This is a genomic window from Methylomonas koyamae, assembly GCF_006483455.1.
GTDB lineage: Bacteria > Pseudomonadota > Gammaproteobacteria > Methylococcales > Methylomonadaceae > Methylomonas > Methylomonas koyamae_B.
On record NZ_PPPU01000021.1, the window covers coordinates 1 to 44,038 of the forward strand.

Sequence of the window (44,038 nt, forward strand, 5' to 3'; positions counted from 1 at the left end):
AGATCGAAGCTTTTTGCGCTTAGGCAACACGTGCTGGCGGGGTATCTTGAATCCTCGTACCAGCCCGCCATGGCGGAGGCAGTAGCGATCGTAACTGGCGATAGTTAAAGCCACTGTCCGTTATGTTAGATATCAGCATCATTCCGGCCCTGACCGACAACTATATCTACCTGCTGCAGGAACCGGATAGCGGCCTAACTGCAGTGGTGGACCCGGCAACATCGGCCCCGGTCATGGCCGAACTGCAACGGCGCGGTTTGGCACTGAATTACATTTTCAATACCCACCACCACAACGACCATATCGGCGCCAATCTGGAACTGAAAGTCGCAACCGGCTGCAAGATCGTCGGCGCCAAGTCCGACCATTCCAGAATTCCGGGCATCGACATCGCGCTAGGCGATGGCGACCGGATAGCACTCGGCGGCGAAACACTGGCAGCCATCGATACGCCGGGCCACACCATTGGTCATATCGTCTACTACAGCGCCGGCAGTAACGCCTTGTTTTGCGGCGATACTTTGTTTTCATTGGGTTGCGGCCGCCTGTTCGAAGGCAGCGCCGAACAAATGTGGCAATCGCTGCAAAAACTGAAGGCACTCCCGGCCGAGACCAAAATATATTGTGCGCACGAATATACCGAAGCCAACGCCCGCTTCGCCTTGACGCTGGAACCCGGCAATCCGCTATTGCAAGAGCGTTATGCCGAGGTCTGCCAACTCCGGCGCAGCAACGCTCCCAGCCTGCCCTCCACTATCGGCCGGGAATTGGCGACCAATCCGTTTCTGCGCGAGCACAGCTCGGAGATCCGGCAAAACCTCGCCCTGCCGACGGCTTCGGCATTGGCGGTTTTTACTGCGATACGCCGGCAGAAGGACCGGTTTCGCTAAAGCCCGCGGCAGCCGGTACTGGCGAAGTCTGCTAAACTGCACGGTGGTTTCCACCGTAAATTGACCGCTTGATGAAAACACCTGAGTCGCTGAGTATTGTCCTGCCCGCCAAGAACGAAGCGGCAAATCTGCCAGCTTTTCTGCCGAAATTGCTGGAGTTGTACCCGCAGGCCGAAATTTTAGTGGTCGACGACGGTTCCAGCGACGACACCGGAGCCATTGCCAACGACGCCGGAGTCAAGGTGGTCCGCCATCCCTATTGCATGGGTAACGGCGCGTCGATTAAAACCGGGGCCAGACAAGCGAAGGGCGATATTCTGGTGTTCATGGACGCCGATGGCCAACACGACCCGCACGATATTGCCGCGTTATTGGCAAAAATAAATGAAGGCTACGACATGGCAGTCGGCGCCAGAAACGCCCGCAGCCATGCTTCGTGGTTCAGACGCATTGCTAACAAGTTCTACAATAAGCTGGCGTCATTGATGACCGGCCACCGGATCGACGACCTGACCTCCGGCTTTCGCGCCGCGCGCGCCGACAAATTCCGTAAATTCCTTTACCTGCTACCGAACGGATTTTCCTATCCGACCACCAGTACCATGGCGTTTTTCCGCTCCGGATTTCCGGTGGCCTACGTCCCGATCCATGCCGGCAAACGTAGCGGCAAGAGCCACATCCGCCTGCTACACGACGGCTTACGTTTCTTTATCATCATTCTGCGTATCGGCGTACTGTTCTCGCCGATGCGGTTGTTCCTGCCGATCAGTATGTCGATTTTCGGCGTCGGCATGGGTTACTACGCCTACACCTATATCACTGAAGCTCGTTTCACCAATATGAGCGCCGTGCTATTCCTGTCCGCCATCGTCACTTTCCTGATCGGCATCGTCTCTGAGCAAATCTCGTCTCTGCATTACAAAAACATCGAATAGCCGGCTCAAGCCTTTTCACAACTGAAAATGACGAACTTGGCATTCGCCGCCACTTGCCGGCAGCGGCCGAACAGTTTTTTCAGCGCGATATGGTAGTTGAGGTGGCGGTTTCCGATCACCCGCAACTCGCCGCCGGGCCGTAACACCGCATGCGCCTGTTGAAACATGCGCCAGGCGATATGGTCGCCGATCGCGTGCTGTTGATGAAACGGCGGATTGCAGACGATGCAATCGGCACTTGCCGGTGCAAAACTGCTCAGGCAATCGCCGACGACGAACTTCGCCCGCGGCGCATCGCCGAACCGACTGCGAAAATTTTCCGTTGCCGAGGCGATAGCCATGAACGATTCGTCGACAAACATGATATTGGCTGCCGGATTCGATTCGGCAAGGCGCAAGCCGATCACGCCGTTGCCGCATCCCAGATCGATGTAGTCTCGATAGCCCGGCTGGTCCGGCAGATGTTGCAACAGAAAGCGGGCACCGATATCCAGACTTTCCCGGGAAAACACATTGGCATGGTTGCAAAGCGGCGGCTCTTCGGCCGCCAGGCGGTAGTAACTGGGGTAGGGATTTTGCGGCAGGCGGATATTCGGATCGAGGCTGGTGAAAATCAGCCTGGCCTTTTTTCTGGCCAACGACGGTACGGTCGGGCCGACCAGCCGTTCCAACAGCTTCCAGGCATTGGCCGGTAAAGCCTTGACCATGCCCGCCGCAACGATGCGGCTATCCGGCTGCAACAACGGCCTGAGTCTATGCAACTGGTATTCCAGCAAAGCCAAAGTCTTCGGAATCTTGATGAGCAACAGATCGATCGGTGGCGACGGCAAGGACAGACTATCCAACAGCAACACCCGGTCGGCCGCTATCGCATTCGCGGCCAAATTTTCGCGCGTCGCCTGCTGCGATAACCAGGAGTCGGAAATGGCCGTCGGCCGAAATTCGCTCAACGCCACGGCCAGCGCCCCGAAGTTATCGTTCAGGATGACAACACTCTGACCGGCAAGCGCTTCGGTTTCGGCCAGATGATGCAGCACATAGTCGTCGGCCGCATCCCAGGCCTGCAACAATTCGTTTTTTCGGTGGGGTTGGCGCGTTAGCCGAAAACAGCCCTGCGGGACGCTGAATTGCTGTTCCATCGGTGATCAAGTCCGGAAAATGGGAGACGTAGAGCCTGGATCGAAGTCAGCGACAAATTGTCACGCGGCAAATTGCCACATTTTCAACGTTAGAATGCTCCAGTACACTGATAGCAACTCTTGTATGCGTCCTTCGGGAAAATGAGAGTTATACCCCACCTCTTTGTGCGGTAGCGCCGTATCCGGTGCTACCGCATTTTTTTACGCGGCCAAATTGCAGCGTCCGGCTTCAAGCCCGAACAACCGGTAAAAATTTTCGCTGGATTGCTTCGCCACCACTTCGACCGAGGTGCCGCGCAATTCGGCAATATATTCGGCTACGTGGCGCACGTAGGTCGGATAGTTGGGCTTACCGCGGTAAGGCACCGGCGCCAGATAAGGCGAATCGGTTTCGATCAGGAAGCGGTCGGCCGGAATTCTACGCGCCACGTCTTGGATCGCTGCGGCATTTTTGAACGTAACGATGCCGGAGAACGACACGTAAAAGTTCAAATCGACAGCGCGTTGGGCGTAGGCCCAGTCCTCGGTAAAGCAATGAATCACGCCCCCCACCGTATCGGCGCCTTCCGCCTGCAACACGTCCAAAGCATCCTGCCCGGCCTCCCGAGTATGAATGATCAAGGGCTTGTGCAACTGCTTGGCCACCGCGATATGGTTGCGAAAACGCCGAAATTGCCACTCCAGATCGCCCTTACTATGAAAATAATCCAGGCCGGTTTCGCCGATCGCAATCACCTTGTCATTTGCCGCCAATCCCAGCAATTCGTCGATGTCAGGCTCGCGACCATCGGTGACATTCGGATGCACGCCCACCGACAGCGAGATATCCGGATATGGCGCGGTTTGCGCCAACATCGCCGGATAGGACTCCAGATCGATGGCAATGCAAAGCATATGCTGGATGCCGGCTGTCCGGGCCGCGCGGACAAAAACGTCGAAATCGTCGGCATAAGGCGCCAAGTCAATACGGTCGAGATGGCAGTGGGAATCGATGAACATGAAGCTTGGGAAACGTTAGTGCCGAGCGGCAACCGCCCGGTCAGGATTACATGGTGTGGGTGGAGCGGTCCGACTCCAGCGCACCGGCCAGATAGGTTTCGATTTTATTGCGCGCCGCACCGCCGTCCTGGTCGCTGAATTGGACGCCAATACCGGCGGCACGGTAACCTTCGGCACCGTTGGGCGTCTTCCAGATAATTTTGCCGGCGATCGGCAAGCGCTCGGTCTCTTCCATTAAATTCAACAACATAAACACTTCCTCGCCCATTTCGTATTCACGCTTGGTCGGGATGAACAGACCGCCGTTTTTGACGAACGGCATATAGGCTGCATAAAGCGCGTTTTTATCCTTGATCGATAGCGACAGGATACCTTGCCGGGGAGCTGCTTCCGCCATAATGTCAGTGTGGGTTGAGTTGAGACCAGTCGATTAACAATTGTTCTAGCATCAGTTGTTGATTCAATTGCGTCGCCAACTGCGCTTTCGCCGTCAGCACACGGTCGTAGAATCGGTAAACTCGCTGCAATTCTAGCCGCTCGGCAACGCCTTGCAAGCTGTTTTTCAGATCGGGATTGGCCAAATGCGCCGAATCGGCCCGATAGGCGCATTTGACGATATCGGCCAGCCAGCTGGCCAGCCAGGCCAAAACCACATTCAACTCGATTTGTTCCTGCTTGTGCCAGCGCTCGGCGACGGCTAGCCAATCGGCCTTGCCCTCGCCAATTTGCAGCCAAGCCTGAAAATATTCTTGCCGTAGCGCCGCAATGCCGGTTTCGGCATATTGCTTGGCCAGTAGCGGCGCCCCGCCGGCCAAATCCAGCAGCAGCTCGGCCTGCTCCCGCACTCCCGCACCGTGCAGCCAGCGTAAGGCCGCATCGCGCTCCGGTATTTCGCAGACGATCTTCTGACAGCGACTGCGTATCGTCGCCGGCAGACGGGCCGGCTGCTCGCTGATCAACAACAAACAGGTGCGCTCGCCGGGCTCTTCCAGACATTTCAGAAACGCGTTCGCCGACGCCGTGTTCAGCGCATCGGCCGGCTGAAATATCGCGACCCGGTATGCATGGTACTGTGGCTTCAAAGCCAGTTTGCCGATTAACTGCCTGACTTTATCGATACCGATGGCCTTGCCGGGTTCGTCGGGCTCGACTGCGATGAAGTCCGGATGAGTACCACCGTCGAATAATTTGCAGGCAGAGCAAGCGCCGCAGGGTGTACCTTCGTCTTGCGGCGCATGGCATAGCAAGGCGCGGGCGTAATATTCGGCCAGATGGCGACGGCCCTGTCCGGCCGGGCCGGAAAACAGCAGGGCTTGCGGGATTCTATTCTGCTGAATATAACTTCGCAGCCGATGCCAGTGTTGCTCCTGCCACGGGTAAAGCGTCAGCTTACCCATAACATTTCCAGCTCAGCCAGCAGACGGGCCTGAACTTGCGACAACGGCAACGCCGCATCGACGACTCTGTACCGCACTGGATCGTCGGCGGCACGCTGCAAATAGCTTTGGCGAATACGTTCGAAAAAATCCCCTTGTTCGGTTTCGAAACGGTCCAGTTCGCCGCGGCGTTTGGCCCGCTGCAAACCGGTCTCGACCGGCGCGTCGAGTACGAAGGTCAAGTCCGGGCGCAGTCCGCCCTGAACCATTCGCTCCAACCAGGCAATTGCAGCCGGGTCCATATTGCGCCCGGCGCCTTGGTAGGCGTATGTCGCATCGGTGAAGCGATCGCAAACCACCCATTCTCCGCGTTGCAAGGCCGGCTGGATCACGTGGCGGATGTGCTGGGACCTTGCTGCGAATACCAACAGCAGTTCCGCCTGTTCGCTCAACGCTTCCTCGCTATGGTCCAACAGAATGGCACGAATCTTCTCGGCAATCGGCGTGCCGCCCGGCTCGCGGGTAACCAGCAGCGGAATATTGCGCTCGGCCAGACATTGGCGGATGAATTGCAAATTGGTGGATTTGCCGACGCCTTCGCCGCCTTCCAAGGTGATGAATCGGCCCGGCGTCATCGCTGGTAACGGTCCACGTATTTTTCGTGCTCGGCCAGGGTTGCCGAAAAGGCGTGGCGGCCATTGCCACGGGCGACGAAAAACAAAGCATCGCCGTCGTCCGGGTGCAAAGCGGCGGCAATCGACTGTTTGCCGGGCATTGCGATCGGCGTCGGCGGCAGTCCTTCGATCACGTAAGTGTTGTAAGGCGTCGGCTCGCGCAAGTCCTTATGGCGAATATCGCCGTGGTAATCGTCGCCCATGCCGTAAATCACGGTCGGGTCGGTTTGCAACAACATGCCCTTCTTCAAGCGGCGGGCGAATACGCCGGCGATTTGGCGCCGTTCTTCGCCGGCACCGGTTTCTTTCTCAACAATCGACGCCAGAATCAGCGCTTGGTAAGGATCGTCCAGCGGCACGTTTCGATCGCGCTTGCGCCATTCCTCGCGCAGCACGGCCTGCATCCGGTCATGCGCTCGTTTCAGCAAATCCACGTCCGAGGTATTTTTTTCGAAAAAATAGGTGTCGGGGAAAAACAGGCCTTCCGGGTGATTCTTGTCGGAACCGATTTTCGCCATCAAGTCCTTCAGCTCCTTGTCGCTCAAGGTATGCTGTAAATTCGGATTATCCTTAATGGCCTGGAACATCTGCTTGAACGTCCAGCCCTCCGGAAACGTAATCGAATATTGCCGGGTGCGGCCTTCGGTAAGTTGTTGCAATACGTCGGCAGCAGTGGCGCCCTTGGCCAGCACGTATTCGCCGACTTTCAGGGTGCGGTCCAGCTGCTTGCGGTAGGCAAACAGTTTGAACCAAAACCGGTTCACCATCACCCGCTGATTGCGCAAGGTTTTGATCACCGTTTCCAGGGTATCGCCCTTCTTGATTTCGATGACGGTCTCGCCGATCACAATCGGCTTTTTCTCGATGATGTGATAGTGCATGCCGGCCCAGACCGATACCAAGCCCAGAACCATCAGTAAGGTGAAGGCGACTATGCTACGGAACACGCTTGCACCTCCGCCGCTCTGGCCTGATTCAATAAGTCCTGCATTCGCCGGGTCAACGGTCCGACCGCCAGTACGCGTTGCTCCAAGCGTTTGATCGGCCAAATGCCGATCACCGAATTGGTCACGAACAATTCGTCCGCTGCCAATACGTCGACAGGGTCAAGCGGAATTTCATGCAACTGGACACCGATATCGCGAGCAAAACCGATCACCAACTCCCGGATGATCCCGGCCACGCCGCAACCGGCCAAGCTCGGCGTATACAACTGGCCGGCCTTGACGGCAAATAGATTGCTCATCACACCCTCAACCACGCGATCTTCGCTATCCAGCATCAAGCCTTCCTGAATATCGTCGTCGCGCCATTCTGCTCGAGCCAGAATTTGCTCTAATCGATTCAAGTGTTTGATGCCGGCGAGCGCAGTATTGATCGACAAGCGGTGCCAACAGAAACGGGCGCGAATGCCGTCGGTTTGGAATGTGTCCGGGTAATCGGGATAAGGATGCAGGCTAAGTAATCGGGTGGGCTGTATCGGTTCAGGTTGGCGATAACCCCGACCGCCGGAACCGCGGGTGACGATGATTTTGAGTACCGCGCGTTCGGCCGGCTTTGCCAGCTTGGCGGCCTCCACCGCGAGCAAATCGACTGCCGGAGCCGGAATCAGCAGACGCTGACAACCGAGAGCCAATCGACGCAGATGCCGATCGAGAAACAGCGGCCTGCCCTCAACAACCTCGATGGTTTCGAACAGGCCGTCACCGTACTGAAAGCCGCGATCGGCAACGTCGACGTAGTGTCCGGGTTCGCCATTCAACAGATACATAGCCGGACACTGTTAGTTCGGGACCGCTTATTCGAAACGCTTGAAAACCAACGAACCGTTGGTGCCGCCGAAGCCGAACGAATTGGAAATGGCCAGATCGATTTTCATGTTTCTGGCCGTGTTGGGCACGTAATCCAGATCGCAATCGGGATCCTGGTTTTCCAGATTAATGGTCGGCGGCGCGATTTGGTGCTTGATCGCCAGTGCCGTCAGTACCGCTTCGATACCGCCGGCAGCGCCCAACAGATGGCCGATCATCGATTTGGTCGAGCTGACAGCCAGTTTGTAGGCGTGATCGCCCAGCGCCTTTTTCATGGCGTGGGTTTCGCCAACGTCGCCGGCCGGCGTCGAAGTGCCGTGGGCGTTGATGTAATCGACCTGTTCCGGGTTGATTTTGGCATCGCGCATCGCGTTACGCATACAGCGCGCGGCGCCTTCGCCACCTTCGGACGGCGAAGTGATATGGTAAGCGTCGCCGCTCATGCCGTAACCGACCAGTTCCGCATAAATCTTGGCGCCGCGAGCCTTGGCGTGTTCCAGCTCTTCCAGCACGATCACACCGGCGCCGTCGCTGAGGACGAAACCGTCGCGGTCGCGGTCCCAGGGCCGGCTGGCGCGCTGCGGATCGTCGTTACGCCGCGACAGCGCTTTCGCCGAAGCAAAGCCGCCCATCGCGGTCGGCGAGGTAGTGCAACGCTCGGCACCGCCGGCGACCATCACGTCGGCATCGCCGTATTTGATCAGACGCGCCGCATCGCCGATGTTATGGGTACCGGTTGAGCAAGCCGTAACGATCGCGAAATTCGGCCCTTTCATGCCGTATTTGATCGACAGGTTGCCGGAGATCATGTTGATAATATTGCCGGGGACGAAAAACGGCGAAATCCGGCGCGGTCCGCCCGCCACGTAGGTGGCATAGCATTCCTCGATTCCGGTAATGCCGCCGATGCCGGCGCCGATCGCAATGCCGATGCGCTCGGCGTTTTCTTCGGTAACGACGATGCCGGAGTCCTCAATCGCCTGGCAGCCGGCGGCAATACCGTAATGGACGAAACCGTCCATCCGCTTGGCATCCTTCTCCGGAATGTAGTCGCCGATGTTGAAATTTCGAATCACGCCGCCAAAAGTCGTTGCAAACGGTGAAATATCAAAAGAATCGATCGGCCCAATGCCGCTTCTGCCATTGACAATACCGTCCCAGGTATCCGCAACATTGTTGGCTAACGGCGTAACGGCGCCTAAGCCCGTAATTACAACTCGACGTGTGCTCACAGTAAACTACCGGTAAATAAAGAAGACAACCAGAGAAGGGGGATGTATCGGCTAGTGGATGGCGTCATCCACTAGCGTTTGGAAACAACTTGCTGTTATTGCAGATTGGCGTTGATGTAATCGATAGCCAATTGGACGGTGGTGATTTTTTCGGCTTCTTCGTCCGGAATTTCGCATTCAAATTCTTCTTCCAGAGCCATGACGAGTTCAACTGTGTCTAAAGAATCAGCACCAAGATCGTCGACAAAAGACGCATCGTTTGCGATTTCTTCCTTTACGCCTAATTGTTCCGCGACAATCTTTTTTACTCGTTCTTCGATATTACTCATATGTTTTTCCTCGAACAATGCAAATGCCCGACTGCAAGCACTTACCTTATCTTTAGTGTTGTATTAATTGAATTTGCTATCTCGTCACTGGCCTAGCCTAACGACTTCGCGGATTATACTTGATGTTCCAAAAATTTCACAACATTAGGCCGGCCCGCGCCACTATGCCGCCTTACCGCGCAAATTTTTCAAAATTTCTTCCAAAGGCACCAAATTCAGCTTGATCCGGTACAAAATCGCGCCGTCTTCCAACACCCCAAAGCACTCGTAAGTACGCAGCATGATGTTGGTTTGGTTCAGCGTATTGTCTTTCGATTCCGGCAATTGCTTGACCAGAATATGCAGTTTGTCGTTGTTTTTGACTCTGGCCAAGTGTACGCGGTCCACCGAAATGTCGTGCGAGGTATACACCATCGGATTGCGTTTGAAATCATGGTTCTCCAACTGCGCTTTTTCCAGCAAAGCGCCGGAAGTCAGACTGCACGGATAGACTTCCGGATAATGCGCGACATGGGTCAATTCATCGAAATAATCCGATTGCTCGGCCAACGATCCCGACAAAAAGTTTTTGACGTTGCCGTTATTCATCCATTTCCGTTTCAAGAACAAATCCGTGCCCGGCACCACGGTTTTATCGGCGATGCCGTTCAAATCGGGCAAACCGCTCAAATCCACATCCGCCAGAAATAGCGGCGATTTGGTTTCCTTTTTGTAGCCCAGCAGAATGGTCTTACCCAGCGATTTGATCGCCACTCGGTTGGTCAAGGTCAATTCCGGTATGGTGTTGATCAGCGTTTTCTTGATGTCCAGCGTCATTTCCTGGCGCGGGCGCAACGCGTTGACGAAGGTAATTTGGTAGTTGCTAAACCGCAGCTGCTTCTCGGCGATGATCTGATCTTCGTGCTGCACCTCGCGATACAGGCGCATTTGGTGCTCGATTAGCGTGTTCAATTGAAACCCTAACACGATCGGGCCCTTGAACGGGTTATGGGTGATCTGCAACCATTTATGCTTGTCGTGAAACAGATTGAAATCGTCCGAGGCGTTGCGGGCGACTTCGATGTGAATTTGTTCGAAAGTAAACGACTGTGCTTTCATTGCAAGCTGCTGGGTGTATGGGGACAGGCCGTTATTCTAGGCCGATTGCGGCGGATCAGAAAGGCTCCGCCGCACCGAACAAGTCCGGCCACTCCGATCTAAACCGTTAATGACCGCTTAATCAAACCGCGCTAACGTATTCGCCGTAGCATTTCTTTCCGGGAAAAACTTATGAAGCCTTTGTTATACATCGTCGCCGCTACCTGCGTTATGGCAATTCCACCCGCTGCAAATGCCGCCGCTTACAAATGCACCGTGGCGGGCAAAGTCGTCTACCAACAATCGCCGTGTGCCGGAGAAGGCAATGCCGTCAAAATCGACAACGATACAGAAGAGAAAAAGCTCAATCGCCAAATGGAGTCGCAAGAAGCCGCTCGCCGCCGTCAGGAATTGGACAACATGGCGAAAGGCGTGGACCGCAGGAACGCCCAGGAAATCAATACCCAGATGCAAATCCTGGAAAACCAGCGGCAGAGGCAAGAAGCGTTGGATTTCCACCGCCGCCGCGCGGAAGAATATCGGGCGCTAGAGGAAGAATCGAAAATCCACGGCTCCGAGTATATGGAAGTCTGGGGCCGCAACCACGCGGAAGAACAGGAAAAACGGGCAAACGAACTGCAATGAAGACTGCCGCGGAAACGGTCGGCACAGACTCTGGCGACCACCGACGCTTCCGTCAAACGATGTCAGCCAGCATCAGTAAATCCGCGGTCTGGCGCCGTACCTGTTCGGTCACGGCGGGATCCAGCGCCGACAGCCAACGCTGCGGAATATTATCGACACCGTATTTGGCGCCGGCCAGCATCCCCGCCAAAGCCCCGGTAGTATCGGCGTCGCCGCCTTGGTTGACGGTGGCGACCAGACAGGATTCGAAACTGTCGCTGTTGAAAAAATGGTGTAGTACGGTCTGCACGGTATCGACGATATAGCCCGACGCTCGTCCCGGATAAGGGTTGTAGCCGAATTCAGAGTAACGTTGTATCAAGCCTGCGGCGACCTCTCGACAAGCGGCCTCGTCACGGCCGCCGATCAATAACCCGGCCATCCTCCCCAAGGCCAACGTCGCCGCATCGGATAAGGCATGGTGGTGGGTAATTCGGCTTTGTTGCAAACTCCACTGCTCGAACAGTTCCGGCCGCTGCAAGGTCGCCAACACCACCGGCAGATTGCGCATGCAGGCGCCGTTCCCGGCTTCGTCGTCGCGCGGTTCGCCCGACAGTTCTCCCCGATCACGAAACCGGAGAATGCCGCGCCGGCAGGTATTGCCGACGTCGACCGGCCCGCTTTCCAGCCAGGCCAGAAAATTCTCCGCCACCGCCCGCAAATTCCAGCCTTGGTTGTCGATGATCGCCTGGCCCAAGGCCAAACACATCTGGGTGTCGTCGGTCACCTGGCCCGGCGCCAGGCCCAACCAACCACCGCCGACGATGTCGCGGTGCACGCCGCAATGCTTTTGAATCCGCTTGGGCGACATGAATTCCACCGTCGCTCCCAAGGCATCGCCGCAGGCAAAGCCCAGGTAAGCCCCCAGCGCCCGCCCTAGAATCTGTTCGTTCATCAACTCAACACCTTAACCCGGTAATCGCCGCCGATCGCCAGATATTCCGCTTCTCCACGCAAGGCATGATGCGGCAGCAGTTCGTTAAAAAACACCAACTTCACCATCGGCACCCGCACTTCGAGGATATTGGCGCCGAATTCGCTGGCGATGCCGGGACGATCGGTAAACGAGACGATACTGTTGAAGCGGACGATTTTGTCGTGCCGGCCCTCTTCCTTGACGACGTAATCTTCCAACGCGTCCACGCCCCGGTAAAGGGTCTTGTGAGTCGCGGCAGGAACCTGGAACCGCTCGACCACCCACTGGCAAAACTCGTAAACCAGATCCAACTGCATATAGATACAGTTGTTGTGGTAACGGCTGTTCATCTTTTCTTCGATGTAAGTCAGCCAGTCGTTGCTGATGAAATTGCGAATCCGGGTTTTATGAAAGTTGGGAAACAAACCGAAGCGGCTTTCCACCCAGCCCTTCATTACCGCACCCTGGGCATTGTTGGAATCCATCCCCCAATCCTGGATCAAACGCAGGTAACTGTTACGGTAACGGCGCCGGCCCTGAGCATCGTCGCGCAAGCGCTGTTCGGTTTCGAAGCCAAACACCACACACATATAATCCTGAAACACCCTGCCGCAAGCAGCCAAAGTCGCTTGTTGCGCCAATTGGTCGAATAACCCCGGCGCCGACTCCCGGGTACCGGCAATATGCAAAGACTTGGGATGGTCGTTGAACAATTGGCTGGCAATGCAGGCAGTCGCTACGCCGATTAAATTGGTGCTGTGGCCGTAACGGCTGATGTCGGGCATGTCTTAAATGATGCGGTGGTTCGCGGTACCGGCATTCTGACATCGATACCCGGCGCTTGCCATACCGGCACGGATCACGCCTCAATCGCCACACCGGCAACCAACCCCGGTTTGCGAATTGGCCGGCCCGGTAGCACAATGCGCCATCGTTGCACAGCAATCGGGAGTTCGACCATGGCGCATTCTTTGTCATTTCGCCGGCTGATATTGGCCTTACAAGCGGCCCGCCGCCAACACCTCAAAACCCAACAGCGCCCGGCGCCGGCTGCGGGCAGCGAACTTGGCTGGAATCGGCGCCGCTTCGTCAAAACCTCGGTCGCGGCCGGTATCGCCGGCCTGCTCGGCCAAAGTCTGCCTTTACCGGCCAGCGCCGGCAATAACCCCCCGCGACAAAGCGTCGCAATTATTGGCGCCGGCATCGCCGGTTTAAACGCCGCCTATCGCTTGCAACGGGCCGGCATAACCGCAACGGTCTACGAAGCCCGCAACCGCCCCGGCGGCCGTATGCTTTCGACCAGCATCAATAACGGTTTGACCGTCGATTTAGGCGCGGAATTGATCAATACCGATCACCACGACATGCGCGCCCTGGCCAAAGCCTTCGATATTCCGCTGTTCAACAAACTGAAAGACGCCAATCGCCTGCCCTATCCGAAAGAAACCTACTTCTTCGACGGCGTCGCTTACAGCGAAGCTCAGCTCGCGTTGGACCTGGCCGATCTGGCCGGGCAGATTAACGACGACGCCGGCTTGCTGGACAGCGATTGGGATACCTACGCCCCGGCATTCGACCAACTCTCGGTCGCCGATTACCTAGACCGCCACGCCGATAAAATCCCCCAACCCTATGTCCGCGCCCTGCTGGAAAACGCGATTCGGACCGAATACGGCGTCGAAGCGGCCGAGTCCTCGGCATTACAGCTGTTGTTTCTGTTACCGGTCGTAAACGGTCAAGCGGTCGAACTGCTCAGCTACAGCGACGAAGCCTTTGCCGTACCGGGCGGCTCGGCGTCGATTACCGATGCGCTCGCCGCAAGCTTGGCCGGCCAAATCCGGTTCGGCACAACCCTGCACAGTATCGAGCGGCACAACAGCCGCTACACGTTACAGTTTGCCGATCGAAGCCAGGCCGAAGCCGACATCGTCATTATCACGCTGCCGTTCCCGGCCTTGCGCCGCGTCGATTTGCACGTTTCGTTGCCGGCGCGGTTCCGCCGCTTCATCGCCGAAACCGGCCTGGGCGTTAACGAGAAGCTGATCGCCGGATTCGACCGGCGCTTCTGGCACCAGCCGAACGGCTTTAGCCTGGCGGCCTGGACCGACCTGGGCTTCGCCGAAGTTTGGGACGAATCGCAGCGCCAACCCCGGCGCACCGACGGCGCCTTGAATTTCTTTTTGGGCGGCGACCAAGCCCGGCAATTCAACCGCACATCCAATTTTAACGCCGTAGCCGACCGCTTCATCGCCGATTTGGACCGCTTCGTACCGGGCGCCGCCGTTTCCGCCAACGGCGCCAATATTCGCAGCGCCTGGGGTAACAGCCGTTACACCGGCGGCGGCTACGCCAACTTCGCTCCTGGTCAGCTCAGCGAATTTGCCGACTATTTCTGGGTCGAGGCCAATCCTGCCGCGGCACAACAAGTGGTGTTCGACCGACTGCTGTTCGCCGGCGAACATCTGAGCGATGCTTATTACGGCTTCATGGAAGGCGGCGCCCAAACCGGCCGGCTGGCGGCGGACTACGTCATAAAACAACTGTAACCGCGCTAGGCCCTGCCGCAGCGGCTTCCTAACCATCACCCATTCGGAGACTTGCTATGGACCCAAAACGTTATCGCGGCTGTACCAACGTTTCCGGCGCTGTTGCCATCGACGCCAACCATTTCGTCGTCGCCGACGATGAAGACAACCTGCTCGGCGTGTTCGACAGCCGCCATGAACAAGTCTTGCCGCCCCGCATCGGGTTGTCTGAATTGTTTGCCGGCGAAATCGAAGACGGCAAAGGCTGCGAAATCGATTTGGAAGGCGCCGCCGCGATCGGCGACGTTTATTTCTGGATCGGCTCGCACAGCACCAACAAAGACGGCGAACGCCGCCCCAGCCGCCACCGCCTGTTCGCGCTGCAAATCCAGCGCAACGCCGTCGGCGAATTCAGCGGACAGCGTTATGGGCAAATTTACCGGACCTTGATCGACGACCTGATCCTGGACCGCCGGTTTAAACCCTATCGGTTGGATAAGGCAGTCGGCATCGCGCCGAAAGCCTTGGGCGGTCTTAGTATCGAAGGCTTGGCGGCCACACCGGAGCAAAGTTTGCTGATCGGTTTCCGCAATCCGCTGGCCGGCGGCACCGAGAAAAACGGCAGCTTACAAGACGGCAAGGCCCTGATCGTGCCGCTGCTGAATCCGCTAAACCTTCTGCAAGACCAAGCCGCAAAATTCGGCGACCCGATCGAACTGGACCTAGGCGGCTACGGCATTCGCGACATCGCCTGGCGCCGAGACGACGAATACCTTATCGTCGCCGGGCCTTACCACTTCAACGAAAAACGCCAGGAGAAACATCGGCTGTATTTATGGGATAGCACTACAGACAGACCCGAACCCGTCAAACATATCGACCTGAAGAAAATGAATATCGAGGCCACTTTCTTTTTTCCCGGACAAACGGATCGGGTGGAATTATTAACAGATGATGGAGAGAAAAAAGGCTTCCAACGCGCAACCGTGATGCTGAATCGCTAATCCCCAAAACACCATTCAAAATCGCTTACAAAAAATTCGCCAAGGCGTCGATTGCCACAGGCGCCTTCTCGATCAGCCAATCGATTGACTCGCCACCGTCCTTGATCAGCTTTAAAGCTTCGATGGTTTTGGTAGTGCCTTCCTTGGCGTGGTCGGCGAAGCGTTCCAATCTGTCCAGCGCGGACTTGCGCTGTTCCGGCTCGGCTTGCTGTAACTCAGCCAGCGCCTTGCGGATCATTTCCAGCTCACGCAAGGCTTGCTTGCGTAGGGTTTCATCTTCAACCTCTACTTCCAGAAGATCTTCGATTTTGCCCAACTCCTTGCCTAGCTGCTTAGCCTGTTCGATGTAGACGGATTTATCGCCGAGGGTGACATCGCTCATCTGACCGTTTTCCTGGTAAATAATCCGGTCGCCATGAAAATGAATTTCCCGTGCTTGCTGCTCCCGCTGTTGTTTCGGCATGATTTTCAAGACCTCGCTCAATTGAAATATTCCGTGTTCGTCAATATATTCGCGCCGACCGACACGCTCTAACGCCAACAAGGTACGGAAAGGCGCACGCGGCCCGTCTTCGCCGTCACGTAGCGACCCATTTAACGGCAAGCCCACCCATTCCTGATAGCGCAACTTTGGCATCGGTTTTAGCAGCGACTTGAATTCGTCATACAGCACCGAGAAATACCGGGCCGCGTCGGTGCCGTGTAACCAAATCGACAAACGGCGGCGATGGTAATCGGCTTGCACCAAGGCTTGGGCTTGGTAACTGTCCGACTTCAACCGCACGCCGTTTTGCCACACCAAGCCATCGACAATTTCGGCGTGGCGGCGCACGATAAATACCGTCATCAAATGCCGCGGCAGCAAGCCCTCGAAATCGAAATCAAAAGCCAGCGCCTGGGCTTTATCGAATGCCAAGGCTGCCGGACGGTCGGACGGCAACAAATCCGGCAGTATGTAGCTATCGAGCTTATTCGGTAAGCGATAGCAAATTTCAAACTGCTCCATGGCTTCCAAGATAAAACCGGCCTTGTCGGCCGGATAGTTCAAACTATGTCCTTGCTCGTCCTCAAGCTTGACATGCTTAAGGATTTCAACCACGGCTTTTTTAGCGACCTGCCCACGGCCTTGTTTGGCCGCGTCGGCATACAGCACCGAATACACCCCGTAAGTCAGCCAACACGGGTTCAATACATAGCCGTCCAGAATCGGTATATTGGGAAAATGCACCACCTGGCCGAGTTTGTCCAATAAATCCAGCAGCCAATCACGGTCCAAGCCTCCAGACTGCGCTATCCGTTGCTCGTCACACAATTGTTGGTAGTGATCGGCACTCAGAAATGCCTCCCGTCTGGCTAACGCCTGCAGTTGCTCAAACACATTAAAGTGGGCAGTCGTCAAAAGGATTTGGTGGGTGCCGATGGCACCCAACTGCCCGGCCAACGCTTCTTGAAAGATCTGAAATTGCTTTTGATGGCTATCCCGGTAATGCAGGCAGGACAAGGGATAATACCCAACGATGTTCGGATAACGCGCCTTTAGGTCGTTCATATCCAGATTCACCGCCGCCAACTCGACTTTGTTGCCGACTAACAGCACCGACGCATCGCCGCCGAAGGCCCGTACGTGTTCCAGCCAATATTCGGCTTGCTGGTTGGCGTTGATTTCGGCCCGACCGTCAAGCACCAGCACATAGACGCACTTCTCGCGCAGGAAAAATTTATGGGTAGCGTGGGCCATTACCTGACCACCAAAATCCCACAAATGCGCCTTGATATTACTGTCCGGCAGAAGCCACTCGCGTATCGCCACGCCCGGCGTCATCGCTTCCTGGCCTTCGATAATCTCCTCGTTATGCAAGGCCCGGATCAAAGAGGTTTTACCGGCAAAACCATAGCCGATGAAGATGGCCCGCACACGATTCAGCGGAATGTTGGCATCGCCGGCTGTCAGCAACTTCAGGTAAGCATTGACTGCCGCCGGCCCCTGCTCCAACAACGATTGGTCCAAATGAAATGTTCGTTCCAGCATTTCCCAATCAATCGGCTTAGCATCCAAGCGATCTCGCAGCCAATCCGCCCACCAATCGAAATCGTCTCCATACTCTCGCAAGGCCGCCAAAAAATTCCGAAACAATGTCGGGTAGTCGATGCTATCGGCTCGATTGGCGCCCAAAAAACTCTTCAGTTCAGCCAGGACGCTTGGATTTTTGTAGGGAATTGGCAAGGGGCTTTGCAAATATTTCAGAGCATTACTGTTTTTATCCAGGGCCTCTAACTCCGCCAATAAACTCCTACCCGAATTGAAACCCCGTTTAGTTAGAGCTTCGTCGGCGCAGAAGGCGGCGGCGGCGGCGGCGGCGACAGCGTCTGCGTCGGTGGCGGCGGCGGCGGTGGCGGCGGTGGCGGCGGCAAAGGCGACATTGGTGGCGACGTAGGTGGAGGGGGTGAAGCCGATGTTGGTGGCGACATCCAAGGCGGCTTCAGCGGCGGCGTTGGAAGCGGAGGATGCGTCGCCCCCCATATTCCGCTGGCTCGCCATAGCGTAAGTCGCATGCACTGCTCGCAGCAGCGCTAGAAAATGCGTCTTCCGCTGCTCTTGCGACCAGAAGTGCAGAAACTCCTTTTTTACGCCTAACAAACACGGCAAAGCCATCATTGCGGCCCGGGCAGCGAAAGCTACTCGCAACGGCGGCGGCAGGGGCTTTAAGCGCTTCTGAAAATCGTCTCTACTCGGTGCTTGCATCGCGGGTCGCCAGCATTAGCCTTAAACTTGCCATGCTAACCGAATCGGCGTTTTATTGCTCGGCTTGCGCCTTCTTCGGCATATTCCGGTTAATCAAAAAATACACCACCGGTATTACCACCAAAGAAAACAAAGTGGAAGCGATGATGCCGAAAATAAAGCTCCAGGCCAGGCCGGAGAAAATCGGATCCAGGACGATCATCACCGAACCCAGTACCGCCGATGCGGCCGTTAAAAAGATCGGGTTCAAACGGGTGGCGCCGGCTTCGACAATGGCATCGGCCAGACTGATGTCCGGGTCGCCGCGATAGATGTTTTCGGTGAAGTCGATCAGGATGATCGAGTTGCGCACGACGATGCCGGCCAGCGCGATCATGCCGATCATCGCCGTGGCCGTGAAATAGATCGGGCTGGCGTATTCGCCGACGTCGCCGGCGAACAGATTGATCAACCAAAAACCGGGCATGATGCCGATTACGGTCAGCGGAATCGCGATCATCATGATCAGCGGCACTCCCAAAGAGCCGGTCTGGCCGACCAGCAAGATGTAGATCATCACCATCGCCGCGGCAAAAGCCAAGCCCAAATCGCGGAACACGTCGACGGTAATTTTCCATTCGCCCTCGCCGGCCATTTCGGCTTTATAACCGGCCGGTAGTGGTTTGGCTTCGAACACGTCGAACAAATCCAGAATCGCTTCGACCGGACTGCGGCCGGCCATTTCCGCGGTGACGTAAGCCACACGTTGCAGGTTCTTGTGGTAAATGGCCTTTTGCCCGAGCTGGCGCTCGAAACGGCCCAACTCGCTCAGATGCACCAATACGCCGTTGGCGGTTTTGACCGACAGAGCCAGCAGATCGGCTTCGGCCGAACGCGCGGCGCGGGGCAATTGCAACCTGATGGCCAGAGGTTGCCGCTCGTTCTCAATGTGTAGTAATCCGACATCGGCACCGGCCAGCGCCAACTGCAAGGTTTGGGCGATTTGCGCGGCAGTCACGCCCAACGCCGCGGCCTTTTCGTGTTCGACCAGAAACTGCCATTTGTCGTAATCGGCTTCGACGAAATCGTCGACGTCGACCACACCCCCGGTTTGCTGCATGTCCGCCCGCACCCGGTTGGCGACATTGATGATATCGGCATAATCGGCTTGCGGCGGGCCGTAGACTTCGGCGACGACGGTGGACAGCACCGGCGGCCCCGGCGGCATTTCCACGATCTTGATGTTGGCGCCGAATTGTTTTTCGATGCGGTCGACCTCGGGCCGCATCCGCAGCGCGATTTCATGCGAGCCTTGCTCGCGGCGGGTTTTATCGGCCAGCACGATGCGGATGTCGCCGACATTGGCGCCCTGCCGCAAATAGTAATGGCGGACCATGCCGTTGAAATCCATCGGCGACGACAGACCGACATAGCTTTGGTAGCTGCTGATTTCGTTGACCGTCGCTAGATAGCGGCCCAGCTCCGCGGCGACGCGGTCGGTGGCTTCCAGCGACGAACCCTTGGGCATGTCGATGACCAATTGCAGCTCGTTTTTGTTGTCGAACGGCAGCAATTTAAGCGGCACCACTCGGGTCACCGCCATCAAGGCCGACAACACGAAGGCCACGATCACCGCTCCCAAAAACCACCAGGCCTTGGCTTTGTCCGCCAGCAGCGGTGCCAGGATCGCTTGGTAAACCCTGAATCCCCGGCTCTGCTTCAAATCGAATGCCGGGCCGTGGTCTTTGCCGTAATCGCCCTTCAATAACCGGTAACTGGCCCAGGGCGTAACGCTGAAGGCAATCACCAGCGACAACAGCATCGCGATAGGCACGTTAAACGCCATCGGCGCCATGTACGGCCCCATCATGCCGGTGATGAAAAACATCGGCACGAAGGACATGATCACCGCAAACGTCGCCAGTATCGTCGGCGGCCTGATCTCGTCGACCGCGCTGAGCAAGGCTTGCAACGGCGGTTCTTTGCGCAGCTTGTAATGGCGGTGAATGTTTTCGACGTCGACGATAGGGTCGTCCACCAACAAACCCAACGATAAGATCAAGGCAAACAAGGTCACCCGATTGATCGTGTAACCGAAGATCAGATCGCACAGCAGCGTGATCGCAAACGTCATCGGCACCGCCAGCGATACGATCAGCGATTCCTTAAAACCGAGCGACAAGGCCAGCAAAACGATGATGGTCAAAATGGCGATGCCTAGATGCATGACCAGTTCGTTAACCTTATGGTCGGCGGTTTCGCCGTAGTTGCGGGTCACGGTTAGTAACACGTCGTCCGGAATCAAGGAGCCTTTCAGTTCTTCGGTCAGCGCCAGTACCTGTTCGGCCACGCTGACGGCGTTGGCGCCGCGGCGTTTGGCGATGGCGATGGTCGCCAGGGGCCGTTCCTCGCCGGCCTGCGGCAAGCGACCGGGCTCGCCGAGCGTGTGCATCTGCGCCACGGCCGGGCCGAAACCGATGCGGGTGTAGTAGTCGGTGTCGGCCGACCCGTCGATCACTTCAGCCACGTCGCGCAAATGCAGCAAGCGGCCGTTGCCGCCGGCCACCACGGTATTACCGACCTGCTCCGCGCTTTGGTAGTAGGGTCCGGCTTCCAAGACGATTTCGCGGTCGTTGGCGGTGGTTTGGCCAACCTGCAGATTCAGGTTGTTCTGCTGCAACGCGCGTTGCACATCGGCCAGGCCGATACCGCCGGCCTGCAATTTGGCCGGATCGGGATAAACCGAAATCCGCCGCGGCGCAGCGCCGACCACCCAGCTTTTGCCGACGTTATCTACTGCCCGCAAGCGCTCGATCAGTTCGTCGGCGATACGGCGCAAGCCCATTTCGTCGACGTTGGTGTTCTGCGGCGACAGGCTCAGCAATAAAATGGGTACGTCGTCGATTTCCACCGGCTTGACCAGCCAATCGCTGACGCCGGGCGGAATGATGTCCTGGTTGGCCAGCAATTTATCCCGGGTCTTGATCAGACTGTTTTCCAGGTTCTCGCCGACGTAATAGCGCACCGTGACCACCGCCTGACCGGGCCGCGATACCGAATAGACGTATTCCACCCCCTGAATCTGGCGCAGCAACACTTCCAGCGGCGTCGTGATCTGTTTTTCCACTTCGTCGGCGGAAGCACCCGGCGCCTGCACGAACACGTCCATCACCGGCACCACGATTTGCGGGTCTTCCTCGCGCGGCGTCAACATCAGCGCCGCGGCGCCGGCCAATAACGAGATCAGCAAAAACAGCAACGACAGGTGCGAAGTAGTGAACAACCGGACGATGGCAACCGTCAGGCTGTCTTTTTTGGTTGCGTTGGAATTCATTGCCCGAGCTCGCCTTGCAACAGGATGGTTTCGCCGTCCCGCAGACCGGACAGCACTTCCAATTGATCGCCGTAACGTTTGCCGCTGCGGATATGCCGCATCTGCCATTGTCCGTCTTCGACCACGCGCACAGCCTGCAATTGGCCGTATCGGACGATGGCGCTGGCCGGCACCAGCATCACGGTTTGCGGCCCCTGGCAGCTCGTTTCCAGCCAAGCGAACTGGCCGTGTTGCAGGCCCGATGTTTTCGGCAAATTGACTTTGACTGGTTGGGTCAGGGTTTGCGGATCGATTTCCGGGCCGATTTCGTCTATCGTGCCCGACAACGTCTGCCGCAAGGCGTCGATTCTGACCGATACCGTCGCGCCCAGTTGAAGCTGGGCGGCGCACTGGCTGGCTATCGCCGCTTCCAGCCGCAAATCGTCGGGTTGGTGAAAACTAAGCAAAGGCTGGTTCGGCGCGGCCATGTCGCCGGGCTCCTGGAAGCGTTCACCGACCACGCCGTCGAACGGCGCGTACAACAGATTCTCGCCGAGCATGACCTTGCTCTGCTGCGCGGCGCTAGCGGCCTGATTTGCCATGGCCCGCGCGGTCTTGGCTTGGGCTATTACCGCATCGTAGTTCTGCCGGGTGGCGGCCTGTTTTTGGTACAGATCGACGATACGTTTCTCGTCGGCGCCGGCCTGCGCCGCCTGGGCTTGGGCCGCGGCGTAGGCGGCATTGGCGGCATTGTAGGCGGCCTGTAAGTCGCGGTCGTCCAACTTGGCGAGCAATTGACCCTTCTTCAAACGGTCGCCGGGATGGGCCGGCATTTCCAGGATTCTGGCATTCAGCTTCGGCGCAATTTTTATCGCCAGCCGGGAACGCACGGTACCCTGCCACACCGAAGTGCCGGCGGCCGCCTGTCTGGTCACGCGCACAGTCGGCGCATCGGCGGGAACGCTGCCGGGCGCTACCGCGGTAGTACCGGGCTCAATCTTGCTTGAGCCGCCCAAAACACCAAGCGCCAGCAGAATGACCAATAACAAGCCGCCGATCGCCGCCACCGGCATCAGCCACTTCGGTTTGTCGGAAAGAGAAAGATGTTGGGACATGTAGGTATGCCTGCGAGGGTTTATTGCCAAAAGCCGAGGGCTTGTTTCAGGTCCGCTTCGGCGCGCAAGGCATCGTAGCGGGCGCCGATTTGCCGGTTGCGCGCGCGATCTCGGGCGACTTCAGCTTCCAGGTAGCGGGTGACGGTGACAACGCCGGCCCGGCGTTGCTCGTTGACCAAACGCAACGCTTCCTCGGCGGCGCGCACCGCGACATCGCTGACCACAGCCCGGTTCAAAGCCTGCTGCAAGCCGAGCTGGGCCGACTTGAGCTGGTTTTCGATACGCAACCGGGTCTGCCTGACGGTTTCTTGCGCTGCGGTCAGCTCGTGCTCGGCCTTGCGGACTTTTTCCTGGGTAGCGAATCCGGAAAACACGTCCACTTCGACCATGACGCCGGCGCTGACGTTGTCGCGGTTGCTGCTGAACGCCAAGTCCTTGCTGTCCGAACCGTAACTGACATAGGCATCGGCGCGCGGTAAATGCGCCGCTTTGGCGGCCGCCAATTGCTGTTCGGCGATAGCGGCGCGTTTCTCGGCGGTTTTCAACTCGGGGTGTTGCGCCAGGGCTTGGTTCAGCAACTCGTCGAAACCGGCAGGGCTGCCCGGCAGGTCGGGTTGCACATTGCCGGCAAAATCGAATGCCTCGTTGGCGTTCAAGCCCACCAGCGTTTTTAACAGGCTTTGCGCCAGTTCGATGGCATGCGCCGACTGGATTTCGGCGTCTCTAGCCTCGGCCAATTGCGTTTCCAACGACAGCACATCGGATTTCAGCACTACGCCGGCGTCGAATTGAATCTTGGATTGATTTAATTCGCTCTGCACCGCTTCAATTGCGCGGTTATTGACTTGGTGCGCTTCGATCGCCGCCAAACCGCCGTAATACGCCGCGGTGACGTTGTTCACCAACCGGTTGCGGGTGGCGGCCCTTTCCAGTTCGGAACTTTCCACGCCCAGCTGTGCGGCCTGGCTCAAATAGTAATCCTGGCCGCCGCGGAACAGCGAATAAGTCGCCGTGACTTGCGGCCGGTAATTGTCGACACCGCCCGGATGATTAAAATCGCCGCCGTTCAGATTCAAACGCCGCTGGGCAATAATCATCGAGAATGCCATCGCTGGATTATCGCTGTGCTGGTAGGACAGGCTGGTTTTGATTTGCGGATAAAAATTGGCCAGCGCCTGCCCCAACTGGGCGTCGGCTTGCTCGATCCGCTCCTGCATGATGTGCAGTTCCGGATTGTTGGCCAACGCCTGCTCCACGGCTTGCTCCAGCGTGTAAGTACCGGCAGCCCAGGCAACCGGTCCGATTAGACTTAGCGTGACCGCAAGCGGTACAACGGCATGTTTCACAATCATTCGCATAGCACTGCCAAATGTTAGTAATTAAGTATTTCCTAATATTATAGGCCAAATCTTTTCTCTGCTGGCTTTTTTATTCGTGCAAATCCGATATTGCCGCTATTCCAGTTAAGATAGTCTCTAAGCCTTAGAAATGAATGCTTGAAATGTTTGGTCATCATGGTAACTTTAGGCACTCACCCAATAACCTTCCATAATAATAATTAGCTTGAGAGGATACAGCGCATGAGCCTTGACGAAAACACCAACGAAACCGCAAATCAAGCCGAGGAGCCGAATCAGGCCGCCGCCGCGCCTGCTGCCGCCGCTGCCGGAAATGCCTTGGCCGGTTTTTTAGCTTTGAAGGAATCCAATCCTAAAGTATTTTACGGCGCGATCGGCGGCGCCGCAGTGGTTCTGCTTGCCCTAGTATTTAGCGGCGGCTCCGACCCGAAACTGCCGGTCCATCAACAAAAACCGCTGGTCTCCGGCCAAAATTATGTGCTGAAAAGCCCCAACACCTACGATCCAAACGCAACTGTCAGATTGGTTTCGGTTCCGGGTTCGTTGGCTGCCTACGACGATACCGAGGAAAACGATCGCGATGGCGCCTGCAAACATATGCCGATGAATACACCGGTCAAGTTGACGCAGATCCAGAACGATCCGACCGACAAAAACCTGGTGTGGGCCGAAGTCGAAATATCCGCCAGCGGAGAATGCCAAGGCCGGCGCGCTTGGACGTCTTCAATCAACCTGCAATAAGTGTTGACACAAAAAATTTAGCTTTTATAATAGGCAGGATAGTTAGCCAAGCGGGAATAGCTCAGTTGGTAGAGCACGACCTTGCCAAGGTCGGGGTCGCGAGTTCGAGTCTCGTTTCCCGCTCCAAATTCGATAAGCCGCGGCAAAACGCGGCTTTTTTGTTTGACCGATTAAGGCTGCGTAGCAAAGTGGTTATGCAGCGGCCTGCAAAGCCGTATACACCGGTTCGATTCCGGTCGCAGCCTCCATTTAAACATGCGGGAATAGCTCAGTTGGTAGAGCACGACCTTGCCAAGGTCGGGGTCGCGAGTTCGAGTCTCGTTTCCCGCTCCAAATTCATAAAAAGCCGCGAATATCGCGGCTTTTTTTGTGCCCGTCAGAAGCCCGCTCACGCTCCATCTTGGGAGCCGACCGGGAGAAAGCGGCTCAAGTAAACCAACCTCCTCCGGCCCACCCCCGAGAGCGCTACTTGCTCAACGGGCGACAGGCATCGCTATCAGACCAACACCCGCTCGACGCCGCCCTGAGTCACCCGTTCGACATATTCCGGCATCCAGTTGTCGCCCAGCACGTGCTTGGCGATTTCGACAACGATGTAATCGACTTCCAAGGTTTCCACCTCATCTTGAAAACGCTGCAAGCCCTGCATGCAGGATGGGCACGAGGTCAACATTTTTACCGGCCCGGCATAACCGTCGCCGCGTAATTTGCTGGCATCCTTTTGCAGTTCTTCGGCCTTGCGGAAACGAATCTGCGTCGAGATGTCCGGCCGCGCCACCGCCAGCGTGCCGGACTCGCCGCAGCAACGTTCTGACTTACTGACCGGCGCCCCCAACAACTGATTTACTACTTTAACTCCGTCTTGTTGCTTGAACGGACTGTGGCAAGGATCGTGATAAAGGTAACGCTGGCCATTCACGCCATCCAATTTCACGCCTTTTTCCAACAAATATTCGTGAATATCGATCAAGCGGCAACCGGGGAAAATCTTGTCGAATTCGTAATCCTGTAATTGATCCTGGCAGGTACCGCAACTGACCACGACAGTCTTGATATCCAGATAATTCAGGGTGTTCGCCACCCGGTGAAACAACACCCGGTTATCGGTGGTTATCTTCTGCGCCTTGTCGAATTGGCCGCCCGCCCGTTGCGGATAACCACAACACAAATAACCCGGCGGCAACACCGTTTGCACCCCGATTTCGTATAGCATCGCCTGCGTCGCCAGCCCGACTTGGGAAAACAAACGCTCGGAACCGCAACCCGGGAAATAAAACACAGCCTCTGAATCGGCTTTGGTTTTCTCGTGGTTGCGGATGATCGGCACGATTTGGTTGTCCTCGATATCCAACAAAGCCCGCGCCGTTTTGTTCGGCAATTCGCCCGGCATTTTCCGGTTCATGAAATGAATCACCTGCTCCCGCACCGGCGGCTTGCCGACCGTGGCCGGCGGCTGCGCGATCTGCGCCCTGCCCCAATGCTGCAAAAAGCTATTGCCGATACGCTGCGCTTTGTAGGTCCAATCGATCATCGCCTTGCGCATGGCTTTGACGTTGCCTGGCTTGGACGCGGTCAAAAAGGCCAGCGCCATGGTCTTGGCCGGATTGAAACTTTGCTTGCCCATTTTGCGTAGCAGATTGCGCATATTCATCGAGACGTCGCCAAAGTCGATGTCAACCGGACACGGATTGAAACACTTATGGCAGACGGTGCAATGATCGGCCACGTCTTCGAATTCCTTCCAGTGGGTGATCGAAATGCCGCGCCGGGTCTGCTCCTCGTACAAGAAGGCCTCGATCAACAACGAAGTGGCCAGAATCTTGTTACGCGGCGAATACAGCAAATTCGCCGGCGGCACATGAGTCGCGCAGACCGGTTTGCATTTGCCGCAGCGCAGGCAGTCCTTGACCGACTCCGAAATCGCACCGATATCGCTCTGCTGCATGATCAGCGACTCATAGCCCATCAGGCTGAACGAGGTGGTATAAGCCGAGCGCAAATCGGCACCCGGCATCAATTTACCGCGATTGAAGCGCCCTTCCGGATCGATCCGGTTTTTATAAGCATGAAAATCGGCCAGTTCGGCCTCGGTCAGGAACTCGTATTTGGTGATGCCGATGCCGTGCTCGCCGGAAATCGCCCCGCCCAACGCCCGCGCCAGCTCCATAATCCGCGCCACCGCCGCATTGGCTTCCTGCAACATTTCGTAATGGTCGGAATTGACCGGTAGATTGGTATGCACGTTGCCGTCGCCGGCATGCATATGCAAGGCCACGAACACGCGGCCACGCAGGATTTCCTTATGCAGGGCTTCGATGCGCTCGACGATAGGCCGAAAATTGTCGCCCTCGAAAATCTCGCGCAAACGCGGCAGCAGTTCCTGCTTCCATGACACCCTGATGGAGTAATCCTGCAAGCGGTGAAACAAAGTCGGCTCTGCGGCGCGATTGCTTAACTCGCCAGCCTGAATCCCGTATTTGCCGAACTCGGCTTCCGCCTGGCGCAACGGCAAATCCAAATTGTCGTATAGCCAAGTCCAGCGCTGACGCACCATGGCTAACGTTTCCAGCGCCTGAGCCTGGCGCTCGCCGAGCAATTCCCGCCAGTCTACGCCCTCTTCGTAAGCGCGCATCGGCAAATCGCCGGCCAAAAATTCGTTCAATGCCGCGCACAAGCGCAGCTTATTGTGCAGCGACAATTCGATGTTGATCCGCTCGATGCCATCGCAATAATCGCCCATCCGCGGCAACGGAATCACCACGTCTTCGTTGATTTTAAAGGCGTTGGTATGTTTGGCGATCGCCGCGGTCCGGGCCCGGTCCAGCCAGAATTTTTTGCGGGTCTCGGCCGACACGGCGATAAAGCCCTCCGCGCCGCGGACATTGCACAGCCGCACCACTTCCGAAGCGGCCAGAGCCACCTGGTTCTCGTCGTCGCCGACGATATCGCCGATCAATACCATCTTCGGCCGGCCGTGGCGTTTGGCTTTAGTGGCGTAGCCCACCGCTTTGACGTAACGCTCGTCCAGATGCTCCAGACCGGCCAGCATGACCCGTTGCGCGCCGTCTTTCGGCAGGCTTTCCAGATAGTCGCGAATCTCGACGATGGCCGGCACCGCTTCCCGCACCTGACCGAAAAACTCCAGGCAAAAGGTTCGGGTCACCGGTGGCATTTCATGCAGAATCCAGCGGGCCGAGGTAATGATGCCGTCGCAGCCTTCTTTCTGCACGCCGGGCAAACCGCCCAGAAACTTGTCGGTAACGTCTTTGCCCAACCCGGTTTTGCGGAAAAAACTGCCGGAGATTTCCAGACTCTCTTCACCTAGCAATTGCTTGCCGCTGGCGTCGAACCGCTTCAACAGAAATGCAGCGGTTTCCTGCTCGTGAATCTTGCCCAGATTGTGGTTCAACCGCTCGATTTCCAGCCAATTGCCGTCCGGCGTCACCATGCGCCAGGCAGCCAGATTGTCCAATGCAGTGCCCCACAGCACGGCTTTCTTGCCGCCGGCGTTCATCGCGATATTGCCGCCGATGCAGGAAGCATCGGCCGAGGTCGGATCGCAGGCGAACACTAAGCCGGCCTGCTCGGCAGCATCCATCACCCGCCGGGTGACAACGCCGGCGCCGGTATGGATCGTGGCGTAGGACCTATCGACGCCGGGCAACAAAGTCTGGCGCTCCACCTGGCCCATCGCCAGCAGTTTTTCGGTGTTGATTACCGCGGAATAGGCGTTCAGCGGCACCGCACCGCCGGTATAACCGGTACCGCCGCCGCGCGGAATGATGGTCAAACCCAGCTCGATACAACCGCGTACCAAATGGCCGACCTCGTCTTCGGAACAGGGATACAAGACAACGAACGGATACTCCACCCGCCAGTCGGTGGCGTCGGTGACATGGCTGACCCGGGCGAAGCCGTCGAAACTGATATTGTCTTTACGGGTGTATCGCGACAACAGCGTCATCACGCTGCGCCGCAGTTGGGCGGTGCGTTCGAAGTGGGCATCGAATTCGTCTACCGCCTGATGCGCGGCGCGGATTAATTTGGCGACGCGCTCGGCCCGGTCGGGATTTTGGTTCTCGGCTTCGGCGTGTCTGGCTTGCATTTGCTGTAAACGATGACGCAGGGCTTGCAACAAAGCCCGCCGACGTTTGGCATTGTCGAGCAGATCGTCTTCCAAATAGGGGTTGCGCCGCACCGCCCAGATATCGCCCAAGACTTCGTAAAGCATCCGGGCGGAACGGCCGGTGATCCGCTCCTCGCGCAAGGAATCCAAAATCGACCACATCTCTTCCCCCAGCAAGCGAATCACAATTTCGCGGTCGGAAAACGAGGTGTAGTTGTAGGGAATTTCCCGCACTCGAGCGGGAGCGGATTCAATCGAAGCGGGGAATAATGGAGAGGCCACAGGATTCGGCGAACATGAAGTCATAGTCCGCCGGATTTTAACACGGGCCGAAACCGAGCCGGCCGAAAAATCGCCGCGCAAACCGCGAGATATCTGGGGTTTATCCGGCCGCCGGCACTCTATAACACGGCCTAACCACCGCCAACGGACAACCGGGGCGCCGTCCAGAGACGCCCAGCCGCCCCACTGGCCACGAGCTTAAAACTCTAAACGGCCGCCCAGCATCAAGCGGTTGCTTTCGACATGGCGGTAACTTTGCAATGTCTCGTAAGCCAGAAACGCAGACACACCGCCGGGCAGCACTGTCGACACTTCGGCGCCGAAGGTGTAATAGTCCCGGGTAGGCGCGTCATTGACCAAACTAAAAGTGGAGCCGGAGCCGTCCGCAATGAAGCTGCCGGACACATTACGCCGGCCGTCAAGAAACTGGTGATGCCACTCGCCGCGCAATTGCGGAATCAAAACACCCCATGGAAAGCTGAAGGTATAAGCAGTTTGCACACCGACGGTAGAAATCAACGATTCGATATTCTGCTTACCGAATCGAACCGCGGCCACACTGCCGGATTCGGCGTAGCCGTCGATGTTCAGAGCCGTGTATTCGCCGCGCGCATAAGGCGAAACGCTCAAAGCCTGATGGTGCCAGTCGTATCCGCCGCCCCAACTGAACGAATATTGGTCGGCATTGGGCTTGGCCTTGGCCACCGAAGATACACCATTCAACGTGATATTACGGGTGGTTTCGAATTCATGGCCGCCGTAAGAAGCCGTGGCATCCAAATGCAAGGCCTCGGTCACGAAGTAAGAGGTATAGAGCATACCGGTGTAACTATCGCCCAGGGTTTCGCCGCGGCCGGCGTTGAATGCGGCATTACTATGGCGGTAGTTGAAGACGGCGCCGCTGACCCAACTGTCGCTGATCCGGTAATCGACGCCAGCCATGAAATTATGGTTGTCGTACTTGAAACCACCATTGTTCAGCGCGGTATTGTCGTGGGCACCGAAGCCGCTATCGACCTTGGTCCAAAAATTCAACGGCGGAAAATCGGCGTCGCCGCTGCCTCCGCCCAATCTCGAGGTTTGATTGTTACTGTAATAGTCGTAAGGCACCGGATTACGGCCGCCGTCCAGTCGGGTAATCGAGTTGCCCATACCCAGGACTTGGTCCGGAGTCAGGCTTTGGATATCGGAAAATCCCGCTTGGCATACCGTTGGGGTAGGCTCGTTCGAATCCGAATAAAAAGACGAACAGTTTGACAAGGCCGTATCGACCGACTGTTGATTCGGATTCAGATTCTGCGAAAAACTTGGCACGGCACTGGTGGATGCCGACGATAATGTCATCACGGCCAAACTTATCGCCCTACAAAGCTGCAAGTGGACCGGTGGCCGGACCGAAGTCTCGGCGTCGACCGAGCGAACCGGCTTTAAATTGGGGTAATACATGATTCTCTCCTCAAAGATGTGTTTTTAATATCTTACACGCCGGCCCACATTCCGCAAAATCGAAAAAACTTAATTATTCTGCAAAATCATATAAATAGCCCAACCTATAAAACCGAATTGTCAACATAATCCGGTCGTTGCCTGTTAATTGAATCGAAGCTTTTCCTGCAGACTCAGCAAACCTTTGTGCCCCGGATTGACCTCCAGACCTTCCTGAACTTTCTTCAAGGCTTCGGAACGGTCGCTTTTCTCGTAAAACTCCCAGGCCTGTTGCTCCAGGGTATCGGCGATCTTATTCAAGCCGGCGATCGCGGCCTTATTATACGGATCGATCTTCAGCACTTCCTGATAGGCCCAAAACGCGTTACTGCCGGTCGGTGCGGTCAGGTAGCCAACGTCGAAATGAATCTCGGCCAACTCCAATAAATCCTTGATCTTTTGCAGTTGCTCTGCGGTCAGAGTCGGCACCACTTTCGGCGGCTCTGCCACTGCCGTCTTCTCGGTCAAAGTCCAATAGACGTTGACACCGATCGAACACAGGATAATCAAGGCGCTAGCCCACAGGCCGTAGTAAACCGAAGAGCGCAGGCCGATAGCGGAAATAAATTCGTCGATAGAGGCACAGCGATTTTCTTGCTTAAACGCCAAACCTTTTTGCAGACCTTTCCACTGTCGCCGCGACAACTTCGGAATCGGCTTGGGCTGCAAATTCAGTTCCCTGGCCTTTTCGGCGGACAAGCGGCCGAACGGGTGTTTGCCCGCCAACAGCTCGTAAGTGATGCAGGCCAGCGCATAAATGTCGTCGCGCGGATCCGGCGCGCTATGTTGCAATTGCTCCAGACTGGCATAAGCCGGCGTCATCGCCCCCAAATCACGGGCGTTGAACACGGTCGCGTCGTGGCCGTCTTTCTCGCTCCGACCGATGGCGCAGGCGATACCGAAATCCAACACCCGGATCTCGCCTTCGTCGCTGACGAAGACGTTGCCGGGTTTGAAATCGGAATGGACGATGTTTTTTTTGTGCGCATGGCCCAAGGCTTCGGCCATGGCGCTGATAATCGGCCAGGCTTTTTTGAACGGCAGACCGGTTTCGACGTGGTCGCGGATCAAATGGCTCAAGGGCCGACCTTGCAGATACTCCATCGACATGAAGACATAAGCGCCGTCCCGGTCGAAGTCGTAAACTTTAATGATATTGGGATGGGAAAGGGTTTGCGCCCGCTTGGTTTCGCGCTGCAGCCCGACCAAAGCCATCGGATTGAATTGAAAATCCTGGTTCAACACCTTCAACGCCACGAACGGGTCTTTGTCCGCCGCCTCGACTTTACGCAAGTCGGTAGCTTTGAACACCATGCCCATGCCGCCGACGCCGAGCAACTCTTCCAGTACAAAGCGGTTTTTCAAGGTACAGCCCACCGTCAACTCCGCTTGCGGTTGGTTCGGGTCCAGACCTTGTAACAGGGATTCGGTGGTCAAGGTCGGCGCCTGAGTTTGCACCAGGGTCGGCTCGGCAGCAATCGGCGCCGCCAAAGGCGCGGACTCGACCGATGTTGCATCGTCGGCCGGCGCTGGCCGCAGCGCCAGTAAGGTTTCGTCGTCGCCGGCGACTGGCGGCGGCGAAACCGGCGCAACCGCCAAACGGGTCTCGTCCTGCAAAGCCGACTGCAACGCGAAGTAACGCTCGGCCGCCAGGCCACCGCCACGGTATGCCGCTTCCAAATGTTGCAACGCGGCCGCTACTTCCGCGGCCGATTGTCCTGCCGCAACGCGGGCCGCCGCCAATAATTCGTCGAATGAAATTTGCGATTGCCGGAACGCGTTTAATGCGCTATCAAATGCTGCCATGACCAACCCAAAACCAAATTGTCCAAGGATTTTAGCCGAAGACCTCGTTTTGTGTCGCTGCCGCTATCGGCAACCGCCCGATTCCGCCACAGCTACGGCTGAAATATGCTGAAACCACGCGCCGGACATTATCTGTTGGCGGCAAGCCTTACTCTGGCGATATCGCTGGCGGGCTGCGTCTCGCCGGTCGCCAAACTGCATCAACAAGCGCGCGACCTGGATCTCGTCGCGTTGGATCTCGACGGCGGCAAATTTACGCTGCGCGGATTCCGGAATCGGCCGAGACCGGCCACAGATCGTTTACACGTTTACCTGGAAGGCGACGGCCGGCCGTGGGAGCGCGGCCTGATTCCGGCGGCTGAACCGACCACGCGCGATTCGGTAGTCCTGCCGCTGATGGCCGGCGACCCAGCGCCCAGTCTGTATCTGGGCCGGCCTTGCTATAGCGGCCACACTGAAGACCCCGGCTGTGGTTCGGAGTTGTGGACCGGCGGCCGTTACGGCGAATCCGTCGTTGCCAGCATGGCGCAGGCTTTGCTGCACTTCGCCGAGCAAAACGGATACCGCGAACTGGTATTGATCGGCCACAGCGGCGGCGGCACGCTGGCGTTGCTACTGGCGGAACGTTTGCCGCAAACCTTGGCCGTCATCACTTTGGCCGGCAATTACGACATCGACCGCTGGACCGATTACCACGGCTACCAGCGCTTGCAAAACTCGCTGAATCCGGCCATAAGGCCGCCGGGCAGCGTTCCCGAGTGGCACCTGCTCGGCGAGCGCGATACGACCATCCCGCCGGCACTGTTCGAGTCGGCCCTGCGCACCCGCCCGCATGCCCATGTAATCCGGGTCGATGCCGACCATAGCCGCGGCTGGCAAGCGATCTGGCCGGAAATGTTGCGACGCTTGCCCAGCGCGAGATAAGCGCTATTGCGGCCCGGCGGTTTTCTGCTATCGTTGCCGGCCTAACCCTTCACAGCAAAAGGCGGCTCGTTATGGCTCAGAAGATGTATCAAAATCGTACGCTCGCGTTGGCGATCGGCAGCATACTCATGGCGGCTTGCGCCCGCGACGTCAGCCAGGAAGAAATGGCCAGGGCCACCGAAGGCTACATCGTGGCCGATACCAATAAACTGTTTGTGGTGGATTGCCTGCTGCCCGGCCAAGTCCGCAAACTCGGTTCGCAAATGACCTACCTCAGCGCGCGCCGGCCGATTCGCACCACCGCGGCGGATTGCGAAGTCCGCGGCGGCGAATACGTGGCCTACGACCGCGCCAATTACGCCAGCGCATTGAACATCTGGCTGCCGAAAGCCCAGGAAGGCGACGCCGCCGCGCAATTGGCGGTCGGCGAAATTTTCGAAAAGGGCTTGGGCAGCCAAGCCGACTACAAAGCGGCCGCGCAGTGGTACGAAAAAGCCGCCCAGCAAGGCAACTCGCAAGCGCAATTGAACCTGGGCCATCTCTACGAAAAAGGCCTCGGTGTCGCGCAGGACAAGGAGGCGGCGTTACGCTGGTATCGCAAATCGGCCGGCCTGGAAGATGCCGGCATCCAATTCGCCCCGGCGGTAAACTCTCAGGAGCTGGAGACGCTGCGCAGCGAAGTCGCCGAGTCGCGCCGCGAAGCCGAGCAACTGCGCGAGCAATTGCAAGACACCCGCCAACAGACCCTGGACCAGCAGGAAAGTCTGCGTAAGGCGCAAAGCGAGCTGGAAGCGCTACGCAACAAACTGCAACAACAAAAAACGACTGCGCCGGGCAATTCCAGCGATATCGAGCTGCTGGAAAAACAACTGCGCGAAAAAGAGTCGCAACTCAAAGACCAACAAGCCAAGCTCGGTTCGTTGACCCAAACCTTGAGTCAGGAACGGCAACGCATGAAACTCGAGCTGGACGCGGCCCGGCAGGAAAATCCCGCGGCCAAAACCGCTGACAGCAAGGCCGCCGAACTGGAAAACCGGCTGAACGAGAAGATCGAAACCTTCCAGAAACAATCGGCCGAACTGACCGGCTGGCTGACATCGCCGGACAAGCTCGACCGCAACCAGATCGACAGCCGCAAACTGGCGCTGCAACAACAAGCCAAGGAAATCGCCGCGCTGAAAGAAAAACTGGAACAATCGCGCAGTACCTTGTTGGCATCCGGCTCCGGTCCGAATATCGAACTGATCGAACCGGCTGTGACCGTGACCCGCGGTATTCCCAGCATCCAATTCGCCGTCGGCGAAAGCAGCAAACGCATTATCGGCAAAATCGACGCCAGTACCGGCCTCAACCGCTTATTACTGAACGACAAACCGGTCAAGGTCGACGCTAACGGCCGCTTCGAAACCGACGTCAGTCTACAAGGTGACGAAACCGTGGTGCGGATCAGCGCGACCGACAAACGTAACCAACGCAGCGACTTGAGCCTGCGCCTGCTCGCCGCCAGCAGCGGGATTAGCGCCGAACCGTTTCCGAGCAGCAACGGCAGCGGCAGCGACTTGAAACGCAGCGGCGACATCCAGTTCGGCAAGTTTTACGCCATCATCATCGGCAACAACGACTACGGCGCCTATCCGTCTTTGAAGACGCCGATGGCCGACGCGAAAAGTCTGGAATTGCTGCTGCGCGAGCGCTACGGCTTTAAAACCAAACTGCTGCTGAACGCCAACCGCCACGCGATCATGTCGGCGCTGAACGAGCTGAACCAAAAACTGACCGAACAGGACAATCTGCTGATTTATTACGCCGGCCACGGCGAAATCGACAAGCGCAGCCAGACCGCCTACTGGCTGCCGGTCGATTCCGAGACCGGCAACAGCGCCAACTGGATCTCCAGCCAAAGCATCACCGAATTCCTGAGCATCATGCCGGCCAAACACATCATGGTGGTGGCCGACTCCTGTTATTCCGGCGCCTTGACCGGTTCCGCCGTGGCCAAACTGCCGGAGGGTATGGACGATGCCAAGCGCGAGCGCTGGTTGAAGGCGATGAACAGCCGCAAAGCTCGTACCGTGCTGACATCCGGTGGCGTCAAGCCGGTTATGGACCAGGGTGGTGGCGAGCACTCGGTGTTTGCCAATGCATTTTTGAAGGTGTTGCGCGGCAACAAACGGATTATCGAGGACTACGATATTTTCCGGGATGTGGCTAATCAGGTCCAGGCGTCGGCGGCGCGCGGCGGCTTCGAACAAAAACCGCAATATGCGCCGTTGCAACATGCCGGGCATGAAGGCAGCCCGTTCTTTTTCGTACCGGAGGTCTGATCCTACCGGAGCGGGCCGGGCCGTAACGGCCCGGCGGGAAGGAATGGCTTAAACGCTTATTTCCATTTCGAAAACAAATCTTTCAGCTTGTCTTGCTTGGCTGCGGCCGGGATTGGTGCAGGTGCCGGTGCCGGAGGCGGCTCCGGAGCGGCTACTGGCGCCGGTTGCGGTTCTTCGGCAGGTTTGCTTTTACCGAACAGGCTTTTCAATTTGCTGGCTTTGGCCGGTGCCGGTGCAGCCGCCTCGACTACCGGCTCGGCAACGACAACCGGCTGCTCCGGCACTGGCTCGGCGACCGGTTCCGCGGCCGGAACGGCAGCTTCCTCGACGGATTCGGCCACTTCCACGGTGGTTTGGGTACCCAGCTTCTGATCCAGTTTGGCCATTTGCTGCATGGTGTTGTTCAATAATTGCTTGAACTTACCGAAGCCACCGCTTTTCTCGACCGCCTTATCGACCGACGCTTGTTTGCTCGGGGCGACGGTTGCGGCAGTTTCAGCCGGGGTGACCGGTGCCGGCGCCGCCGTAACCACCGGAGCCGAAGTTGGCTCTGGCATAGGTATCGGTTCGACCGGGGCGGCCACTTCAGGCGCCGAAACGGCAGCAATCTGCGGCTGGATAACAGCAGGGGTCGATTCCGGAATCGGCGCGACAATCGGCTGCGGCGCAACCGCGGCAGGGGCCGGCTGATTCACCGGATTATCCCGTTGCCCCACCTCGGTTTGATAGCGGCTGACTGTTTCGGCCAGGGCTTTTTCGGCGTTGGCCTGTTGGCGTTCGAACCGAATTTTCTGTTCTTCCAACGCCAACTCCAATTTGGCGACCTGCGCGGTTTGCTCTTCCACCTTACGCTGCAAGGGCTCCAGCAATGCGTCTTTCTCCGCCAACTTCGCAGTTTCGGCCCACAACGACAATTGCAGATCGGTCTTGCCTTTTTGCTCGGTTTGGAAACGTTCGACCGCCTGCTCGCTGATCGCCGCGTATCGGCTCCACAGATCGCCGCTGTCGGCGTTGTTCGCCGCGGGCAAACTCGGCTCGGTCAATTCGAATTTGTTGGCCAAAGCCTTGATGCTGTCGATCAATTGCCGATTACCGGCGACCACTTTCTCCTCCAAGCCGGCAGCGCGTTGGGCGGACTCTTCGGCGGCGGTTTGTACCTCGGCCAATTGCTGAACGCTGGCGGCCAATTCGGCCTGGCTGCTTTGCAATTGCTGTTGCGCCGTTTCCAGATCGGACTGTAAGCCGAGACGCAGTTTCACTAGGGTGGCGTTGGCTTTTTTCAGAAAGTAAATGCGGATACTGTAAAAAATCGAAGTCAGCAACCAAACCGCAACGGCCACGGCTCCGGCATATTCTGGGTTGGCAAGGGTTAATTGGTACCAATCCAACAATATGCTTTGAATCATCGGTAAATATGCGTCCATAGAAAATCCCGGCTAAATATAATTTTTATAATGAAGACCCGGGGCCCCACCCAAGGAACCCGGCACCTGCTCTTGAACCTAACGGTTCAGTATACCAGCTTGATTGCTCGACGGAATTATCCGCCGCCGCCACCAAATTCGGCGGCCGTCCGCGCGACAAATCATAAGCCGGACGCTGCGGCCAGCGTTCCGGCACACTCCCACGCCGCTAACAGCGGATTAAGTCGGCCTTAAGCGGCCGCTTGCCAGACTAGCGGCCGAATCATCCAGGAGCCGATATGAAAGACTCGCAGAAAGGCATTACCCGCATTCGCACCGCGCCGTATCTGACCACCGACGGCAGTTTGCGCTTCTGCGTCAGCGCCCCGTTGCTCGAGCCGCCGGTGGATTTCAAGGAATGGTACCGCCCGCGGCAGCGTCGGGCTCAGTCTAGCCGCCAAAGCGCCGCCTGATCTAGCCGCGCAGGCAGCCGACGCTAGACGGGTACCCGCCGTTTGAGAAGACTGCGGGCCTGAAACCCGGTAGAGAGTGCGGTTCCGACCAGAATCACCGCCATACCGAGGATATGCCGCGGCGTGACCGTTTCGGCCAAGTACAGCGCGCCCCACAGGGTCGCGAACATCGGATTCAGAAAGGTGACGGTCAACGCGGACGAAGCACCGATATCCCGAATCAACCGGTAATAGAGCGGAAAGGCGACGCCGGTGCAGACAATGCCCAAACCGGCGACAGCCGTGATGGATTCCAAGGTCGGCAGTTGCTTTAACGGCCACAGAAACACCATCGGCAGCAGCAGCAACGCCGCCGCCCACAGGCTGCCATGAGCAGTGTCGAACGGCGCCAGCTTGGCTCTGGCCTTGGCGTAATTGGTGGCAATCCCGTACGAGAATGCGGCGGCCAGCGAACTGATGACCGGCAGCAAAAATTGGCCGGGGCTGACAGCCAGCAAGCCCCAGAACAACAGAGCCACCCCGGACAGCGCCATGAACATGCCGCAAATCCGTTTCCACGCCAGTTTCTCGATACCCAGCGTCAATCCGATCGCATAAGCCCAAATCGGCGCCGTTGCGTTCAACACCGACAATTGCGAGGTCGACAATGTCGCCGCCGCATAGGCGAACAAACTAAACGGCAGCGCGACATTGAAAAAACCCATCACCAGTAAATAGCGCCAGTTCCGCCACAGGCCGCCCAGCCGTTTGCCAAACACGGCCAGTACCCATAAAAACAACGCTGCCGAGAACACCCGGCCTTCCGCGACATAGGCCAGCCCCAAAATCGGCGCGGATATCCGCATCAACAGAAAAGATCCGCCCCAAATCGCAGCCAGGAGCAGTAAACGTAACGCATCGGCAAGAGTCATAATCCAGATTGTTAGCGGTTGGAAACCGGTTTATTGTCCCGCACAAGCGGCCTACCCGACGCGTCCGCCGCGCGATAAAATCCGCGCCGGCTGGCAAGACAAACACCCCGGCAACACGCTAACCTTTACGCATCAGTCGTCAGTTACTGGAGCACACCTTATGCGAAACGGAACCATCCCTGCCCTGACTCTGTTGCTAAGCGCGGCAACCACGCTGTCCGGTTGCGCCAGCGTTCCAGCTTCCGATCCGCGCGATCCTTGGGAAAGCTGGAACCGGCCGATGCAAACCTTCAACGACCGGGTCGACGATTACCTGATGAAACCGGTGGCCCGCGGCTACCGCTGGATTACGCCGGATTTCGTCGATGCCGGCATCAGCAATTTTTTCAGTAATATCGCCGACATCCGGGTCTCGATCAACGATGTTCTGCAAGGAAAATTTCGGCAAGCCGGCATGGATACGGCGCGTTTTCTGGTCAATACCACGGTCGGCATCGCCGGCTGGTTCGATCCGGCCAGCGCCATCGACTTGCCCAAACACCATGAAGATTTCGACCAGACTCTAGGCTATTGGGGCATACCGACCGGCCCGTATTTGGTGCTGCCGCTATTGGGGTCGAGTTCGCCGCGCGGCGTGATTGGCTTGATCGGCGACACCGCCGCCAACCCGATCAGCTACACCGGCCTGTTTACCCAGTCGTCGGCATTGTCGACGGCGATCTCCGGCGGCTTGGGCGGCGTCAATGCTGCCGATTTGCGTGCCGACAACCTCGAAACCGAAAAAATCGCCAGCGAAGCGGCGGTGGACCGCTACGGATTTTTCCGCGGCGCCTATTTTTCGCAGCGCGATTACCTGGTCAACGACGGCAACGTCACTGACACCGACATTTTAGATCTCGACGAAACCGAGGAGAAACTGTCGCCCGTGAATCCCTACTGATCCGCCGCGCCCGAATCCGCTCCGACAGGCATCTTGGCGGGTCGGTCAACAATCTATCGATGAGGCCCGAGCCATGAGAAAACTGATACTTACCGCCGTTCTGGCCGCTGCTGGCACCAATGCCAACACCATCCCGCCGGCCAACCGTTCGCTACCGCTGGATCGAATCAGCATCGAACGCATCGACCTCCAAGGCCAGATCAAGACTTGGAACCTAAACAAGGTCTGCATCGACGGCCAAGCCTATCTACTGTTAATGAAAAGTTTGACCGAACCGGTCAGTATTTCGCCGGCATTTGCCGACGGCAAACCGGAGCAATGCCGAATCGCAGCGGACGAAACTTTACCCCGCAAATAGCAGTCTGGATTTGGCAGCAATCGATACCGCACCGATCTGCTCTCAAACAGTGCGGAGCGCGTAGACCAAAACGACAGATTGTCAATCCGCTTTACAAAGTTCGCCGCCGACCAACATCGCTCAGTGCCAAGATTTTGAGCTTAAGGCATTATTCAAGACTGGCCCGATTTTTGTTTGTTATTTTTCATACTCTCGACTACCGAATTCACCGAGCCATGTACCTGAAAAAGCGCTCCGAAACCTATTTCGACCCTTACTGGCGCACCCGCGCCCAGAAAATCATCCCCGGCGAATACTGCCTCGCCACGGCCGGTTCGGTGATCGTCACCGTGCTGGGCTCTTGCGTCACGGCCTGTATCCGCGACCGCAACAAAGGCATAGGCGGCATGAACCACATCATGGTGGCCAACACCAACGAAGGCCAACCACTGAATGCGCGCCTGGAACACCAGGCGGTCGCGGCGATGGATAAGTTCATCGACCATCTGCTCGACATCGGTGCGGAGGCGCACCAGCTGGAAGCTAAAGTCTTCGGCGGCGGCAATATTCTGAACGGCCTGCACCGCGACAACGTCGGTGCCCGTAGTGCGCAATTCTTGCGTAATTACCTGGCCGAACGCGACATCCCGATCGTTGCCGCCGACACGCTGGATATCTATCCGCGCAAGATCTATTTCTTTCCGGAATCCGGCAAAGTTTTGGTAAAAAAACTCAAAGACGTCAAGAACGAGACCATCCTGCTCCGCGAACAGGAATATTCGACGCGAATATTCGCCGGCAGCCTGGCTTGATGCCTCGACGCGGAGCGGCCGGATACGAACAGAGTTGATCCGGCCGCTTCGCTCGACAATTAGCCAGTCGACTCCCTCCTCACTGCCCGGTTTAAAAAACACCTTCGGAAGCGGACCAGCGCAAAACACCGACAGTCTCGGCCAGTAAACTTCATCTGCTACCGACGGCGACAACAGATGCAGCAAAAACCCTGACATTCGTACGTGATACAATCCGTACCTCATCCACATCAATTCACAGGAATTTTATGCCCTCCATCAAACTCATCGGCTTGCTGTTGTTCTCCGCCTCTTTCGCCGCCGGCGCCGCGGAAATTCCGCTGACCCAAGCCGACCTGCTGGGCACCTGGCAAATCGAAAAAGAATCGGTCAACGCCGACGGTAGCGGCGCCCGCGGCCTGAACACGACATGGACCTTCAGAAACGACGGCACCATGGAAGGCATTTCCCAAGAAAACGACTCCCACGCCCGCATTGAGCAACTCAAAGCGGTATTGAACTACAGCGTCGAAGACGGCAAATTGAAAAAACAGGCTGCTCCAGGCCGCTCGAAAATGGAAACCTGCGCCGCCACCACAAAAGACGGCAGTAAAATGGTCTTGAAATGCCAGTCGATCTATTTTTTCATGACCAAAAAATAAGCACCGCGAGCTGACGCTTCATGGGCCGATCTGACTTGCGGATATTCGACCGCAAAGACTTCATGAACGCCCCCGGCCGTCTCCTCTCGCAACTGCCGCCCAAGCCAATCGTTGCGATTGTTGCGGTTGCCGCGCTGCTTTGCCCGACGGCTAAAGTTTGGGCCGAAGCCAGCTCGCTGGACGAAGCGCAGTTCGCGTTGCTACGCAACGATTGCGAGCGACTGGCGGGCGACCGGGTGGAGTTCCTCGAAAAGGCCGGCCCGAATCTTTACAGACTCTGCCTCCCGACACCCGGCGGCCCGCCGGGCGGCGGCGCAGGCGGTGCCGGCAGCGTTGGCGGCGGAGCCGGCTCGGTTCAGAGCCAATTCGTCGCCGCCGGCAAGCGCTTGGCAAAACTCCGCCGGCAACAAAGCAAGGACGGCGGCGGCGCTGGCGACGAAGCCGAGCTTGCTTTGACTGACGGTTTGCACCTGTTCTTCTCCGGCCAATTCGAAGCCATCGACCGACGCAGCACCCGCTTCGAAACCGGCTACAACGGTAATGTCCAGGGCGGCGCAATCGGCGCCGATTGGCGAGCCAACGACTGGCTGCTGGCCGGCGCGGCGCTGAATTACAGCAACACCGACAGCCGGTTCGCCAATCTTGGCGGATTTCGGGTCGACGCGTTCGGCCCGGCGCTTTACGCCACGCTGACACCAAACGATAACGCCTTTGTCGATATCGTGGTCGAATATGCTCGCCAATGGCGCGAACGCGATCGCTTGACCAGTTTTCCGTCGCTCGGCGCCAATAAGCGGCCGGTGTCCGGCATGGTGTCGTCCGATTTCGGCGCGGACCATTACGCCGCCAATGCGCTGGCGGGTTACGATTTTTGGTTCGGAGGCATTGTCATCGGCCCGCGCCTGGGTTTCCGTTACAGCGAAATGAGCCTCGACGCCTACCGCGAGACCGGTACGACCGGTTTGGAATTGAATTTCCTGCGCGACCGGATTCGCTCGCTGCAAAGCTCGGTGGGCCTGATGCTATCGACGGCGCTGAGCACTCCAGTGGGCGTGGTCGCTCCGCAAATCAGTTTCGATTGGACCCACGAGTTTCAAAACAAACAGCGCGATCTCCGCGCCAGCTTCGTCCAAGACGGCCGCGCCAACCCGACGGTTTTTACCTTCAACAACGACCGGCCCGACCGCGACTTCTACCATCTGGGCGCAGGAATCGGCCTCACCTTACCCAACGGCATCCAACCCTTCGTCAATTTCGACACCTTACTGGGAAATCGCTTTTTCGACCATTTGGTCGGTACTGTCGGCGTCAGGCTGGAACTGTAAGCCACAGCCGGAAACGCATACGCTTATTCCGGCCTACCGCTATCGATACCCAAATTTTCAACTCCGAATGCGCACAAAAAATCGCGCCCACTCTAACCGGCATCGTCAGGTGATCGGAGGTAGCGCCATATTGCTGCGAGCGAAACCGCAAAAGTAACAACGAGCGACGGTACTATCCATCTCCACAGCTCGGTCATAGGTCCGTGAAAAATGCCATGGTAGTAAGAACTATCTGTAAGCGCCAATCCAAACGGAATGAATACCGTAATAATTGGAGTTGGAACAGGCGCAGCAATCAGAGAAAAGACTGACGCAAATAACGCCATAATCCATCCTGAGTGCATTGCTCTGCGGCGCATGATGCGAGCGAGACGGAAAAACACAAACAAGATTGGCGACGAAATAATCATCCAAAGTAACGGCAATACCAAGCTTGCAACTAACAACTGAAGAATAATTTTCATATCAATCCCGCGATTCGCTGAAATGATTTAACAGTTTCCGCCCAGGCATTCAAGTCAGCGTCGCAGCAGTGATCTCTTTGATATTAGGCAAACGTTACGCTATGCGTGCTCCGGTCTACCGCGCAATCGGGATGGTTTTCCTTCCCTGATGCCGCGCCGAGCACCGGAGGGTTTGGGCGGATTTGTCCGACAGGGGCGCGGCAGGGATGCCGCGCGTTTTTGGAGGGCTATGGATAGCCCTTCCAAAAACCCCGCTCAAACCCGCAGACGCGCAGGGTTAAAGCGGCATGGGGTGTCGTTTCTTTTGAATGCTTTTCTTTGGACAAGCAAAGAAAAGTATTTCGGCCGTCGGGCCGAGACCCGACATTAAAACAAGTCGTGGCAAATTCACACCATGAGTACGATTACGCTACCGCTAATCGTACCTACGCGGGCTGTCGGCGTCAGGCTGGAACTGTAAGCCGAAGCCGGAAACGCATACGCTTATTCCGGCCTACCGCAAAATCGAGGGCTTTCCTCCCCGCAAACCGACACTATAACCAAGTCTCGCGTCAGCAACACAAGACACGAAACCCGATTTCCCGCGTGGGCACAAAAAGCCGTGCCCACCCTAAAAAACCGGGATGGTTTTCCTCCCCTTATGCCGCGCCGAGCACCGAAGGGTTTGAGCGGCATTGCCCGACAGGGGCGATGCAGGGATGCATCGCGTTTTTCGCAGGGGCTGGATGCCCCTTCGAAAAACCCCGCTCAAACCCTTCGGAGCGCAGGAAACAAGCGGCATGGGGTGTCGTTTCTTTTGGATACTTTTCTTTGGACAAGCAAAGAAAAGTATCTCGGCTGTCGGGCCGAGACCCGACATAAAAAACAGGTCGTGGCAAATTCACATCATGCGTACGATTACGCTACCGCTAATTGTACCTACGCGGGCGAGGGTGTCCTGAATTA

General features: G+C 57.2%; 36 protein-coding genes and 3 tRNA genes. 17 read left to right on the top strand and 22 right to left on the bottom strand.

What is annotated here, in order from left to right:
• The first annotated feature begins 122 nt into the window (after positions 1 to 122).
• Positions 123 to 890, top strand: coding sequence for a hydroxyacylglutathione hydrolase (gene gloB, locus C2U68_RS12360; protein ID WP_140912792.1), 768 nt, complete (start codon positions 123 to 125; stop codon positions 888 to 890).
• A gap of 71 nt (positions 891 to 961) precedes the next feature.
• On the top strand, positions 962 to 1,825 hold the full coding sequence (locus C2U68_RS12365) for a glycosyltransferase family 2 protein (RefSeq protein ID WP_140912793.1): 864 nt from the start codon (positions 962 to 964) through the stop codon (positions 1,823 to 1,825).
• Positions 1,826 to 1,830: 5 nt separating this feature from the next.
• On the opposite strand, the gene C2U68_RS12370 is transcribed toward C2U68_RS12365, so the two are convergent.
• The 10 genes from C2U68_RS12370 to C2U68_RS12415 all read right to left on the bottom strand — a co-directional run bounded on the left by C2U68_RS12370 (position 1,831) and on the right by C2U68_RS12415 (position 10,483).
• Positions 1,831 to 2,964, bottom strand: a complete 1,134-nt coding sequence (locus tag C2U68_RS12370; RefSeq protein WP_140912794.1) for a methyltransferase — start codon at positions 2,962 to 2,964, stop codon at positions 1,831 to 1,833.
• A gap of 201 nt (positions 2,965 to 3,165) precedes the next feature.
• Positions 3,166 to 3,963 carry a TatD family hydrolase gene (locus C2U68_RS12375; protein ID WP_140912795.1) on the bottom strand — a complete coding sequence of 266 codons (798 nt, stop codon included), beginning with the start codon at positions 3,961 to 3,963 and terminating at the stop codon, positions 3,166 to 3,168.
• A gap of 46 nt (positions 3,964 to 4,009) precedes the next feature.
• Positions 4,010 to 4,360, bottom strand: coding sequence for a PilZ domain-containing protein (locus C2U68_RS12380; protein ID WP_140912796.1), 351 nt, complete (start codon positions 4,358 to 4,360; stop codon positions 4,010 to 4,012).
• Between the two features lie 4 nt (positions 4,361 to 4,364).
• Positions 4,365 to 5,360, bottom strand: a complete 996-nt coding sequence (locus C2U68_RS12385; RefSeq protein WP_140912797.1) for a DNA polymerase III subunit delta' — start codon at positions 5,358 to 5,360, stop codon at positions 4,365 to 4,367.
• Positions 5,348 to 5,974, bottom strand: coding sequence for a dTMP kinase (tmk, locus tag C2U68_RS12390; RefSeq protein ID WP_140912798.1), 627 nt, complete (start codon positions 5,972 to 5,974; stop codon positions 5,348 to 5,350). Before tmk ends, C2U68_RS12385 begins: the two co-directional genes overlap by 13 nt.
• Entirely contained in the window at positions 5,971 to 6,960 is a 990-nt protein-coding gene (gene mltG, locus C2U68_RS12395) for an endolytic transglycosylase MltG (protein WP_260839337.1), read from the bottom strand. The genes tmk and mltG overlap by 4 nt, the downstream gene beginning before the upstream one ends.
• Complete coding sequence (gene pabC / locus C2U68_RS12400; RefSeq protein ID WP_140912799.1) at positions 6,945 to 7,784, bottom strand: aminodeoxychorismate lyase; 840 nt, start codon at positions 7,782 to 7,784, stop codon at positions 6,945 to 6,947. Before pabC ends, mltG begins: the two co-directional genes overlap by 16 nt.
• 27 nt (positions 7,785 to 7,811) lie before the next feature.
• The gene (gene fabF / locus C2U68_RS12405) at positions 7,812 to 9,056 is read right to left on the bottom strand and encodes a beta-ketoacyl-ACP synthase II (protein ID WP_140912800.1); all 1,245 of its coding nucleotides are present in this window, start codon (positions 9,054 to 9,056) and stop codon (positions 7,812 to 7,814) included.
• A gap of 95 nt (positions 9,057 to 9,151) precedes the next feature.
• Positions 9,152 to 9,385, bottom strand: coding sequence for an acyl carrier protein (acpP, locus tag C2U68_RS12410; RefSeq protein WP_013820083.1), 234 nt, complete (start codon positions 9,383 to 9,385; stop codon positions 9,152 to 9,154).
• 162 nt (positions 9,386 to 9,547) lie between these two features.
• The gene (locus C2U68_RS12415) at positions 9,548 to 10,483 is read right to left on the bottom strand and encodes a hypothetical protein (protein WP_140912801.1); all 936 of its coding nucleotides are present in this window, start codon (positions 10,481 to 10,483) and stop codon (positions 9,548 to 9,550) included.
• A 171-nt stretch (positions 10,484 to 10,654) separates the two neighbouring features.
• Between C2U68_RS12415 and C2U68_RS12420 the strand changes: the two genes are divergently transcribed.
• The gene (locus tag C2U68_RS12420) at positions 10,655 to 11,107 is read left to right on the top strand and encodes a DUF4124 domain-containing protein (RefSeq protein WP_140912802.1); all 453 of its coding nucleotides are present in this window, start codon (positions 10,655 to 10,657) and stop codon (positions 11,105 to 11,107) included.
• Between the two features lie 52 nt (positions 11,108 to 11,159).
• On the opposite strand, the gene draG is transcribed toward C2U68_RS12420, so the two are convergent.
• Both draG and C2U68_RS12430 read right to left on the bottom strand, forming a co-directional pair.
• A complete protein-coding gene (gene draG, locus C2U68_RS12425; RefSeq protein ID WP_140912803.1) occupies positions 11,160 to 12,041 on the bottom strand; it encodes an ADP-ribosyl-[dinitrogen reductase] hydrolase in 882 nt (293 codons plus the stop codon).
• Positions 12,041 to 12,847 carry an NAD(+)--dinitrogen-reductase ADP-D-ribosyltransferase gene (locus C2U68_RS12430; RefSeq protein ID WP_140912804.1) on the bottom strand — a complete coding sequence of 269 codons (807 nt, stop codon included), beginning with the start codon at positions 12,845 to 12,847 and terminating at the stop codon, positions 12,041 to 12,043. The genes draG and C2U68_RS12430 overlap by 1 nt, the downstream gene beginning before the upstream one ends.
• Positions 12,848 to 13,021: 174 nt before the next feature.
• Between C2U68_RS12430 and C2U68_RS12435 the strand changes: the two genes are divergently transcribed.
• Together C2U68_RS12435 and C2U68_RS12440 are read left to right on the top strand one after the other, a co-directional pair.
• The gene (locus tag C2U68_RS12435) at positions 13,022 to 14,608 is read left to right on the top strand and encodes a flavin monoamine oxidase family protein (protein WP_140912805.1); all 1,587 of its coding nucleotides are present in this window, start codon (positions 13,022 to 13,024) and stop codon (positions 14,606 to 14,608) included.
• Positions 14,609 to 14,664: 56 nt separating this feature from the next.
• The gene (locus C2U68_RS12440) at positions 14,665 to 15,591 is read left to right on the top strand and encodes a DUF3616 domain-containing protein (RefSeq protein ID WP_140912806.1); all 927 of its coding nucleotides are present in this window, start codon (positions 14,665 to 14,667) and stop codon (positions 15,589 to 15,591) included.
• Between the two features lie 25 nt (positions 15,592 to 15,616).
• Here C2U68_RS12440 and C2U68_RS12445 read toward each other — a convergent pair whose 3' ends face one another.
• Genes C2U68_RS12445 through C2U68_RS12465 form a run of 4 tightly spaced genes read right to left on the bottom strand, consistent with a single transcriptional unit; the run spans position 15,617 to position 24,093 of the window.
• On the bottom strand, positions 15,617 to 18,334 hold the full coding sequence (locus C2U68_RS12445) for a COR domain-containing protein (protein WP_186289598.1): 2,718 nt from the start codon (positions 18,332 to 18,334) through the stop codon (positions 15,617 to 15,619).
• Positions 18,335 to 18,386: 52 nt separating this feature from the next.
• Complete coding sequence (locus C2U68_RS12455; RefSeq protein ID WP_140912808.1) at positions 18,387 to 21,647, bottom strand: efflux RND transporter permease subunit; 3,261 nt, start codon at positions 21,645 to 21,647, stop codon at positions 18,387 to 18,389.
• Positions 21,644 to 22,741 carry an efflux RND transporter periplasmic adaptor subunit gene (locus C2U68_RS12460; RefSeq protein ID WP_140912809.1) on the bottom strand — a complete coding sequence of 366 codons (1,098 nt, stop codon included), beginning with the start codon at positions 22,739 to 22,741 and terminating at the stop codon, positions 21,644 to 21,646. Before C2U68_RS12460 ends, C2U68_RS12455 begins: the two co-directional genes overlap by 4 nt.
• A gap of 20 nt (positions 22,742 to 22,761) precedes the next feature.
• The gene (locus C2U68_RS12465; RefSeq protein WP_409563854.1) at positions 22,762 to 24,093 is read right to left on the bottom strand and encodes a TolC family protein; all 1,332 of its coding nucleotides are present in this window, start codon (positions 24,091 to 24,093) and stop codon (positions 22,762 to 22,764) included.
• A 228-nt stretch (positions 24,094 to 24,321) separates the two neighbouring features.
• Between C2U68_RS12465 and C2U68_RS12470 the strand changes: the two genes are divergently transcribed.
• From C2U68_RS12470 to C2U68_RS12485, 4 genes are all read left to right on the top strand, one after another.
• Positions 24,322 to 24,840 carry a hypothetical protein gene (locus C2U68_RS12470; protein ID WP_140912811.1) on the top strand — a complete coding sequence of 173 codons (519 nt, stop codon included), beginning with the start codon at positions 24,322 to 24,324 and terminating at the stop codon, positions 24,838 to 24,840.
• A gap of 50 nt (positions 24,841 to 24,890) precedes the next feature.
• A tRNA-Gly gene (locus C2U68_RS12475) sits at positions 24,891 to 24,966 on the top strand.
• 48 nt (positions 24,967 to 25,014) lie between these two features.
• Positions 25,015 to 25,088 (top strand) — tRNA-Cys (locus C2U68_RS12480).
• Between the two features lie 9 nt (positions 25,089 to 25,097).
• Positions 25,098 to 25,173, top strand: a tRNA-Gly gene (locus C2U68_RS12485).
• A 163-nt stretch (positions 25,174 to 25,336) separates the two neighbouring features.
• On the opposite strand, the gene C2U68_RS12490 is transcribed toward C2U68_RS12485, so the two are convergent.
• From C2U68_RS12490 to C2U68_RS12500, 3 genes are all read right to left on the bottom strand, one after another.
• Positions 25,337 to 29,248, bottom strand: coding sequence for an FAD/FMN-binding oxidoreductase (locus tag C2U68_RS12490; RefSeq protein WP_260839339.1), 3,912 nt, complete (start codon positions 29,246 to 29,248; stop codon positions 25,337 to 25,339).
• Between the two features lie 198 nt (positions 29,249 to 29,446).
• Positions 29,447 to 30,694 carry an autotransporter outer membrane beta-barrel domain-containing protein gene (locus tag C2U68_RS12495; RefSeq protein ID WP_140912813.1) on the bottom strand — a complete coding sequence of 416 codons (1,248 nt, stop codon included), beginning with the start codon at positions 30,692 to 30,694 and terminating at the stop codon, positions 29,447 to 29,449.
• 144 nt (positions 30,695 to 30,838) lie between these two features.
• Complete coding sequence (locus tag C2U68_RS12500) at positions 30,839 to 32,539, bottom strand: serine/threonine-protein kinase (RefSeq protein WP_140912814.1); 1,701 nt, start codon at positions 32,537 to 32,539, stop codon at positions 30,839 to 30,841.
• Between the two features lie 105 nt (positions 32,540 to 32,644).
• On the opposite strand from C2U68_RS12500, the gene C2U68_RS12505 reads away from it, so the two are divergent.
• Entirely contained in the window at positions 32,645 to 33,463 is an 819-nt protein-coding gene (locus C2U68_RS12505; RefSeq protein WP_140912815.1) for an alpha/beta fold hydrolase, read from the top strand.
• 71 nt (positions 33,464 to 33,534) lie between these two features.
• On the top strand, positions 33,535 to 35,787 hold the full coding sequence (locus C2U68_RS12510; protein WP_140912816.1) for a caspase family protein: 2,253 nt from the start codon (positions 33,535 to 33,537) through the stop codon (positions 35,785 to 35,787).
• Positions 35,788 to 35,843: 56 nt separating this feature from the next.
• On the opposite strand, the gene C2U68_RS12515 is transcribed toward C2U68_RS12510, so the two are convergent.
• Entirely contained in the window at positions 35,844 to 37,211 is a 1,368-nt protein-coding gene (locus tag C2U68_RS12515) for a hypothetical protein (RefSeq protein ID WP_140912817.1), read from the bottom strand.
• Positions 37,212 to 37,489: 278 nt separating this feature from the next.
• Between C2U68_RS12515 and C2U68_RS21225 the strand changes: the two genes are divergently transcribed.
• Entirely contained in the window at positions 37,490 to 37,663 is a 174-nt protein-coding gene (locus C2U68_RS21225) for a hypothetical protein (protein WP_186289599.1), read from the top strand.
• A 23-nt stretch (positions 37,664 to 37,686) separates the two neighbouring features.
• Here C2U68_RS21225 and C2U68_RS12520 read toward each other — a convergent pair whose 3' ends face one another.
• Positions 37,687 to 38,574, bottom strand: coding sequence for a DMT family transporter (locus C2U68_RS12520; protein ID WP_140912818.1), 888 nt, complete (start codon positions 38,572 to 38,574; stop codon positions 37,687 to 37,689).
• Between the two features lie 160 nt (positions 38,575 to 38,734).
• Between C2U68_RS12520 and C2U68_RS12525 the strand changes: the two genes are divergently transcribed.
• The 5 genes from C2U68_RS12525 to C2U68_RS12545 all read left to right on the top strand — a co-directional run bounded on the left by C2U68_RS12525 (position 38,735) and on the right by C2U68_RS12545 (position 42,629).
• Positions 38,735 to 39,514, top strand: coding sequence for a VacJ family lipoprotein (locus tag C2U68_RS12525; protein WP_140912819.1), 780 nt, complete (start codon positions 38,735 to 38,737; stop codon positions 39,512 to 39,514).
• A 73-nt stretch (positions 39,515 to 39,587) separates the two neighbouring features.
• Complete coding sequence (locus C2U68_RS12530; RefSeq protein ID WP_140912820.1) at positions 39,588 to 39,872, top strand: hypothetical protein; 285 nt, start codon at positions 39,588 to 39,590, stop codon at positions 39,870 to 39,872.
• A gap of 215 nt (positions 39,873 to 40,087) precedes the next feature.
• Positions 40,088 to 40,663, top strand: coding sequence for a chemoreceptor glutamine deamidase CheD (locus C2U68_RS12535; RefSeq protein WP_140912821.1), 576 nt, complete (start codon positions 40,088 to 40,090; stop codon positions 40,661 to 40,663).
• A gap of 248 nt (positions 40,664 to 40,911) precedes the next feature.
• Positions 40,912 to 41,304: a lipocalin family protein gene (locus C2U68_RS12540; RefSeq protein ID WP_140912822.1), complete on the top strand. Its 393-nt coding sequence runs from the start codon at positions 40,912 to 40,914 to the stop codon at positions 41,302 to 41,304.
• A gap of 20 nt (positions 41,305 to 41,324) precedes the next feature.
• Positions 41,325 to 42,629: an autotransporter outer membrane beta-barrel domain-containing protein gene (locus C2U68_RS12545; RefSeq protein ID WP_140912823.1), complete on the top strand. Its 1,305-nt coding sequence runs from the start codon at positions 41,325 to 41,327 to the stop codon at positions 42,627 to 42,629.
• Between the two features lie 92 nt (positions 42,630 to 42,721).
• Here C2U68_RS12545 and C2U68_RS12550 read toward each other — a convergent pair whose 3' ends face one another.
• Positions 42,722 to 43,093: a hypothetical protein gene (locus C2U68_RS12550; RefSeq protein WP_140912824.1), complete on the bottom strand. Its 372-nt coding sequence runs from the start codon at positions 43,091 to 43,093 to the stop codon at positions 42,722 to 42,724.
• Positions 43,094 to 44,038: the final 945 nt, after the last annotated feature.

Bases quoted from the DNA above. Each gene is read 5' to 3' on its own strand.
- acpP (WP_013820083.1), bottom strand. From the start codon at position 9,385: ATGAGTAATATCGAAGAACGAGTAAAAAAGATTGTCGCGGAACAATTA.
- C2U68_RS12465 (WP_409563854.1), bottom strand. From the start codon at position 24,093: ATGATTGTGAAACATGCCGTTGTACCGCTTGCGGTCACGCTAAGTCTA.
- pabC (WP_140912799.1), bottom strand. From the start codon at position 7,784: ATGTATCTGTTGAATGGCGAACCCGGACACTACGTCGACGTTGCCGAT.
- C2U68_RS12430 (WP_140912804.1), bottom strand. From the start codon at position 12,847: ATGCCCGACATCAGCCGTTACGGCCACAGCACCAATTTAATCGGCGTA.
- C2U68_RS12385 (WP_140912797.1), bottom strand. From the start codon at position 5,360: ATGGGTAAGCTGACGCTTTACCCGTGGCAGGAGCAACACTGGCATCGG.
- C2U68_RS12415 (WP_140912801.1), bottom strand. From the start codon at position 10,483: ATGAAAGCACAGTCGTTTACTTTCGAACAAATTCACATCGAAGTCGCC.
- C2U68_RS12440 (WP_140912806.1), top strand. From the start codon at position 14,665: ATGGACCCAAAACGTTATCGCGGCTGTACCAACGTTTCCGGCGCTGTT.
- C2U68_RS12420 (WP_140912802.1), top strand. From the start codon at position 10,655: ATGAAGCCTTTGTTATACATCGTCGCCGCTACCTGCGTTATGGCAATT.
- C2U68_RS12445 (WP_186289598.1), bottom strand. From the start codon at position 18,334: ATGCAAGCACCGAGTAGAGACGATTTTCAGAAGCGCTTAAAGCCCCTG.
- C2U68_RS12470 (WP_140912811.1), top strand. From the start codon at position 24,322: ATGAGCCTTGACGAAAACACCAACGAAACCGCAAATCAAGCCGAGGAG.
- C2U68_RS12530 (WP_140912820.1), top strand. From the start codon at position 39,588: ATGAGAAAACTGATACTTACCGCCGTTCTGGCCGCTGCTGGCACCAAT.
- C2U68_RS12435 (WP_140912805.1), top strand. From the start codon at position 13,022: ATGGCGCATTCTTTGTCATTTCGCCGGCTGATATTGGCCTTACAAGCG.
- C2U68_RS12380 (WP_140912796.1), bottom strand. From the start codon at position 4,360: ATGGCGGAAGCAGCTCCCCGGCAAGGTATCCTGTCGCTATCGATCAAG.
- tmk (WP_140912798.1), bottom strand. From the start codon at position 5,974: ATGACGCCGGGCCGATTCATCACCTTGGAAGGCGGCGAAGGCGTCGGC.
- C2U68_RS12540 (WP_140912822.1), top strand. From the start codon at position 40,912: ATGCCCTCCATCAAACTCATCGGCTTGCTGTTGTTCTCCGCCTCTTTC.
- C2U68_RS12525 (WP_140912819.1), top strand. From the start codon at position 38,735: ATGCGAAACGGAACCATCCCTGCCCTGACTCTGTTGCTAAGCGCGGCA.
- C2U68_RS12505 (WP_140912815.1), top strand. From the start codon at position 32,645: ATGCTGAAACCACGCGCCGGACATTATCTGTTGGCGGCAAGCCTTACT.
- C2U68_RS12460 (WP_140912809.1), bottom strand. From the start codon at position 22,741: ATGTCCCAACATCTTTCTCTTTCCGACAAACCGAAGTGGCTGATGCCG.
- C2U68_RS12370 (WP_140912794.1), bottom strand. From the start codon at position 2,964: ATGGAACAGCAATTCAGCGTCCCGCAGGGCTGTTTTCGGCTAACGCGC.
- C2U68_RS12495 (WP_140912813.1), bottom strand. From the start codon at position 30,694: ATGTATTACCCCAATTTAAAGCCGGTTCGCTCGGTCGACGCCGAGACT.
- C2U68_RS12375 (WP_140912795.1), bottom strand. From the start codon at position 3,963: ATGTTCATCGATTCCCACTGCCATCTCGACCGTATTGACTTGGCGCCT.
- C2U68_RS12550 (WP_140912824.1), bottom strand. From the start codon at position 43,093: ATGAAAATTATTCTTCAGTTGTTAGTTGCAAGCTTGGTATTGCCGTTA.
- draG (WP_140912803.1), bottom strand. From the start codon at position 12,041: ATGAACGAACAGATTCTAGGGCGGGCGCTGGGGGCTTACCTGGGCTTT.
- C2U68_RS12500 (WP_140912814.1), bottom strand. From the start codon at position 32,539: ATGGCAGCATTTGATAGCGCATTAAACGCGTTCCGGCAATCGCAAATT.
- C2U68_RS21225 (WP_186289599.1), top strand. From the start codon at position 37,490: ATGAAAGACTCGCAGAAAGGCATTACCCGCATTCGCACCGCGCCGTAT.
- C2U68_RS12510 (WP_140912816.1), top strand. From the start codon at position 33,535: ATGGCTCAGAAGATGTATCAAAATCGTACGCTCGCGTTGGCGATCGGC.
- C2U68_RS12545 (WP_140912823.1), top strand. From the start codon at position 41,325: ATGGGCCGATCTGACTTGCGGATATTCGACCGCAAAGACTTCATGAAC.
- C2U68_RS12455 (WP_140912808.1), bottom strand. From the start codon at position 21,647: ATGAATTCCAACGCAACCAAAAAAGACAGCCTGACGGTTGCCATCGTC.
- C2U68_RS12535 (WP_140912821.1), top strand. From the start codon at position 40,088: ATGTACCTGAAAAAGCGCTCCGAAACCTATTTCGACCCTTACTGGCGC.
- C2U68_RS12515 (WP_140912817.1), bottom strand. From the start codon at position 37,211: ATGGACGCATATTTACCGATGATTCAAAGCATATTGTTGGATTGGTAC.
- C2U68_RS12365 (WP_140912793.1), top strand. From the start codon at position 962: ATGAAAACACCTGAGTCGCTGAGTATTGTCCTGCCCGCCAAGAACGAA.
- gloB (WP_140912792.1), top strand. From the start codon at position 123: ATGTTAGATATCAGCATCATTCCGGCCCTGACCGACAACTATATCTAC.
- C2U68_RS12520 (WP_140912818.1), bottom strand. From the start codon at position 38,574: ATGACTCTTGCCGATGCGTTACGTTTACTGCTCCTGGCTGCGATTTGG.